This is a genomic window from Rhodococcus quanlei, from assembly GCF_055231015.1.
Window position 1 is genome coordinate 1 of sequence record NZ_JBUYWD010000004.1, and the last position, 57,671, is coordinate 57,671.

The following is a 57,671-nucleotide window of genomic DNA, read 5'->3' on the forward strand; positions in this document are numbered from 1 at the left end:
TCGCGTGGTTGCCTCACTGCCCCCAACCCCTGGGGGGGGGCCCCGGGCCCCGGGGGCCCCCCCCACTTCGCTGAAAGCGGAAAACTCTTCACAGGCGACAGCGGAAGATATGTCCGCCACCTGGCTTTTTACTTGTCTTCGCTCTCGGCAGAATCCGACGCCGTGTCGTCGCCGCCGGCTTCGTTTCCACCGAAAAGCTCCGCGGTGTCGACCTCGGCACCGGTGGTGTCGGTGATCTTGGCCTGCTCCACGACGGAGGCGAGAGCCTTGCCGCGGCGAACGTCCGCGAAGACGGCGCCGAGCTGACCGGCCTGCTGGATCTGCTGGATGAACTGCTCCGGCGGCATGCCATAGCGCTGCGCCTGGAACAGGATGCGCTCGGTGAGCTCGTCCTGGCCGACGGTGACGTCTTCGGCGTCGGCGATCGAATCGAGCAGGAGCTGGGTCTTCACAGACTTCTCTGCACCCTCGCGCGCATCTTTGTCGAATTCCTCGCGTGTGGTGCCCTGCTCCTCGAGTGCCTTGGCGAACGCCTCCTCGTCATGGTCGAAGCCATGGATGGCGTCGTGCTGAGCCGCATCCACCTCGGACTTGACCACGGCCTCCGGAAGCGGAACCTCGACCGTACCGAGCAACTGCTCGAGCACCTTGTCGCGGATCTGGCCGGCCTGCTCGACCTTGCGCACGCGCCCGACCCGCTCACGCAGATCTGCATTCAACTCCTCGAGGGTGTCGAACTCGCTCGCCAGCTGCGCGAACTCGTCGTCCGCCTCGGGCAGTTCGCGCTCCTTGACGGTGCCGACAGTCACCGTGACGACAGCTTCCTTGTCCGCGAATTCACCTGCAACGAGAGTGGACGGGAAATCCTTCGACTCGCCGGCCTTCAACCCGATGACGGCCTCGTCGAGACCCTCGATGAGCTGTCCGGAACCGACCTCGTGTGACAGGCCGCTTGCCGTCGCCTCGGGGACCGGTTCGCCGTCGACGGTGGCGGTCAGGTCGATGGACAGGAAGTCGCCGTCCTGCACACCACGATCGACACCGGTGAGGGTCCCGAAACGCTGACGCAGCGACAACAGCTGCTCGTCCACGGCCTCGTCGGTGATCTCGACCGGATCGACCTCGACGGCCAGCGTCGAGTAGTCGGGAAGGGTGATCTCGGGACGAACGTCGACCTCGGCGGCGAATTCGAGGACGTCACCGTCTTCGAGCTTGGTGATCTCGATCTCGGGCTGGCCGATGGCCTTCACCTCGGAACTCGTCACGGCCTCCGAGTAGCGGCCGGGAAGCGCGTCGTTGACGACCTGCTCGAGCACGGCGCCACGACCGACGCGCGCTTCGAGAAGCTTGGCCGGGGCCTTGCCGGGACGGAAGCCTGGGAGGCGGATCTGCTGCGCGAGGGCCTTGTAGGCCTTGTCGAAATCAGGCTTGAGCTCCTCGAAGGGCACCTCAACGTTGATACGGACTCGCGTCGGGCTCAGCTGCTCGACGGTGCTCTTCACGAAAATGGCTCCTTCATCTGGTCGTGCACGTTCGATTTCGACAGGTTTGCTGTCTGGTGGATCTGGTCGGGGTGACAGGATTTGAACCTGCGACCCTCCGCTCCCAAAGCGGATGCGCTACCAAGCTGCGCTACACCCCGGTCCGAGCAAGCCCTCGACTACCTCGTGAGGACCCGAGGAACGATCCTACGGCCCCCCGATTATGAAATCCAAAGCGAGGTTGGGTACAGTTTCTCAACGCAAGCAGAGATCGCTGTTCACAGCCTTTTCCGCCTGCACGGGGATGTAGCTCAATGGTAGAGCCTCAGTCTTCCAAACTGATTACGCGGGTTCGATTCCCGTCATCCCCTCCACAAGGAGCGCTCCCACTCGGGAGCGCTCCTTTTTGTGTCGAACAGTCCCTCGAACTCGGCTTTGTGAGGATGCTCACGGCCCGCCCCCCCGGACCCATGTCCGAACCAATGTCACAGCGGTTCGTTCCCCGCGAACCACTGTGACATCGGTCGACCAGGGCAATCGTCGGTACTGTGGAAATTGCCCGATTCACCATCTCCGCACTGCAAGCACCCCGAGGTCCCCATGGAGATCCTTCTCATCGTTCTCGTCCTGGCAGTGGTCGTCTTCCTCGTCGCCAAGACGCAGGGCCGGTCCACCGCGAATCAACTGGACGACGCCAAGGCCGACGCCCGCCAGGCAATCGAGCGCCTCGGCGGTCAGGTGTTCAACCTGGCCGGCTCCGACACCGCGTCGAAGCAGGCACTTGCCGACGCATCCGAGCGGTACACCGCGGCAGGCTCTCAGATCGACCAAGCGGACAGCCCAGCGCAAGCCCGTCTCGCCAAGCAGACCGCGCTCGAAGGTCTCTACTACATTCGGGCCGCACGGGTAGCGATGGACATGGACCCTGGACCGGAAGTACCGAGCCTGGACGGCCAGAAGGCCGCTGGAACCGTGACGGAAGAGCGTGAGGTCGACTTCGAGGGACGCCGCGTCGCCGCATCCCCCACCCCCTCGAATCGCACACCCAACTACTACCCCGGTGGACGCGTCGCGGGACGACCCGTTCCTGCCGGCTGGTACTCCGAACCCTGGTGGCGTCCGGCCCTCCTCGCGGGCGCCTGGGGTATGGGGTCGATGTTCCTGTTCTCGGCGATGTTCTCCGGCATGGCCGGCGTCGGCTACGACGCGCAGGCGTTCGAGAGCGGTGCCGGTGATGCGTCGCAGGAGATCGGTGACGGTGGCGATATGGAGGGTGGGGGCGATCCCGGAGACCTGGGTGGTGCCGGGGACATGGGAGACGCGGGCGGTGACGGCGGCCTCTTCGGAGACGGCTTCGGAGGCTTCGACTTCTGACCTCGGTGCGTGGCCGACGAGCTTCTGGACTCGTCAACCACTCACAGGGGTTGGCAGGTGGGGCACCAGAACAGGTTTCTGGCCTTCATCACCTTGTGCAGTACCGGGGTTCCACACACTCGGCACGGTGACCCGGCCCGGCGATACACATAGGTACGGGGACGATCCTTCGCGTACGAGGGTTCGCCCGTGTCGTCCTCCGGTCGAACGACGTGCATCCGACCTCGCTCGACTCCGATCTCCATCAGGGACACCAGGTCGTCCCACAACGCCGTCCATTCGTCTCTGGACACAGCATGCCCAGGCCGTTCGGGATGAATGTTGTGCCGGAAGAGAACCTCGGCACGGTAGACGTTGCCGACGCCCGCCAGCACCGTCTGATCCATCAGCAGGGCGCCGATGGCCGTCCTGGATCGCGAGATTCGTGCCCACGCCCGATCCGGGTCAGAGTCCCGACGTAGTGGGTCCGGACCGAGGCGTTCGACAAGTGCGTCCACCTGAGGTGGGTCCAGCACCTCGCAGGTGATGGGACCGCGTAGATCGGTGCCGAAGACGGACCCGATCATTCGCATCCGCACCTGCCCCACGGGAGGCCCCATCGGCACCGACGAGTCGGTGAATGCTCCGTAGAGCCCGAGATGGACGTGCACGATCCGGTCGGATTCGTAGTGGTGGAACAGGTGCTTGCCCCAGGCGTCTGCTCGCACGAAGACGCGACCGTCGACGACGGCCGCGTCTCGCGCGAATCGGCCTTGGGGACTCGACACACGCACCGAAGAACCGGCGAACTCGCGGTGATGGAGGCGCGCCAGCCGGTGCAGAGTGTGCCCTTCGGGCACGGAGCTACCTCAGGCCTGTGGAACTGCCGGAGCGACGCCGGTCTTCTCGTACTCGGCGAGGATGTCGATGCGCCGCTGGTGACGCTCCTCTTCCGACCAAGCAGTGGCGAGGAATGCGTCGACGATCGCCAGCGACTCCTCGAGCGAATGCATGCGGCCACCGATCCCGATGAGCTGGGCGTTGTTGTGCTGACGCGCCAGCTGTGCCGTTTCGACGCTCCATGCCAGAGCGCATCGTGCGCCCGGCACCTTGTTGGCGGCGATCTGCTCGCCGTTCCCGCTGCCACCGAGCACGATTCCGAGGCTCCCCTCGTCGGCGACGACGCGGCGTGCCGCCTCGATGCAGAACGCGGGGTAGTCGTCCACCGCGTCGTAGACGTGCGCACCGCAGTCGATGGCTTCGTGGCCCGCGGCGGTCAGATGTTCGATGATCTCTTTCTTACGTTCGAATCCGGCATGGTCGGCACCCAGGTATACGCGCATGCGCAAGATTCTTGCAGACGGATGGACGGTCGCGATTGGTTGCCTCACCGCGCGGTCCCCAAACGAACGACATTGGCCCTGATCTTGGTCGCATGCATCCCGGCCACCCGACGAATCCACACTTCGCGGGTTCGGCCACTCCCCATACCCTCAGTCCACTCCCCCACACCATCAGAATCCCCAGTGGCGGTCCGGGCAGCGGCGACAGGAGCAATGGGGGTTTCGTACCAGTGCGCTCGGGACGTTCGGGGCTCATGCCGTACGACGACCCCGTTCGCCATCCTTGGGAGATTCCCCTCCTGGTGGTCGTCGTGGCTCTGACGGCCATCCTCTACGTATCGGCGCTTGTCGCGCTGACGGTTCCGCATGAGGACATGAGATACACGGCCGACAACCACGGCTACTGCGTCCGCCCGCAGGGCGCGCGGGTCGCGATGGGGGTACTGGGTGCCGGCAAGTACCTCGTCACCGTCGTCGGTTTCGACGAGTCGGCAGACCGCGCCACCAACGAACGGGGATTCTTTCCCTGGTTCGTCAACCTGTTGTCGAGCCACCCCGTTCTGACGTGGCAGGCGGTCGCACTACGCAACCGGACCCGACATGGGTCGTTGTTCCTCGAACCGAGCCAGATCTGCCGGGATCCACACTCTTCGGCGCCGATCCCGGCAGGGCAACCCTGGCCCGGGTGAGCTCTCGTCTAGTCGAATTGCGGGTCCTCGTTGCGGGTGCGCTTGAGCTCGTAGAAGTGCGGGTAGCCCGCCAATGCGACTGCACCGTCCCACACTCGTCCTGCGTCCTCGCCTCTCGGAATCCGTGAGAGGACGGGCCCGAAGAATGCCACTCCGTTGACATGGATGGTCGGTGTGCCGACGTCGGGTCCGACCGCGTCCATTCCGGCGGCGTGACTTTCGCGAAGCGCAGTGTCGTATTCGTCCGAGTCGGCAGCGGTGGCGAGTTCCGCATCGAGTCCCACCTCGGTGAGCGAAGCCGCGATCACGTCCGACAAGTCCTTGTTGCCCTCGTTGTGGATCCGGGTGCCCATCGCCGTGTACAGCGGCAGGAGGATCTCGTCGCCATGCTTGTGCGCCGCGGCAATCAGTACGCGGACCGGTCCCCACCCCTTGGTCATCAACTCCTGATAGTCCTCGGGCAACTCACGTCCTTCGTTGAGCACAGCCAGGCTCATGACGTGAAACCTGCTCTCGAGATCGCGGACCTTCTCCGCTTCGAGAATCCAGCGGGACGTGATCCAGCACCACGGGCACAGCGGATCGAACCAGAAGTCCGCGACGTCCTTGGATCCGGTCGTCTGTCGAGAACTGTCCGTACTCATCTACACGCTCCTCGGTAGGTATTGCTTGCTCACGCACTGCGTCATATGCAACACGGATCATGCACCAATACTTCCCGACCACCACCCGACACTGCGGGCGCGGACGTAGGGTCGAAATCGAGTCGCATCGACACGCACCGGTTGCCAGGGACAGGAGAGGCTCACCATGTCGGATCGAAATTTCGTGATCATCGGCGGCGGTCTCGCGGGCGCGAAGACCGCCGAGGCGTTACGTGTGTTGGACTTTCCCGGGTCGGTGGTCCTGCTTTCCGAAGAGGACCACCTGCCGTACGAGCGGCCACCATTGTCGAAGGAGCACCTCGCGGGCAAGAAGCCCCTGGCCGAGTTCACCGTTCACAACGGCGACTGGTACCGAGATCAGCACATCGACCTGCGGCTCGGAACACGCGCCGAGGCCATCGACCGGACAAATCGGACGGTGTCCCTTCCCGACGGCTCGGCCATCCCCTACGACAAACTGGCCCTCGCCACCGGTTCCCGAGCGAACCGCCCACCGATCCCCGGGGCCGACGCAGAAGGCGTGCGCTATCTCCGAACAATCGAAGAATCGGACGGACTCGTCGACGGCCTCGCGCCCGACGCGTCGATCGCCATCATCGGCGCCGGGTGGATCGGCCTCGAGGTGGGCGCCTCCGCTCGCGAACGTGGGGCGAACGTCACGATCGTCGAATCCGCCGAGCTTCCCCTGCTCGGTTCCCTCGGACCCGAAATGGGCCGGGTGTTCGCCGATCTGCACCGCGACAACGGCGTGAAGCTGCACCTGGGTGCAACCGTCGAGGAGATCTCGACCGACAACGGACGGGCCACGGGCGTTCACCTGGCCGACGGCACGGCCATCTCCGCCGACCTCGTTCTCGTCGCGGTGGGGGCATCGCCGAATCTCGAGCTGGCGAGCGCGGCGGGGCTCGACGTCGACGGCGGCGTGCTGGTCGACGCATCGCTGCGCACCTCCGACCCCGATATCGTTGCGGTCGGTGACATCGCCTCGCACCAGCATCCGACGATCGGGTCCCGAGTTCGCGTGGAGCACTGGGCGAATGCGCTCAACCAGCCTGCAGTCGCGGCGGCCACCATGCTCGACCGAAGCAGCGAATACACCAGTCTTCCGTACTTCTTCACGGACCAGTACGACCTCGGCATGGAGTACTCGGGATACGTCCCAGCAGACGGTTACGACCGCGTCGTTGTGCGCGGGGACACGAGCACACGCGAATTTCTCGCGTTCTGGCTTGCCCAGGACGACACCGTTCTGGCCGGAATGAACGTGAACATCTGGGATGTCACCGACCAGATCAAATCGCTGGTGGCGGCCAAGGCTCGTGTCGATCCCGACCGTCTGGCCGATACGTCGGTGGACCTGTCCGACCTGTCGCCGTAACTCTGCATCTCCGTCCGTGATGGGATGGCAGCATCGAACGAGAGCGCCGGACCATCCCCGAGGAGACCTAGTGGCACCACCGAATCTGACCCGCGAACAGGCCGCGACCCGTGCGGAACTGCTGTCGGTCGACAACTACGCGATCGAGCTCGATCTCACGGACGGAAACGGCAAGCCCGGCGAAACCACCTTCGTCTCCAAGACGAAGGTCGCTTTCCGGGCGACGGAAGGTGCGTCGAGTTTCATCGACCTCGTCGCGACCCGCGTTCGGTCGGCCACACTCAACGGAACCGAACTCGATCTGACCGAGTACGACGAATCGACCGGCATCGCCCTGCCCGCCCTCGCGACGGACAACGAACTCGTCGTCGAGGCGGAGTGCGCATACTCGCACACCGGTGAGGGTCTGCACCGATTCGTCGACCCCTCCGACAGTTCCGTGTACCTGTATTCGCAGTTCGAAACAGCCGATGCGAAACGCATCTTTGCCTGCTTCGATCAGCCGGATCTCAAGGCCACCTTCGATGTTCGAGTGATCGCGCCCGCCGACTGGAAGGTGATCTCGAACGCGGCCGTAGACCCGGCGGCTGCCGATTCCGGCACGCATGTCTTCGGGACGACTCCGTTGATGAGCACCTACCTGGTCGCGTTGATCGCCGGCCCCTACGCCGAGTGGAACGACACGTATTCGGACGACCACGGCGATATTCCGTTGGGGATCTTCTGCCGCGCGTCCCTCGCCGAGTACATGGATGCCGAGCGCCTGTTCACCGAGACGAAGCAGGGCTTCGGCTTCTATCACGAGAAGTTCGGTGTGCCCTACGCGTTCGGCAAGTACGACCAATTGTTCGTACCCGAGTTCAATGCCGGCGCGATGGAAAACGCGGGTGCCGTCACGTTCCTCGAGGACTACGTGTTCCGGTCCAAGGTCACCCGGTACGCCTATGAGCGTCGCGCCGAAACGGTGCTACACGAAATGGCGCACATGTGGTTCGGCGACCTCGTCACGATGCGGTGGTGGGACGATCTGTGGCTCAACGAGTCGTTCGCCACGTTCGCGTCGGTGCTGTGCCAGACGGAGGCGACGGAGTACACCAACGCCTGGACGTCGTTCGCGAATGTCGAGAAATCGTGGGCATATCGTCAGGACCAGTTGCCGTCCACGCACCCGATCGCGGCGGACATCCCCGACCTCGCCGCGGTCGAAGTGAACTTCGACGGCATCACCTACGCCAAGGGCGCGAGCGTGCTGAAGCAGCTCGTCGCCTATGTCGGTCTCGAACCGTTCCTTGCCGGTCTGCGTGAGTACTTCCGCGATCATGCGTTCGGTAACGCCACCTTCGACGACCTGCTCGGAGCGCTCGAGAAGTCGTCCGGACGTGATCTGTCGGGTTGGGGCACGCAGTGGCTCAAGACCACCGGCCTGAACATCCTGCGACCTGATTTCGATGTCGACGACGACGGCAACTTCACGCGGTTCGCAGTAGTACAGGACGGCGCAGAGCCGGGCGCAGGCGAGCGACGGGTTCACCGCGTCGCTGTCGGCGTGTACGACGACCAGGACGGCAAGCTGGTCCGCACGCACCGGGTCGAGCTGGATCTCGATTCTGCCGAGCGCACCGACGTTCCCGATCTGGTGGGAATCTCACGCGGCAAGCTGATTCTGGTCAACGACGACGACCTCACCTACTGCTCTGTGCGGTTGGACCCCGAATCGTTGGCGACGGCAATCGACCGTGTGGGTGACATCGCCGAATCACTCCCCCGCACCCTCGTGTGGTCGGCGGCGTGGGAGATGACGCGGCAGGCGGAGTTGAAGGCTCGCGACTTCGTGGCACTCGTCCAGCGAGGCATCGGCGCCGAGTCGGAGGTGGGGGTGGTTCAGCGTCTGCTTCTGCAGGCACAAACGGCCCTGTCCCACTACGCCGAGCCGGGTTGGGCGAAGGACCACGGCTGGCCCGACTTCGCGAACCGGCTCCTCGAGTTGGCCCGCGAGGCGGACGCCGGCTCCGATCACCAGCTCGCGTTCGTCAATGCGCTGACCGGAGCACAGCTGTCGCCGTGGCACACCGAGGTTCTGCGTGAACTGCTCGACGGTGAACCGGCCACACTGGGGCTGGACGGGCTCGTCGTCGACACCGATCTGCGGTGGCGGATCGTGGGCGCACTCGCAGCGGCAGGCGAAATCGACGCAGAGGGCATCGACACGCCGTTCATCGACGCAGAAGCCGCACGTGACCGCACGGCGGCGGGGGCGCGGCATGCGGCGTCGGCTGCGGCTTCCCGTCCGCGGGCTGCGGTCAAGGAGTCGGCGTGGACGACGGTGGTGGGCGACGACTCGGTGCCCAACATCACCGCACGCGCGATCGCCGGTGGTTTCGCCGGGGTCGGACAGTCCGAGCTCCTCGAACCGTACGTCGCCCGCTACTTCGCGGATGTTCTCGGAGTGTGGGAACGCCGTTCGAGTGAGGTGGCGCAGACGGTGGTGGTCGGCCTGTATCCGTCGTGGTCGATCAGCATCGAATCCATTGCGGCTGCCGATAGGTTCCTCGAAGGCGAATTGCCGCCTGCACTGCGCAGGCTCGTGACCGAGGGACGCGCTGGCGTGGTCCGTGCACTCGCGGCCCGCGAATTCGACGCCGGCTGACTCAACGTCCAAGTGAGAAAGTGGCCCTCCATCACTCGTGATGGAGGGCCACTTTCGGTGTCGTACTATCCACCCTCGCGTTCGAGGTAGAGCAGCACCGCGCGAACCCTCCGACTGTGTGTCGTGTCTCGCGGAAGATCCAACTTGCCGAAGATTGCATTTACATACTTCTCCACCGCGCTCACGGACAGCGACAGACGATCCGCGATGCCCATGTTGGTGAGCCCCTGGGCCACCAACCGCAAAACCTCGGATTCACGAGTTGTGAGCTCGGCAATCGGATCATGGGCACGCTCGCGTGCAAACAGTTGCCGGACGACCTCCGAATCGAACACGGTTCCACCCGACGCAATCCGTTCGAGATCGGAGAGAAAGCCGTCGACATTCGCTACACGATCTTTGAGGAGATATCCGACACCACCATTCCCCGCGGTCAACAGTTCCAACGCATTCTGGTGTTCCACGTACTGCGACAACACGAGTACTCCGAGTACCGGAAGTTCGGACTTCAACTGCCGGGCGGCGTCGAGTCCTTCAGTGGAATGGGTTGGCGGCATACGCACATCCACGATGGCAAGATCAGGAACTTCCTCCCGGACAGCGTGCAGCAATTCGACCGCATTGCCGACGGCGGCCGTCACATCGTGCCCTTCCTCTTCGAGGAGTCGGGCCAGGCCCTCACGCAAAAGCGTGGAATCTTCGGCGATCACGATCCGCACGGCACCTCCGCAGTCACTGTGGTGGGCCCTCCAGGAGGACTGTCGATCATCAGAATGCCATCGAGTGCCACGACGCGCCTGCGCAAACCCGTCAGCCCGGACCCGGTAGGATCCGCCCCGCCGGAGCCGCGGTCGAAGGCGGCGACTCTGATTCCGTCCGGTGCCGACTGCACCGAGAGATCCATGCGATCCGATCCCGAGTGCTTGGCGGCATTGGTAACAGCTTCGGCGGCCACGAAGTACACGGCTGACGCGACGTCGCGCGGCGGTTCTTCTGGGATGTCCAGATCGAGTCGAATGGTCATGTCCGTGTGAGTGGACAGCCCCCGCAATGCGGCAGCGAGTCCGTGCTCGTCGAGTAACACCGGATAGATGCGCCATGCCACGTCCCGTAATTCGGTGATCAACGCACTCGTATCGGCCAGCGCGCTGCCGATTTCATCCTCCAGATGTACGTCGGCCGATTTCCCTGCCGCCCTCTGTATACGACCGAGCTGCAACGCCAGCGCCACTGCACGTTGCTGCACTCCATCGTGCAGGGCACGCTCGATACGACGCCGTTCGTCGTCGACTGCCCTGATGACATCGGCACGAGTGCGCTCCAGCTCCCGTAATCGGATCTGTCTGGCATCGTCTCCCAGCCGAACCAGTGCGAGTCGAATGTCCCAGCGCCCCAATGTGACTGCGAGTTGGATTGCCAGATACATCCCGACGATCCCTACGGCAAGTGACACAGCCCCGTCGACGAAGGGGATGCGCCCGATCACGAGAAGCACCATTGCCCAGACCGTGTACCCCAAGGCGACGACGAGCAGCACCACAACGAGTGGCCCCAACAGAACCGTGTAACCGGCTCGCTGGAGGTGGTATCCGGCTGCATCACGATCCGGTAGGTCGCGAACCGACTCACCACCGAACCATCGGATGAGACGGTGCCGGTCGCGGCGCGCGCAAGCGATTACCTCGTTCGAACCGGGCGCAACCACAACCTGGACCACACCTGCCAGCGCGGATCCGATACCCAGAACGACACCCACAATCGCCGCGAAAGTGCGAACCATCGGGTGCGCGTCACGAATGGAATTCACTGCGTAGAGACTAACGACCGAGAGATGAGTCGGTGACACTCTTCGAGATACGGCGGGTCGCCCGAATCCCTCGCAGTCGGCGGGCGACGAAAATACCGCCGGCGATTACCGCCAGGACGATCACAATCTTCTGGAACACGGAGGCCGACGACTCCACGACGTGCCACTGCTCGCCTAGGTGGTATCCGGCGAGAACGAAGACCGCGTTCCAGATTGCACTCCCCGCCGCCGTCAGAAGAACGAACCGGCCCACCGGCATACCCACCATCCCGGCAGGAAGCGAAATCAGACTGCGCACGATCGGAACCATCCGTCCGAAAAAGACCGCGCTGCTCCCGTATCGCGCGAACCATGCCTCGCTGCGTTCGAGATCCTGGACATCGACCAAGGGCAACCGGCGCACGACTGTGAACATGCGCTCGCGGCCGAACAATGCGCCTACCAGGTACAACATCAGCGCGCCCACCACCGAGCCCGCCGTGGTCCATGCCAGTGCCCCAGGAAGAGACAGATCTCCCCGGCTGGCGGCGAACCCAGCGAGCGGCAAGATCACTTCACTCGGAAGTGGTGGGAACAGGTTTTCTGCTGCGATGGCGAATCCGGCACCCGGCCCGCCCAACGTTTCCATGAGGTCGACGGCCCAACCCGCCACCCCTCCAGTTTCAGTGGTTGCATCAATCATTGCGTCTGCGGCTACGTTCATGATGATGACGTTATAGTCGAGGAAAGTGCAGTTCACTGCGGTTTTCCGCACTATTTCGGGCATGTCGGGTGAGGTTTTCCGCAGCGCGACGGCCTCACTGTCGTTCACGACAAGCAGAACACCGCCGCGGCGGTAGCAGCAAACACCACGAAACTGTCCGACTCCCCTGACGCAACCACCATCGTCATCGCCCGCCCGCTTTCCGAACGGTACGAGTATGTGGTGTAGCCGATCAACTGACCGCCGTGCCCCCACAGTTCCACCCCGCATGGCAGGTCGAACCTCTGGAGACCGAGCCCGTACCGAAAACCCATCCCCATCGGCACTGTTGCCTTCATCTCCGAGAGCATGGCAGGACTGATGAGGCGCCCCGACAGCAACGCGCCGAGAAACACGTTCAAGTCTGCGGTCGTCGAAATCATCTCTCCTGCAGCCCAGTCGAGCGACGGGTTCATTTCCGTGACGTCGACCACTCGACCGCCGTCGAGGCGGGTCTTCGCGGGTAGCGCTGGCACCGGGACGCGCGGGTCATGACCCGGCACACTCGTGTCACTCAGCCCGAGCGGAGCGAGTATGCGCTTCTCGATCTCGGCACCGTACGTCCGCCCGGTCACCGCCTCGATCACTGCACCGAGCACAATGTAGTTGGTGTTCGAGTATCGAAATCCTTGCCCCGGTGCGAAGTAGGGATCGTGGGAATAGGCCGATTTCAAGAGCTCTCCCGGAGAGTAGTGGCGAAACCGGTCTTCTCCGCGCCACCGGTTCGTCGACAACCCCGGTTCGTTCATGTAGTCGTACAGACCGCTGGTGTGGTTCAACACGTGCCTGATCGTCAATGCTTGCACGCCGGGCACCATGCCTGGAACAACCTGGGAGACCGGGGTATCGAGCCCGAGGTCGCCCTCGTCGACGAGCTGAAGAACGACCGTCGCAACAAAGGTCTTGGTGATGCTTCCGATCCTGAAGTGCGCATTCTCATCCGTGCCGTCGCCGGCTCCGGTCACCTGCCCCGCGGTCCAGACTCGGTTCGTCTCGGAATCGGTCACTCGCAAGAGCGCAGCCGTCGCCGCGCCCCCTGCTGCGCGATCGACCAGGAAACCGATAACGCTGGCCCGTGCCGTAACCAACACGAGGATCGCCACCACCGCAATGGCGACCAATGCAAGGAAGAAGGCACAGAGAACGCGTCGAAATGTTTTCATCCTCGAACGGTAGGAACCGGTCGGAGGTATTCACTGCCCCGAAGACCACATAATCAGCCCTGCGGGAAACCTCAGTCCGGGAGGAGAGGAACCGTGACGCCCTGGTCCCGACCGAGCAAAGTGGCCCTGGTGAGTGCGGACGAGCCGAAGCGTTCCGCACCAGATCTCGAGCGGCGTCCAGCGAACCCGAAGGGTCCTGGTCGAAGGGCAGTTCGAGTTGCTGCGGCGCTTCGGGCTCGAGATTGGCGACCGAGATACCTATGAGTGTGAGCCCACGACTCCTGGTCGTCGGTTCCGCCTCGTCCAACAGCGCACGTGCCGACTCGAGAATCGTCTCCGTGTGCGAGGACGGCATCCGGAGGGTGTGGGATCTCGTGATCCGCGTGTAGTCCCCCAACCGCAGCCTCAGCACGATGGTTCTGCCGACGCGGTCTGCCTTGCGCAGTCGACGCGTCACGCGATCGACCAGCATCATGAGAATGGCAGCCACGCCTTCCGACGAGTGTTCACCTCCTCCGAGTGCACACTGCGCTCCGACCGACTTTCGCCGGCGGCCGGTCTCGACGCGGCGAGGATCACGCGCCCACGCCAGCGAATGCACATGGTGCGCACTCGACACACCGAGCAGATGGGTCAGGCGGTCCTCCGACTCGTGCGCAAGTTGTCCCACCGTGACAATGCCTGCCCCCCGAAGCTTGCCGGAGGTGACGGCACCGACACCCCACAGTCGCTCTACAGGCAGCGGATGCAGAAATTCGAGTTCGCGATCGGGAGGGACGTGCAGCAATCCGTCCGGCTTCCCTATTGCACTCGCCACCTTCGCGAGAAACTTGGTGCGGGCGACACCGACCGTGATCGGTAACCCGACCGACCGATACACCTCACGCCGCAGCTGAGCGGCGACCTCGACCGGGGAACCCGACACTCTGCTCAGCCCAGACACGTCCAGGAACGCCTCGTCGATCGAGAGCCCCTCGACGACCGGTGTGGTCCGTTCGAACACCCGGAACACCGCCGCACTGGCGTCCGCATACGCTCGCATCCGAGGTGGCACGACCACCGCGTCCGGGCACAGGCGACGGGCCACAGCGATACCAGACGCCGTACGCACGCCGCGTGCCTTGGCCTCGTAGCTGGCCGCGAGCACCACCCCGCCACCCACGATGACCGGGACTCCCCGCAATCTCGGATCATCGCGCTGCTCCACCGCTGCATAGAACGCATCGAGATCGGCATGGAGGACAGTCGCGGCGGAACCGGACGCAATGCGCTCTCGCACAGATTCGGACACGAACGTATGTTCGCATGCGCCACCGACAATCCGGAACGGACAACCGACAGCAAAAGACCAGGTGCGCTACCCGTTTCGGGTAGCGCACCTGGCAGCGACTGGTGTGAGCTTACGGGGCTGAGATCGCGGCGCTCATCACTTTGATTGCGCTCACGAGGCCGTCGATCAGGTCGCCTTCCGCAAACGAGGACACCGCCGCCGACGCACCGAGCTGCGCGACCCGGTCGGTGACGCGGCCTGCGACCGCACTTCCGCTGCGAACCTCGATGACGCGCTGATTCGGGGACACCGCGAGGAGCACGGAGCGCTCCGCCTCCGGCGTAGTCGGGAACAGTGCGTCAGCACCGGCGGCCGTGTCTTCACCGAGTTCACCGATGTACACGTTGAAACGCACTTTCGTACGACGCGTGCTGTCGGTGAGGGCGTTGTCGAGCGCCACGAGCTCTTCGGTCGTGAAGGGTGGATCGTCGCGGAACGATTCACCGGCGCGATGCACGCCGGAAACGCGGCCACTCGTGGTCACCACGTGGCCGACGGGGAGATCTTCTGTCGAAACGGGACGGGTCGTAGTGACGTCACCACTTGCCATGTGCGGATCCTCCGATCAGATTCTGGGAACCCGCGGTGATGGCGTGGTGTCCGCCGTGATGACCTGCGGGAACGGTCACCTCGTCGACAGCACTCCACAGCACCGGCTCGTGGGTCCACTTCTCACCGAGGTGAAAGGCGGGCGGCACGGGTCCCGGGTTCTTCTTGCCGACGAACGACATGCCCGCGAAGAACGCGGTGATGCCCAGCGGCGCCCCTACGAAAATCAGCACAGTCTCCAGAATGCTCACGCACCAAAGGTAGCTCAGAACGCCTCCCAACGAAGCGTCAGGGCCGATTTAGACAGCGAAGCCGTCGGGGTCGATCCATACGGCAAAGCCGCCGGGGCCGATTTCGGTCAGGCAGCGCCTTCGCCCAGATACTGCATCCACGACGGATGAAGATCCTTCACGGTGGACAAGAGTCTCCAGTGCTGACCCGAAGGGGGCCGCAGAACCGTACGCAACGTCCATCCGAGTTCGTGGAGTTCCTTGTCGGCCTTCCGGTGGTTGCACGGCGCGCAGCAGGCCACACAGTTCTCCCAGGAGTGTTCTCCTCCACGGCTCCGTGGAATCACATGGTCGATGGTCTCGGCCTTCGCGCCGCAGTATGCGCATCGGAATCGATCACGGTGCATGAGTGCGGCCCGCGTCATCGGGATCCGTGCGCGGTAGGGAACGCGAACGTAGTTCCGCAACCGGATCACGGACGGCAACTGCACGGACCATTCGGCCGAATGCACGACGGGCGCGAGGGGATCGTCGTGAACGGTGTCCGCTTTCCCGCAGGCCATCAGCACGACTGCGCGGCGGGCGGGTAGAGCGGTGAGCGGCTCATAGGTCGCGTTCAGAAGCAGCACTCGGCGTCCGAGCCACGAAGGGACTGCGAGGTGTGCAGGATCTGGGTGGTGTGATGAACCTGTATGGCGCACAGACGTCGTACCAGGCGTGTCCGACTCGGTGACCACTTGCAATGCGTACGCCCCTGACGACCGATCTCCACGGCCGTCAGTGGGCACGAGTTGTCGATGCTTGCGGGCGCTGTGTCCGTGTTTCATGCCACCTCCGGAAGACTGTCACCAAGTGGACCACGGATTCGTGGTATGCGCACGCCCATTCTTCTGCGAAATACCAGGACACTCGGTGAACAACAGGTGACGGGCGCCGCTATGCACGGCAGGGCCGACGTCGATTACTTCCGTCTCGTGCAGAATGGAACCTGTCATGACTGATGTGCAACAGACCTTTTACGAAGCGGTGGGTGGAGCGGCAACGTTCTACAAGCTCACCGCACGCTTCTACGAGGAAGTCGCGAAGGACGAAATCGTGCGGCCCCTCTACCCGGAGGAGGACCTCGGCCCTGCCGAACGACGCATGCGCTTGTTTCTCGAGCAGTACTGGGGTGGACCGCACACCTATTCCGACGAACGCGGGCACCCACGTCTCCGGATGCGCCATCAGCCGTTCAAGATCGGCCCGATCGAGCGCGACGCCTGGCTGCGCTGTATGCACACGGCCATCGCCTCTATCGACTCGGAGACCTTGGACGACGCGCACCGCAAGCAGCTCACCGAGTACATGGACATGGCCGCCGCATCGATGGTCAACTCCCCCTTCTGAGAACAGGCGACCATCCGAGTCGTGACGGCCCTGGAGGTTTGGCACTATGGCGACTGTGACGACTCCAGCGGATCGCTCGACCGACGACACAGCCCCTCGCCCGGGGCGAATCGGCAGCGGTCGCCATTGGTGGGACAACGCGGTCTTCTATCAGATCTATCCGCGATCGTTCGCCGACGGTGGCGGAGACGGTGTCGGCGACCTGCCAGGCATCGAGGACAAGCTCGGCTACCTGGAACTGCTCGGAGTCGACGCACTGTGGCTCAGCCCGGTGATGCGGTCACCGATGGCCGATCACGGGTACGACGTTTCCGATCCACGCGATATCGATCCCCTGTTCGGTGATCTCGCCGCGATGGATTCGCTGGTCACCGCTGCGCACGCCCGTGGCATCAAGGTCACGATGGACCTGGTTCCCAACCACACCAGCGTCGAGCACGAGTGGTTCCAGGCAGCGCTCGACGCCGCGCCCGGGAGCTCCGAACGCGCCCGCTACATCTTCCGAGACGGCAAGGGCGCCGATGGATCGACGCCACCGAACAATTGGCCGAGCATCTTCGGCGGCCCGGCGTGGACTCGCGTCACCGAATCCGACGGGAAGCCCGGCCAGTGGTATCTGCACATTTTCGCGAAAGAACAGCCCGATCTGAATTGGGAGAACCCGGATGTCTTCGCCGATCTGGAGAAGACGCTGCGTTTCTGGCTCGAACGCGGTGTCGACGGGTTCCGCATCGACGTCGCCCACGGCATGGCCAAACCCGACGACCTCCCGGACCACCACTGGGGAACCAACGAACTCCTTCGGAACTCGGACGACGACCCGAGGTTCAACAATCCCGCGGTCCACGTCATTCACCGCAAGATTCGCACCGTGATGGACGACTACCCGGACGCCGTCACGGTCGGCGAGATCTGGGTGCGCGACAACGTCCGGTTCGGTGAATACATTCGTCCCGACGAACTGCATCTGGGATTCAACTTCAGGCTCGCAGAAGCCGACTTCTCCGCCGACGACATTCGTGCCGCCATCGAGAATTCGATCGACGCGGTGCGTGACGTCGGCGGCACTGCAACCTGGACTCTGTCCAATCACGATGTCGAGCGGGAGGTGTCCCGGTACGGCGGCGGCGAAGTCGGGACGGCGCGCGCCCGCGCGATGCTGCTCGTCGAACTCGCCCTACCGGGAACGTGCTTCTTGTACAACGGTTCCGAACTCGGCCTGCCCAATGTGGATCTGCCCGATTCCGTTCTTCGAGATCCGGTCTGGGAGCGTTCCGGCCACACAGAACGAGGTCGTGACGGTTGCCGCGTTCCGATTCCGTGGGAGGGTAGCGAACCACCCTTCGGCTTCACGTCGGGAACCCCGTGGCTGCCTCTCCCAGCCGAGTGGGCATCGCTCACCGTGGAATCGCAACTCGAACGAATCGACTCCACCTTGTCGCTGTATCGCACAGCACTCGAACTGCGCGCTCAGCGTCCGGAGTTCTCCGGCGACGAGGTGAACTGGTACGGCAGTCCCACGAGGTGCTTCGCGTTCCGCCGGCCCGGAGGCCTGGTGTGTGCGCTCAACGCGTCCGACGAACCCATCGCGATGCCGCCCGGCGAAGTGTTGCTGTCGAGTGCCCCGCTCTCGGCCGGAAAACTCCCGCCGAATGCTGCAGCCTGGTTGATCTGACGCTCAACGAACAACACTCAGCGGCAACCCACCGCCTCGCCGGCGGTACACAGATCCGAAACGAGCGTCCATGCGCAGCCAGGCGCGGTGTGCCCGCACCCGCACCACCTCTGCGGGATCGACCGACTCGTCCCGGGCATTGAATCCGGGAACGAAACCCATCGCGCCCAGCGCAAACACCACCCGCATCGGAATCCCGACCTCGACGCCGCTCCCCGACACCGCGAGCACCTCCTGATCGAGTAGCGACGCCGGAGGCCCCTGACTGCTGCCATGGTCCTCGGCCAGCGCCGAACCACGCTGGGCCAGATCGACCAACACGTGTGCGGGCACGTCGTCGACATGCTGGAAACCGTCCATCGGCGGCAGCGATCCTTGCCATGCAGAGTCCATCGAGAATCCGGGGTCGATCTCAGGGCCTGAGGCGCTCTCCAGGATCTGGAGGAGCTGATCCGCCCCGGCCGAAGTGTCGTCCGGTCTGATGGCACCCGCGAAGGATCGCACCGCGAGGACGTCGAACCCCGTCGCCGCCCACACCGTCAGTCGGCCCGGTCCGTGTGCCCGCAGCCGCACGACGGCAGAGTCGTCGAGGTTGACCACCCGTGTCAGGAAATTTCTCAGGTTCGCGCGGTCGTCGTCCTCGGGCAGCGACAAGACGCGCTCATGCACGCTGCCAGCTCTTCAGGTACGTGCTCTCGGCGTCGGTGAGGCGGCGTAGCCGCTGAGTGTCGATGTCGAACGCGGCGATCTGCGTCGACGCGATGATGGACGGCGCGACGGAGACGTCCGCCCCTTTCGGTCGCACCTCGTAGGCGATCGTGAAATCGACGGCACGAACCTTTTCGACCCACATCAGGACGTCGAGTGGAGTGTCACTGTGCCGCAATTGACCCCGGTATCGCACGTGCAGGTCGGCGATCACCGCACCCTCACGGAGAGTCATGGTCGGGCGATCGTCCTCGAACAGCCAGGGAATGCGGGCCTCCTCGAGAAGAGTCACCATCCGCGCGTGATTGATGTGCTGGAAGGCGTCCATGTCGGACCATCGCACCTCGACCTCGGAGTGGAATCCCACCAGCTCGTCCGCATTGCCACCCTGCACAGTTTCGCTCAACGTCCTACCTCCGATCGGGTGCCATTCCCGACACCATGCTCCGCACCTGACGCGCTGCCACCGACAGCGTTGCAAGGTCAAGGGTTCCAGACTCGAATATCTCGGTGAGCGCGGACCTCGCCCTGGCAAGCCGGGAAGCGTTCGTCGACTCCCAATCTTCGATCTTCTCCTGGGGGGATTCGTGTGGTTCGCCACCCGCCAGCACCTCCATGGTCAGCTGACGCAGCGAACCATACAGATCGTCCCGCAGTGCAAGTCGGGCCAACGAGTGCCAACGGTCGCCACGCGCCAGACCGGACACCGCGGTGAGCAACCAATCCACCCCGATGTGAGCATCCATCGCGAAGTAGAGTTCGGCTACCTCGTCGACGTCGCGCTCGGCGATGTCGGCTATGTCGCTGACGTCGAGTAGGCAGAACTGATCGAGTAGGAAGTACACCTGCGACACCAACTCTGCCGGTGCGCCGAGTGCAATCGCTGCCCGTGATCGAGCGCCGAGGTCGTCGCGCTGGTGCCCACGTATCCAGTCCGTCACCTTCGGGGCGAGATGTCTCAGATCCGAGGAGTACCTGGCGATCTCGGCGCCCACTGCGATGGGTTGTGGGCGATTCTGCAGCAGCCAGCGCGACGCCCGATCCAGCAGACGGCACGATTCGAAGATCAACTGGTCCTCGACAGTCGAGTCCAGTCCCGCACCTCGGACTCGGGCCCACAGGTCGGGCAGACCGAATATCTCGGTGACGGCGGCGTAGGCTCGGATCGCGTCGGTGGTGCTCGCCCCTGCATCCTCGGCCAACCGGTACGCGAACGTGATTCCGCCGTTGTCGATGGTCTCGTTGGCGAGCATGGTCGCAACGATCTGGCGGCGCAACGGATGCTTCTTGATCTCCGAGCGAAATTCCCGACGCAATCTCGATGGAAAATAAAGCGGCAGTCGCGGAGCGAACGTGTCGCTGTCGGGTAGTCCCGTCGCCAACAGGTCGTCCTTGAGGGCCAGCTTGACGTGCGCGATCAGGGTGGCGAGTTCCGGTGACGTCAGACCGTGTTCCGCTTGTCGTCGGCGAACGAGTTCCTCGTCGGTGGGGAGTGCTTCGAGTTCGCGATCCAGTCCTCGGACCGCAACGAGTTCGTCGATCTGCCGGCGGTGCACACTCGACATCTGTGGGGCGCTTCGGCGCGAAACACCGAGCAGATTGTTCTGAGCGATATTGTCCGCCAATACGAGGTCGGCCACCTCGTCGGTCATCGACGCCAGCAACGGATTGCGGTCGTCCGCATCGAGTCGGCCACTCGCGACCAGAGCATCGAGCAAGATCTTGATGTTCACCTCGTGGTCTGAGCAGTCGACGCCCGCCGAGTTGTCGATCGCATCGGTGTTGATGCGCCCACCACACTGACTGAACTCGATACGCCCACGGGACGTGACGCCGAGGTTGCCACCTTCGCCGACCACCCGCACCCGCAACTCGGTGGCGTCGACCCGCACCGCGTCGTTGCCCTTGTCCCCCACGTCCGCATTCGTCTCCGCGGATGCCTTCACGTAGGTGCCGATCCCACCGTTCCAGAGCAGGTCCACCGGGGCCCGAAGAATCGCCTGTACGAGTTCGGGCGGAGACAGTTCCGTCACCGAGTCCTCGAGACCGAGCGCGCTGCGTGCGGCAGCGCTGATCGGAACCGATTTTCGAGTCTTCTCCCACACCCCGCCACCCGCACTGATCAGGCTGGTGTCGTAATCGGCCCAGGAGGACCGGGGCAATGCGAACATGCGTGAGCGTTCCGCGAAAGACGATGCCGCAACAGGTTCCGGGTCCAGGAATATGTGGCGATGGTCGAACGCCGCGACGAGCCGTATGTGAGGGCTCAGCAGCATACCGTTGCCGAACACGTCGCCACTCATGTCGCCTACACCTACGACCGTGAACTCCTCGGTCTGCGTGTCGACGCCCATCTCGCGAAAATGGCGTTTCACGCTTTCCCACGCGCCGCGTGCCGTGATGCCCATCTTCTTGTGGTCGTAACCCGCGGACCCCCCGGAGGCAAACGCATCCCCGAGCCAGAATTCGTACTGCTGCGCAACCGAGTTCGCCAGATCGGAGAAACTCGCCGTCCCCTTGTCCGCAGCGACGACCAGATAGCGGTCGTCACCGTCCCTACGCACCACGCGCCGTGGCGGTGCGATCTCACCGGAGGCTGGATCGACGTTGTCCGTGACGTCGAGCAGTCCCGAAATGAACGCCCGATAACAGGTCTTGCCGGCCTCGAGCGCAGCCTTGCGGTCGGCAACCGCATCTCCGGTGGGCGCTGGTGGTGACTTCACCACGAATCCACCCTTTGCGCCCACCGGCACGATCACGGCGTTCTTCACCGCTTGCGCCTTCGCGAGACCAAGGATCTCGGTGCGGAAATCCTCCCGGCGCTCCGACCAGCGCAGTCCTCCACGCGCAACCGTCCCGAAGCGCAGGTGCACGCCCTCGACTTCCGGTGAGTACACGAATATCTCGAACTGCGGCCGCGGTTTGGGCAGTTCCTGGACCCGGCTGGGATCGAGTTTGATCGACAGGCAGCCGAGAGCGTCGCCTTTGCCCGCGCCGACGAAATAATTGGTACGCAGAGTCGCTTGTATCAGTCCGAACAGTCCACGCAAGATGCGGTCCGCGTCGAGACTGACAACCTTGTCGATGGCAGTGTGCAACTGGTTCTCCAACTCGGCTACTCGAGTGCGACCGGGCCGAACGCGATCGGACGACTCGGGATCGAACGCCGTGGGGTCGAACGCCGTGGGGTCGAACGCCGTGGGGTCGAACATTGCCTCGAAAAGGGTCACCAAGGCACACGTCGTCTCCGGGTGCGCCAACGCCACACCCTCGATGTGGAACTGACTGTACGGAAAACCCGCCTGACGCAGGTATTTTGCGTACGCCCGCAGGATCACGGCCTGGCGCCAGGTGAGTCCGGCACGCAGCACCAACTCGTTGAACCTGTCCGCCTCGGCCTTCCCTTGCCACACGGCGGCGAATGTCTCGTTGAACCGTGTCTGCACCCCGCGCTCGCCTACGGATGGTGCCGTCTCGCCGTCTGCCAGTGCCGCGTCGAGATCACCTCCCGTAGACGAAACCCGCACGTCGATCGGGACGGCAAGCCCGAAATCGTATATCCAGCAAGTGAAGTCGTCGGGTCGACGAATGAAGTACGGACGTTCGTCGAGTACCTCGACACCGAGGCTCTGCAAAACGGGCAACACGTCGCTCAGTGACACACTCTCACCGCCGATGTACAGCGTGAAGCGCCACCTACCCTTCTCTTCGTTCGGATCCCGATACAGCAGCAGATCGATGGCGCCTTCGGTCAGTGGCTCTATGCGTCCAATGTCCGACAATGCTCGGGCGGCATCGAAATCTTCCTTGTATCCGTCCGGCAGCGCGTCCGCGTACCGCTGCGTCAATGCCGGTTCCACATCGGGAAGAGTCGAAACAAGATCTCCCAACCTGTCGTCCCACGTGCGGCCCGCTTCCGCGAGCAACTCCTGCACTCTCAGACGGTTCGCATCCGACACGTCGGCCCGCGCATGCTGGCGGTCAGCCGACTTCCGGATGGTGACATGTAACAGCGCCAGGTCCGATTCGGTGACACGTGCAGTGTACTCCAAAATACCATTCCCGAACTCGCGCAACACGATTCGTTGCATCGCAAGTCTGGATCGAGTGTTGTACCGGTCGCGAGGCAAGTAGATGAGGCAGGAGACGAAACGCCCGAACTGATCCTCGCGGACGAAAAGGCGAACCCGGCGCCTGAGCCCGATGTTGTGTACCGCCTTCGCAACGTCGAGCAAGGTGTCGGCATCGTTGGAGAACAGTTCGGCACGGGGGAACGACTGGATCACTTCGAGCATCGCCTGTCCCGAATAGGACGCAATGTCGAAGCCGGCCCTCTCGATGACCGTCCGCACCCGCCGTTCGATGACCGGAATGTCGAGAACGCTGTCATGCAATGCGGTGACCGTGAACACTCCGAGAAATCGGTGCTCACCGATGATGGCGCCATCCTCGTCCAAGATACTGACGCCGACGAAGTACGGGTAGGCCGAGCGGTGCACGGTAGCCGGGAACGATCCTTGGGTCAGGAGCAGAAACGGGCGGTCCGGATTCTCCGCGGCCGGCGGCAACCCCAGTTGCCGGCCGTTGTTTCCATCGGTACGCAGCATTCCGAGGTCGCTGCCAGGGACGACCTGCTGGGTTCGCTCCCCGGACGAATCCGGCTCGCCGAGTTCGTAGCGCCGGTATCCGAGGATCGCATAGTGCCCGTCTGCCATCCATCTGAGCAGCGCTGCGCAATCGGTCAATTCCTCGCTGCGCGACGACCCCACTGCAGCGTCCTCGAGTGTGCGAGCAACCTCGAACTCCAGTGCACGCATGGCATCGGTGTCCATCACCACCTGACGCACATCACGAAGAACTTTCTCGGTCGCCAGGCTCAGCCCGTCGAGGTCCGAATCGGCGGTACGCCTGTCGAGTTGCACATGAATCCACGATTCGAGGGCGGTACCCGGTTCGTGTCCGCCCGTCAGAACGTTCGTCAACGAACCGCTCGCGTCGCGCTTCACGGCGAGAATCGGATGTACGAACTCGCTGATGTTCAGGCCGCGGCGAGTGAGCAGCGCCGTCACGGATTCGACGAGCAACGGCATGTCCTCCACGACGATCTGGAGGGCGGGGCCGCAGGCACTGCCCGACCGGTGAACCGCAATTGCAGGTTCACCGGCCACGCGATGCGCGGCCAATCTCAGGTGGGCCGCCAGAACGTCGCCCGCGAACTCACTGATCGCACTCGTGCCGTCGTCTTCGTCGACATGACGAAAGTACGCAGCCGCCAGATCCGACGCCCGCTCTCGCAGGTGCGGAGGCAACTCGTTCGCCCACTCACCCACCTCGACAGACCTCGTCCGTGTCATGGTGGCTCACTTCCCTCGAGATACAGATCACCGCGGCCCACTCTCCTCGAGAGTAGCCGCGGTGATCCGACACAAGTGGGAACTTCGGTGGTCAGTTCAGAGGGCAGGCTCCGTGACCAGGTTGCGCGTCAGCATCGCACGCTCGGCGTCCGACAAGGGACGGGACTTCTCCGAGTGTGGGTCGAACGCCACGAGAACTGCGTCGCCTGCGGCGCAGATCTCGCCATTCCGGTCCTTGACGACGTGACGCATCGTGTACGACGACCGTCCCAGATGGAGCACGCACACCTCGACCGACAGCGGACCCGACGAATCGGTGGCCGGGCGCAGGTATTCGATGTCCATCTTGCGCACGACCATGGCATGGGGGCGCTCCCCCTCGATTTCCATTTCGTGGGTGAAGAACAGGATCCGCGCTTCCTGCATGTACTCGACGTAGCGGGCGTTGTTGATATGCCCGAGCCGGTCACTGTCGCCCCAACGAACCTGAATCTCGCAGGAGAACACCTGATCTGGCACGGCGCTCAGTCTCTCGTCAGCTTGCGGTGCGTCACCCGGTGCGGTCGGGCTGCGTCGGGGCCGAGACGCTCGACCTTGTTGGCCTCGTAGCCCTCGAAGTTGCCCTCGTACCAGTACCAAGCAGCCTCGTTGTCACCGAAGCCACCTTCCCACGCCAGGATGTGGGTACAGGTGCGGTCCAGGAACCATCGGTCGTGAGAAATCACGACGGCGCAGCCGGGGAACTGCTCGAGAGCGTTCTCCAGCGAACCCAAGGTTTCGACGTCGAGATCGTTGGTCGGCTCGTCGAGCAGGATCAGGTTTCCGCCCTGCTTGAGCGTCATCGCCAGGTTGAGGCGGTTGCGCTCACCACCGGAGAGCACACCGGACGGCTTCTGCTGATCGGCACCCTTGAATCCGAACGAGCTGATGTAAGCACGTGAGGGCATTTCGGTCTGACCGACCTGGATGTAGTCGAGCCCGTCGGACACGACCTCCCACACCGACTTCTCGGGGTCGATGCCGGCACGGTTCTGGTCGACGTAGCTGAGCTCGACCGTCTGGCCGACCTTGACCTCACCGGCATCCGGCTCTTCCAGGCCGACGATCGTCTTGAACAGCGTGGTCTTACCGACACCGTTGGGGCCGATGACGCCGACGATTCCGTTACGGGGCAGCGTGAACGACAGGTCCTTGATCAGTACGCGGCCGTCGAAGCCCTTGTCGAGATTCGACACCTCGACCACTACGTCACCGAGACGCGGCGGCGCAGGAATCTGGATTTCCTCGAAGTCGAGCTTGCGGGTCTTCTCGGCCTCGGCTGCCATTTCCTCGTACCGGCCGAGGCGGGCCTTGTTCTTGGCCTGACGGGCCTTGGCACCCGAACGCACCCAGGCGAGCTCTTCCTTGAGACGCTTCTGCAGCTTCTGGTCCTTCTTGCCGGCCACCTCGAGACGTTCGGCCTTCTGCTCCAGGTAGGTGGAGTAGTTGCCCTCGTACGGGTACAGGCGACCGCGGTCGACCTCGCAGATCCATTGCGCCACGTGATCGAGGAAGTACCGGTCGTGAGTGACAGCGAGGATGGCGCCTGGGTAGGCGGCCAGGTGCTGCTCGAGCCACAGCACCGACTCGGCGTCGAGGTGGTTGGTGGGCTCGTCGAGCAGGAGCAGATCGGGCTTGCTGAGCAGCAGCTTGCACAGGGCGACGCGGCGCTTCTCACCACCTGAAAGATGGGTGACCATTTCTTCCGGCGGCGGGCAACGCAACGCGTCCATCGCCTGTTCGAGCTGCGAGTCGATCTCCCAAGCGTCGGCGTGGTCGAGCTTCTCCTGAAGCTCGCCCATCTCCTCCATCAGCTCGTCGGAGTAGTCGGTGGCCATGAGCTCGGCGATTTCGTTGTAGCGCTTGAGCTGGACCATCGTCTCGCCCAGGCCCTCTTCGACGTTCTCGCGCACAGTCTTGGTCTCGTCGAGATGTGGCTCCTGCATGAGAATCCCGACCGAAGCGCCGGGGGCGAGGAACGCCTCACCGTTACCCGGCTGATCCAGACCCGCCATGATCTTGAGAATGCTGGACTTACCCGCACCGTTCGGTCCGACCACACCGATCTTGGCGCCGGGGTAGAAGCTCATCGTGACGTCATCGAGGATGACCTTGTCACCGTGCGCCTTACGCACCTTCTTCATCGTGTAAATGAACTCAGCCACGCTGAAAGTCTCCTAGCTGGGGTTTCTGGCCTTCGACCTGCGGAATTGTTCGTCAATCCCCCGCAAGTCACCTGGGATTCTGGTTATCGATGTTAGCCGGTACAGCAAATCGGCTCCCGAAGCAGCAGCAACACCACTCGGGAGCCTCGGGCACAACGACGACACCGCCATGAACCGTTCTCGGCAGTCTATCCGCACCCCGCCGACGATCCGCGAAGCGTCGGCTTCCCGACAGTAGGAACAACCTTCTTCATCAGCTCGTTCCAGCATCTTCGACAGCTCTCGAAACCCGCCTCAGCGCATCGCGGCGGCCACGAACGGTGTCGAATCGGGAAGAGATGCGGCCATTGTCGGACTGTGACCGGTCGGATAAGTCCGGTACGTCACATCGGTGCCACCGGCCTGCAGCTGAGGAACCAAGGCAAAAGACAGCGGCGCGGGTACCACCGTGTCGGTGAGCCCTTGGCCGATGAACAGCGGACGGTCGTAGCCGCTGGTGGGAACTGCCAGGTAGTCGGTGATGGCTGTGCGAAACTCTGGGGTGTCGAGCGATCGCGACAACAGTTCCCCTACCGACACACCCGCCACGCGCTCCTTCTGCGGGTAGTAGCACAGCGTCTGCGCGGCATCGACGAGTTCGCGCCCCAACGGCGTGAGGTAGCTGTTCACATCGAGCTGAGGCGCCACCTCCCGCAGACCTGCGAGGATGTAAGTGGTGAAGACGGTCAGACCGTCGAGTCCGATTTCCGGAAAAGCAGGGTCACCGTAGGGAAAAAGGTGTTCGAGATTCGATGGTGCACCCGTGGTCACCGCACCACGAAAATCCAGCTCCGGCGCATGGGTCGTCGCCTCGTGCGCAGCGTTCAGTGCGGCGTGCCCACCCTGTGATTGTCCGATAGCCATCCAGGTGGTCGACAACGAGGGAACCGCGGCCACGCCGGCGCGCACCATGTCGATCACACTGTGAGCCGCGACGTCACTGTCGAGATAGGTGTGCAGGCCCGGGGTTCCGAGCCCGACGTAATCGGTAGCGACCACCGCATAGCCTTGCGACAACCAGTGGGACAGGTAGTCGGAGTCTCGTGGCGTTCTCGGCAGTGTGGACGGCGCACAGTCGTCACCCAGGCCCACGGTCCCGTGCGCCCACGACAGGACCGGCCACCCGCCTTCCGGGGCGACGCCTTCCGGGACGAACACCGCACCGGTGCTCGTGGCGGGTTGTTGATCGATTCCCAGGGTGTTGTAGGTCAGCCGATACGCCGCGGCCGCTCCGGGTATGGACAACTCGGCGGGCAACTGTTCGGTGTGAGTAACCGTCCCGGGCACTGCGTCGACCGGTGCAGCGTGCGCAAGACTCGGAGCCACCCCCACCGTCAGCGCAGCAACCAGAACCATCAACGTGCGGCGCATCTACTTTTCTCCCGACTTCGAACTCTGAACGAGTGCACAGCAACCTACAGGGAAGCCGGCCTGCCTGTACACAAATCGTTCATTCGCCCCGTTCGCGGTCGCGGCGCGCCAACTCCGCGAACATCGCGTTGTGCGCCGCCAACTCGGCATCGTCGTCACGGTCCGCCGCCCGGTCCACTCGGCGGGCCGTGCGGTCGTCGCTGCGGGACCATTGAATGAGCAATGCGAGCATCACCAGCACGAGGGGGATCTCGCCGGTCGCCCACGCGATACTGCCGCCGAGTTGCTGGTCACCGATCAGGTCGTCGTTCCACCCCAAGCCGAGCGAACGATAGTACGACTCCCCCATGACCGTGCCCATGCTCATCAGGGCAATACCGAAGAAGGCGTGGAAAGGCAGCGACCCGAACACCATCGCGAGCTTCGTCACCGGCTGAAGCGGACGAGGCGAAGGGTCGACACCGATCGCCACCCAGTAGAAAAGATACCCGGTTACCAGGAAATGCAGATTCATCAGGACGTGGGCCGCGTGGTTGTCGGCTACCGCGTCGAAGATGCCGCCGAGGTAGAGCGCGTAGAAGCCGCCGACGAACAGCACAGCGGCAACGATCGGGTGGGTGAGGAATCGGGACACCCGGCTGTGCAAAGCGGTGAGCAGCCATTCGCGCAATCCAGGTACGCCGTCCTTTCCGGCAGGTTCGAGCGAACGCAAAGCCAGCGTCACCGGGGCGCCAAGGACGAGCAGGACCGGCACCAGCATCGACAACGCCATGTGGGCACCCATGTGCACACTGAACACCGCAGGCGAGTACTTGCCCACGCCCGAGGACGTCGCGATGAGGAGAACCACGCATCCCGACATCCACGCGATCGTGCGCCCGACCGGCCAGGAATCGCCCCGGCGACGCAACTTCCGCAGGCCCACCAGATACAGGCCCGCCAGGAGGATCGCCGCGGTGCCGAAGATCAGGTCGAAGCGCCACTCCGTGACGAACGCTCCGAACGAGGGTGGGGCGGACAGGTTGTACCCGAGTTCGACCTCCGGCACCGACGGGACCGAGGCCGGCGGCGGCGGAGGCGTACGCCCCAGACCGACAGCCAGGCCGATCGTAGCGGCGAAGAGCATCACCTCCGCACCGGCGAAACGAATCAGTGCGCTGCGACTGGTCGGATCTGCCGCGAGCGCCGGCAGCGAACTGCGCCGCTGCGCCCAGCCGAGCAATCCGAGGAGGACGAGGGCAACGGTTTTGGCCACCACCAGCTGCCCATAGGTGGTGGTGAACACATCGCTCAACGGCAATCGGACCAGCGCGTTCACGACACCGCTCACCGCCATCACCGCGAAGCACACCCCAGCCACGGTCGAGAACCGTCTGGCGGCGACATCGGTATACGCGCCTCGGCGGCGAGCGTGTGCGAGAAGCGCGAACAGTCCACCTGCCCACAGCGAGGCCGCGACCAGGTGCAGGATCAGGCTGTTGGTCGCGACGTCGTGCGCACCACCCGAGGACGAATGCCCGGTGAGCGCGAGCGGCATCAGGCCGCCTAGCCCGATCAGCAGAAGGATCGGCGCCCACCACCACCTGAGCGCGAACCGCGCGAGAATCGCGAGCACGACCGCGATGAGGGCGGTCCATCGCCACGCGCCGGCCAACTCGACTTGGTCGATCGAATTCAGTACGTTCTGCGGTTTCATCGCTTCGGTGAACGGCTGACCCGATGCTTCCGACAGCGTCAGAGGCACCAGCACCAAGGCGCAGGCCGCCCACACCATCGCAGCGTTCGAAGCCGTCCGAGCGGCACGGTAGCCGTCGACGTCGAGAACACCAGACTTCTGCGGCGGCACGAAGAACGCGGCGAGCAACAACGACCCGATGGCCACCACAGCGGCAATCTCTCCCAGCGCGCGAACTGCCGGAAGACCGTATGTGGTGACGGGACCGGGGTCCGGTATTCCGAGCAGCACCAGCGCCTCGGCGGCCGACAACCCGACCACGATTGCGGCGACCATCGCGGACACAAGCCCCGCGACGACGAAGAGTGCAGTGGAGGGGGTGCGCGCGGAGGTTACCGGTTGTTGCACCTCGGCCGAGGCCGTCGAGGGTGTTGCCATACATTCAAGAGTAGGACCTACGACGCACTGTAGAAGACGCGCATCCCTCGTGCAGCCATCCGGCGCACCTGATGCCATCGCCGGGCCCCGACCGCGATACGGGTAGCATTCGCAACGCGCCTCCGTAGCTCAGGGGATAGAGCAATGGCCTTCTAATCCATTGGTCGCAGGTTCGAATCCTGCCGGGGGCACTCTGTGACATTGCCGTCCTCCGGACGGGTGTGGACATTGCCGTCCTCCGGACGGGTGTGGACATTGCCGTCCTCCGGACGGGTGTGGACATTGCCGTCCTCCGGCGGGTGTGCGCCAGCGTGAGGGTTGGAAAGCGTTTCACGCAGGCGTACTCACAAACCGCAGGTCAGTGCGACAATGGAGCTGATGTGCTTTTCGATGACCGCCGATCTCGTCGTGGGCGCGGCACTGGTTCCGGTTGCCGCACTGTCTCTACGTGAAGTCAAGCATCCTCGTGAGTTACCGTTCGCGTTGTTGCCGGCGGTGTTCTCCGCGCACCAGTTCGTCGAAGCAGTGGTGTGGGCTGGACACGAAGGCGACGTATCCGCCGGAGTCACAGATGCGGCCGTGCTCGCGTATCTCCTCGTCGCCATGCCACTGTTACCGACGCTGTTACCGCTGTCCGTCCTGTTGCTCGAGCCCCGCGGTGCGCGCCTGCGGGTCGCGCCGTTCGTATTGCTCGGTGCGCTCGTCTCGGCGTATCTCGCGTTCGCCCTCCTGACCAACCCGGTCGGGGTGACCGTGTATCCGCACGCACTGAGCTATCAGACCGGAATTCGGAACGGCGGCGTGTGGGCCGTTTTCTACGTCATCTCGGTCATCGGGCCTGCGCTGATGTCGGGTTATCCGTCCATAGTCGCGTTCGGGGCGCTCAATCTCATTGGACTGAGCGTCGTCGGCCTGATCTACACGCAATCGTTCGCATCACTGTGGTGCATCTACGCCGCCGCAGCATCCGTGCTCGTGCTGCTGCACATGGTGCGTCGTAGACGGCTTCCCGATCCCCATCGACTCCGCGGAGTCCCACTCCTGCCATCGGCGCCTCACTGAGTATCCACCAGGGATATCATTTCCTGGTGAACTCACGGCCAGGCCTCGTCGCGCGATTGCGCGGCTGTGCCGTGGGCTCACTGTCCGGTGGTGTGAGCATCGCGGCGCACGGCATCGGTGGCGCCGGCGCGCCCAGTGACGGAGCGATCGTGCTTCTCCTACTCGCGTGCGCTGCATTCGGGACCTCGGTCGGCTCCGTTCGGTTTCGCAGCGCCCAACTCCCCTTTCTGTTCGGGATCCTCGCGGCAGGCCAGGCAGTGGGTCACACAACTCTGTCCTTGGCCTCCGACCACACGCACAGCGCGCTGCCCTCGGGTCCGATGCTGTCGGCACACGCTGCTGCTCTGATCGTGACGGCGATCCTCGTCCTCGCAACCGAGACCGCCGCGACTCGTGTACTGGCGGCACTCGTTCGAGTAGTGCTGACCGCGATCAGGCCGTACCCCGTCGGAATCGACCTGTGGTCCGCGACTCCGGTGTATCGCTCGAACGTCTCGTGTTCTCTCCTCTCGACAGCGTCGGCAGGCACCCGCGGCCCTCCCTTGTTCGCCTGAATCTCACCTCTCCTCCCGTCCTGTGTGACCACGCACGGGATCGGCGGCATTCCCTTACGCCGCACACCTTGCTCGTGCCGCGGCGCTCATCCCCCGAGTTCGTCGGCGCTGCCGGCGCGCGTTCTCGGCCGGAATCGAATCGAGCTTCAAACGTATGTCCGTACCCGAACTCGAGCGCGACAAGACCGAACCGCGCTCGACAACGTCCACCCCCACGAAGCGATCCAGGCCTTCGTTCAGTCTCCGCCCACTCTTGATGAGAATGCATTTCTACGCGGGCATTCTGGTCGCACCGTTCCTCGTGCTCGCCACCATCAGTGGCGGCCTCTACGCAGTGGCGCCGACGATCGAGCAGATCCTCTATCGTGACTATCTCCACGTCGACACCACCGGTCCAGCCGTCCCGGTCTCCGAACAGGTACGCGCCGCACAGGACGTTCGCCCCGATCTCACCGTGACCGCGGTGCGTCCGGCAGTAGAACCGGGCGAGAGCACCAGAGTCCTGTTCGACGACCCCAGCCTCGGTGAGTCCGAGCGCCTCGCTGTGTTCGTCGATCCCGCCACCGCACAGACCCGTGGCGAACTCGTCATGTACGGCAGCGGCGGCGCACTGCCGGTGCGCACCTGGATCTCTCGACTGCATCGGAACCTGCACCTCGGTGAGCCCGGCCGGATCTACAGCGAGCTCGCTGCGTCGTGGCTGTGGGTCATCGCACTCGGCGGGGTGTATCTGTGGGCTGCTCGGTACCGCGCCAATCGTCGTCGTGACCGCGAAACCGCCAGATTCCTCACACTCGACCGGAGTGCTACCGGGCGCCCCCGAACACTGAGCTGGCACGGTGTCGCCGGGATCTGGATCGCGGTGGGCTTGGTGTTCTTGTCCGCCACCGGGTTGACGTGGTCGAAGTACGCGGGCGAGAACGTCGGCACTCTTCGCTCGGCGCTGAGTTGGACCACACCGGCCCTGAATACGGATCTTGATACGGGTCTCTCGCCAACCACATCCGCTTCAGGCGGCGGTCACGAAGGTCACGGCGCTCATGGCGGTACAGCGTCCGACGCGGTCACCGATCACACGATGCATCAGGCCGCGGTCACGAATGTCGACTCGGTTCTCGCGACTGCCCGTTCTCACGGAGTGAGCGGCGCGGTCGAGGTTTCCATTCCAATGACTACCGACACCGCCTTCGAGGTCGCGCAAACACGGCAGCCGTGGCAGTTCACCCCCGATTCGATCGCGATCGACGGTAGAAGCGGCGCGGTCACCGACGTCTCTCTGTTCGCCGACTGGCCGCTCGCGGCCAAACTGACATCGTGGGGCATCGCACTGCACATGGGCATTCTGTTCGGACTCATGAGCCAGATCGCCCTCGTCGTGCTGGCAGTGGCACTTCTGTCCGTCATCGTCCGCGGTTACGTGTTGTGGTGGCGGCGGCGGCCGAAACGAAAGCCCCGCGCACTGGGCAAGGCCCCGAGCCGCGGAGCTTGGCGACGGGCCGACCCGGCACTGCTGATCGCGGTAGCGGTGCTCACGATCGGGGTCGGCTGGTTCGTACCGTTGCTCGGCCTGAGCCTGCTGGCCTTCCTGGGCGTGGACTCAGCACTCGCAGCGGCCTCACGATCCAGAAAGATCACCTCGCCGACCGTTCGATAAGCCGCGAATTCGCGGCTTACCTCGCATATCACAGGCGGGTTCACGTTGCGGTCGTCGCACTGTTGATCCCCGCCTAGGTGTCGGCCTGAATCTCTCGACGTGAATCTTCTCTCGTCCGATTCGCACACCCGAGGTACACGTCACTGGGTTTCCTGTGGTTATGTGAACTTGGTGTTACAGAATCCTCACAGGAACAGGCAGGTGTGCGGTGTCCGTACGTGACCGCGTGGAAGAAATCTACAAGCAGGTCCTCGACCGCAATGCCGGCGAGCCGGAGTTTCATCAGGCGGTCGCCGAGGTATTCGATTCGTTGCGTGTAGTCACAGACGTACAGCCCGAGTACGCAGACGCCGGACTCATCGACCGTCTCTGCGAGCCCGAGCGCCAGATCATCTTCCGTGTGCCGTGGACGGACGACAACGGCCAAGTGCACGTCAACCGTGGTTTCCGCGTGCAATACAACAGCGTCCTCGGCCCCTACAAGGGCGGACTGCGATTCCACCCCAGCGTCAACCTGGGCATCGTCAAGTTCCTGGGCTTCGAGCAGATCTTCAAGAACGCACTCACCGGCCTGCCCATCGGCGGCGGCAAAGGTGGCTCCGACTTCGACCCCAAGGGCCGGTCCGATGCCGAGATCATGCGCTTTTGCCAGTCCTTCATGACCGAACTTCACCGTCATGTCGGGGAGTACACGGATGTTCCCGCCGGAGACATCGGGGTGGGCGGACGCGAAATCGGATACCTCTTCGGTCAGTACAAGCGCCTCACCAACTCATACGAATCGGGAGTACTCACCGGCAAGGGCATCACGTGGGGTGGCTCGCAGGTTCGTCGCGAGGCCACCGGGTACGGCGTGGCCTATTTCGTCGCCGAAATGCTGAAGGCATCGCGCAATGGTCTGGCCGACAAGAGGGTCGTTGTCTCCGGGTCCGGCAACGTCGCGATCTATGCGATCGAGAAGGTGCAGCAACTGGGCGGCACCCCCATCGCCTGCTCGGATTCCTCCGGCTACGTCGTGGACGAAAAAGGTATCGACCTCGATTTGCTCAAAGACATAAAAGAAGTCCGGCGTGGTCGCATCAGCGAATACGCAGACAAGGTGCAACACGCGACCTTCGTCGATTCCGGCTCGATCTGGGACGTACCCTGCGACGTCGCGCTCCCCTGCGCTACCCAGAACGAGCTCGACGAGGACGGTGCGAGATCTCTCGTGAAGAACGGCGTCATCGCCGTCGCCGAGGGTGCGAACATGCCCACCACACCGCAGGGCATTCAGGTGTTCCGCAGTGCAGGCATTTCCTTCGCGCCAGGTAAGGCAGCGAATGCCGGCGGCGTTGCAACGTCGGCACTCGAGATGCAGCAGAACGCATCTCGCGACTCGTGGAGTTTCGACTACACCGATGAACGCCTCGCTGCCATCATGCGGGGAATCCATCAGCGCACCGTCGACACCGCGCAAGAGTACGGTCTCGACGGCGACTACGTGCACGGCGCGAACATAGCCGGGTTCGTGAAGGTCGCGAACGCCATGATCGCTCTGGGAGTCATCTGATCCACTCCACACGCGCATCCCGCGATTTGCCGAACCACGGGCTTGTCGATGCATCATGGCGGGCATGGACTTCGCCACGATCGCACGCGCCGAGTCCGAGCGCGGCGAACTGATACTGCGGGAGCGACGAGGGGACGACGGAACCGTCCTCGAGTTGCGTGCCAACGGAATCTTCGTGATGGACACGCTCGAGACCAGCACCGAGCGGGCTCTCGCCACGGTGGCGCTCGCGACGGTCGAAAGCCCTCGCAGCGTCCTGGTCGGCGGCCTCGGCCTCGGCTTCACCATGAACGAGGTTCTCGCCGACGAGCGGGTGGAAGCGTGCACTGTCGTCGAGATCGAACCGGCGCTGGTGAACTGGATGGACGACGGCACCGTCCCACACGGACCGAGCATGTTGTCCGACCCGCGCCTGGCCATCGATGTCGCAGACGTGGCGGATGTGCTCGAGCAGGCGCCGAACTCCTCCTACGACCTCGTGGTGCTCGACGTGGACAACGGCCCCGGATATCTCGTGCACGACTCGAATCGGTCGCTATATCACCCCGACCTGCTGTCCGAGGCTCGTGACGCTCTGCGGGCAGGTGGCGCACTGACCGTATGGTCCGCGGCCGAGGCGCCCGAACTCGAGACATCCCTCGCGGAGGTGTTCGAGGACGTGATTGCGCACCCGCTCGAAGTAAACCTTCAAGGTCACCAGGACAACTACTGGCTCTACGAAGCGCGGATCGCCTGACCCGTCACTCCTGACTGGAGGTGCCACCCGGCTCGGTGCCCGAATCCCGGGCGGGCTCGTCGGCATCGATCACCACGCCGTTCTCGTCACTGTCGGCCTTCTCGTCACTGTCGGCCTTCTCGTCACTGTCGGCCTTCTCGTCACTGTCGGCCTTCGCCTTTTCCGCCGCATCACGCATCTCGATTCCGTCCGAAATCCAGTCACCGATCTCATGGGTGACGTCGCGGACGGCCCCCGTGATGATCGTCGCGATCCGGCCCACATGAGTGGCCGTGGATTCTGTCATCTCCTGGACAGTGTCCTTACGCCGCTCGAACTTCCCCACCATGTCGAACACCTCTCAGGACGCGGACTTCTCACGCTCGACGATAACACCGGGCACGGCGTCCGACCGGGTGAGGCCGGGCGGCAAAGCAAGCGCGAAAATCTTGCGCCACACGGAGCCGATCTGAGAGAAGAACCCCCCGGTGTTGTACGGGAGCGAGTACTTCTCACACAGCGCCCTCACCTCGGGCGCCATCTGCGGGTACCGATGCGCCGGAACGTCCGGGAACAAATGGTGCTCGATCTGGTGCGACAAATTGCCGGACATGATGTGGAACAGTTCACTGCCCTCGATGTTCGCCGAGCCGAGCATTTGACGGACATACCATTGGCCGCGCGTCTCCTCTGCCGTTTCCTCCTCGGTGAACGTCTGCACGCCGGTCGGGAAGTGACCGCAGAAGATGATCGAGTAAGTCCACACGTTGCGGATGAGGTTCGCACCCACGTTGCCCACCAGGGTCGACACGAAGAACGGCCCGGTCAGTACCGGGAAGACGACGTAGTCCTTGAGGACCTGCCGGCCGGCCTTGCGCCACCAACCCTTCGCGAGTGGTTTGACGTCCTCCCACTTCCGCTTACCCTGCACGACGTTCTCGGCTTCGAGGTCGTGCAGCATCACACCCCACTCGAAGAACACCATCAAGAGAAGTGCCCACACCGGATTTCCGAGGTAGTAGGGATTCCACTTCTGGCCCTCGTCCATGCGCAGAATGCCGTATCCGATGTCACGATCGCGTCCGAGGATGTTGGTGTAGGTGTGGTGCATGTAATTGTGGGAATGCTTCCACTGGTCGGCCGGGCAGACCGTATCCCACTCGAATACACGGGAATTCAACCCCGGCTCACGCATCCAGTCGTACTGGCCGTGCATGACGTTGTGGCCGATCTCCATGTTGTCGAGGATCTTCGACAGTCCGAGTGCACCCACGCCTGCCAGCCAGGCCGGCGGTACGAACGGTAGATACATCAGTGCGCGACCGGCAACCTCGAGGCCGCGCTGCGCTTTGATGACCTTGTAGATGTATTCACGATCTTCCGCGCCGAGGTCGGCCACGACGCGGTCACGAAGCGCATCGAGGTCGCGCCCCAACGCCTCCACCTGGTCATAGGCCAGCACGAGCGGCGGCTGCGGTGCAGATTCTTTCCGGTCGTCGAGAAAGGGAAGAAACGATAGTCCGAACATGTCGACCTCCAGGTCGTTGAAATACGGAACGTTGGTATGCGAGCGCGGTCAGATGTCCACCGCGTGTCAGATGTCCACGGTCACGTCGCCGACCGGGACCGAAACGCACAGCTGAATCTTCTTGTCGGGCTCGACATCCGTCTCGCCGGTACGTGCATTCTTCGTGCACCCGGACGTCTTGGTGGCGGTACACGAGAAGCAGATCCCCATGCGGCAGCCGTATTCCGGCGTCAGGCCAGCGGACTCGGCCTGCTCGAGTAGGGTCTCGCCGCCGTTCTCGACACCCACACCGCTTTTGGCGAAGGTGAGGGTGCCGCCCGCCTCACCGTCACGCACGGGTTCCGCCGGGGCGAACTCTTCGGTGTGCAGACGACTTTCGATGCCGAGCGAGCGGTACAGCTCGCGCACCCCGCGCATCAGGCCGGGCGGGCCGCACAGGTAGGTCTCGCCGTCCGCGAACCACGGAGCCACCGCATCCAAATGATGCCTCCCGAAGAATCCGTGCAGGTGCCCCTCGTTCGTGTCGCCGGTGTATGCGTACACGACGTTCACGTTCGGGTTCTCGTCGGCAATCTCATCCAACCGAGCTCGATACGCAACATCATTTTCGGTGAACGCATAGTGCAGAAAAGTGACTCCGCCGGTGTGCCCCTCGTCGACGAGAGTGCGTAGCATCGCAATCATCGGAGTGATTCCACTGCCGCCACTGAGGAGAACCAACTGGCGCGGACGCGGCGACGGAAGCACGAAATCGCCTTGCGCCTGAGACAGGCTGACCATCATTCCCGGCTCGGCGTCGGTGCGCAGATGCCCCGACACCAACCCGTCGGCGTGCGCCTTGATCGTGAGTTCGATGGGGTTGTCACGCCGCCGATCGGAACCTGCCGGCGAATAGCATCGAGTGTGTCGGACACCGTCGATAACCACGCCCACCTGTACATACTGCCCTGCGGTGAACCCCCGCCACTGTCTGGTCGGCCGAATCGTCAGGGTGACGGTGTCCGGCGTGGAGCGAACCACGGACTCCACCCTGCCTCGCAGATCCCGAACAGTGGTCATGGGATCCACCAATTCCAGGTAACGGTCGAGGGAGTGCGGTGTCGCCATCGCCTCGAGCAGAGTCACCCATGTGAACCGACGTCGCAACCCGCCGCGACGACTGTCGATCGTGGCCACCCCAAACCTCCTCATTTTCAGTGTACATCTGTACACCGGTAATAGTGTGACACGTCGACACAGGAACCTGTCAACCCGAGGCAAATGTGATGTGGGTCGCGTTTTATCGAGGCCGACCCGCGGGCCTAGACTCGGCCAGGTGAACAGGACGGACCGTGCCGACTCCCAGCCCGAGAGCCGCGCCGCACGCAAGGAACGCACCCGGCAGGCCCTCCTGGATGGCACGCTCGGCCTGCTCTCCGACCGCACCTTTGCCAGCCTCAGCCTTCGCGAGGTCGCGCGCACAGCCGATATCGTCCCCACGGCGTTCTACCGTCATTTCGCCTCGCTCGACGACCTGGGCGTCGTGCTTGTCGAAGAAAGCATGCGAGTGCTCCGGCAGATGCTGCGCGACGCGCGACGCAGCAACACACACCGCAATCAGGGCACCAAGTCCGCTGGAGACTCGCTCGACATACTGGTCCGGCAGGTCCGTTCCCATGAAGCGCAGTTCAGGTTCCTCAGCCGCGAGCGTTATGGCGGCGTCCCCGAACTGCGACGTGCAATCGGACTCGAAATGCGATTGTTCGTCAGCGAACTCACTGTCGACCTGTCACGGATGCCCGGCCTCGAGACCTGGCCGACCGACGATCTCGAAATGTCTGCCGACCTCATCGTGTCGGCGATGTTCTCGACCGTGGTCGACCTTCTCGAAGCGAACCGCCCCAACGGCCGCACCGAGGAGGACGTCATCGAACGTGCCGAGAAGCAGTTGCGACTGGTGATGCTGGGAATGAGTTCGTGGAAGTCCCCACGATCTGACTCGAACGACATCATTTCCTGACCCGAAATCCGTAACCTTGGCGCATGACCGATCATCGCGATGAGTTCGAGTCCCATCCGCACGACGCCGACGCTTACGAAATGCCACCTGTCCAGATCACTGTGGGAGATCTGACATTCGACGTCGCCGTCTGGGGGCCACGAACCGGGACACCGATCGTCCTGCTGCACGGCTTTCCCGAAACCGCGGCATCGTGGTGCGGCGTCGCAGACCGCCTCGCCGACGCCGGCATGCGGGTGTATGCACCGAATCAGCGCGGATACTCCTCCGGCGCCCGCCCCGATGGTGTCGATGCATATCGAACGGAACTGCTCGGCGCAGACATCGTCGGACTGCTCGATGCCCTCGACATCCCGACGACGCATCTCGTCGGTCACGATTGGGGTGCCGTCGTCGCCTGGACCGTGGCCGCCCGCCACCCGAGTCGGGTCACGTCGCTCACCGCGGTGTCCATCCCCCACCCCGCCGCGTTCGGTCGGGCCGTGCGTGAGGATCCAGACCAGCGACAACGTTCGTCGTACTTCACGCTTTTCCGACAAGAAGGCAAAGCCGAGCACGTACTCCAGAAGGACGATTCACACGCCCTGCGCAGTTTGTTCGGAGAAGCGGTACCGTCGGATCTGATCCAGGCGCACGTCGACCTACTGAGCGAGCCAGGGGCACTCACGGCGGCGCTGAACTGGTACCGCGCGATGTCCGCAGACATGGAACAGTTGCCTGCGATCACGGTGCCCACCACCTACGTATGGAGCACAGGCGACCTCGCTATGGGTCGTGCCGGCGCCGAAAGATGCAGCGAATTCGTCGACGCACCCTACGAGTTTCTGATTCTCGACGATGCAACGCACTGGATACCGGAGGAACGTCCCCGCGAACTGGCGGACGCGGTGCTTTCGCGCGCGGGCCTGCGCTGAGTTCGGCGCGGACACTCCGGCCGCATCACCTTTCGCCCACAACCAGCGTTCGTTCCGGCGCCCGTACTGCTGCCAGCGCCGCCAAGCCCGACGCGAGGACGATCAGGAGCCCCACGATCCCGGCTCGGTCGGCACCGAACCACCAGGCGAAGAAGCCGAACAATGTCGGCGCCAGAAACGACACCGCGCGCCCGGTCGTCGCATAGAGACCGAACATCTGCCCCTCACGACCTGCCGGGGTGAGCCGCGCCAAGAACGTACGGGAGGAAGCCTGCGCGGGGCCGACGAACAGGCACAGCGCAAGACCGAGAATCCAGAACATCACCGGCCCCGAGACCGCCATCAAAGCGATACCGACGACGATCATCGACACCAGCGAGAACACGATCACAGGCTTCGGGCCGATCCGGTCGTCGAACCGGCCGGCTGCCAGCGCACCCAGGGCCGCAATGACGTTCGCGGCGACACCGAACAACAACACGTCCGCTGCGGCGATTCCATAGACGTTCACCGCGAGCACCGCGCCGAAGGTGAACACCCCCGCCAGCCCGTCACGAAACAACGCGCTGGCGATCAAGAAGTGCACGGTACGGCGGTCCTCGTTCCAGAGATCACGAAGATCGCTCCACAGCTCGCGATACGCGCCGAGGAAGCCTGATTTCTCGGCGCCCTGATCGGTCTCGGTCGACGGTAGTTCCGGGACCCTGAACAACACCGGAATGCTGAACGCCGCAAACCAAACTGCCGCAACCAGGGCAACCATTCGGATGTTCAGTCCACCGTCGGTGGTCAGCCCGAGGAACCCGCGGGTATCACCGTCACCGGCGATGAACCCGAAGTAGCACAGCAGCAAGAGTACGATGCCGCCGAAATACCCCATTGCCCAACCGAAACCGGAGACCCTGCCGATGTTCTCCGGCGTGGAGACCTGACGAAGCATCGCGTTGTACGGCACATTGGCCAGCTCGAAGATCACCGAGGCCGCGGCAAGGAGCACAAGCCCCAACCACAGGTATTGGTACTGGTCGCGGACGAAGGACATCCCCGCCATGGCGCCCACGGTTGCGAGAGTGAGCACCCCCAACGCCCATTTGCGACGCCCGGCCGCATCGAAGCGCTGCCCTGCCACCGGTGCTGTTACCGCGATCACGAAGCCGGCGATCCCGAGCGCCCACCCCAGCAATGAACTGGCCGACACACTGCCCGGCAGGTCGTCCCCCACGGCATCGGTGAGATACACCGAGAAGACGAAGGTGAGGATCACCGCGTTGAACGCTGCGGAACCCCAGTCCCACAACCCCCAGGCCATCACCTGTTTGCGTGCGGTGGCAACCCCGATCACCTCTGAGCTCATGGCGGGAGCCTAGACGCTCGATGCACACTCTGCGGCGTAGATCGCGTCGACGTGCTCAATGCACCTAGTTGCATACGCACCACGTTGCATAGATACTGGGCGCGTGGCCCTCGAACACGCACTTCTCGTATCACTGTCGGAGCAGGCCGGCTCCGGTTACGAACTCGCTCGCCGGTTCGACAAATCCATCGGCTTCTTCTGGAGCGCCAGCCACCAACAGATCTACCGCGTCCTCAAGCGCATGGAGAGCTCCGACTGGGTGGTCGGCGAAACCGTCGTCCAGGATGGGCGCCCCGACAAGATCGTGTACGACGTCAGCGATCAGGGCCGCGAAGAACTCCGCCGATGGATCGCCGAACCCGCACCGGTCTCTCACCTTCGTGAGGATCTGGGGGTCAAACTCCGCGGAGCCTCCCTCGGCGACCTCGAATCGTTGCGGGCCGAGTTTCGCCGGCATCGCGACGAACACGAGCAACGCCTGGAGGTGTACCGACTCATCCAGAAGCGCGACTTCCCCGACCCCACGAGCTTGTCGGGTGTGCATCTGCATCAGTACCTGGTATTGCGCGCCGGATTCCGCATCGAAGAAGGTTTCTCGGATTGGTGCCAGGAAGTCCTCGAAGCCCTGTGACGAAGTCATCTACAGCCCGTGACGCCTCGTACCCCAGCTTCGCACCGAACATTTCAGCGAAAGGTCTCGACGTGACCAACCCCTACCCCGCATTACTCTCGCCACTCGACCTCGGATTCACCACTCTGAACAACCGCGTGATCATGGGTTCGATGCATACCGGTCTCGAGGACCGTGCCAAGAACATTCCCCGCCTTGCCGCCTACTTCGCCGAACGTGCCCGCGGCGGAGTCGGACTGATCGTGACCGGTGGCTACGCTCCGAACCGCACAGGCTGGCTGGTCCCCTTCGGCGCCAAACTCACCAACCGGATCGAAGCCCGCCGCCATCGCGCAATCACCGATGCCGTTCACGCGGCCGGCGGCAAGATTGCGCTGCAAATTCTGCATGCCGGCCGGTACAGTTACCAGCCGCTGAGCGTCTCCGCGTCGTCGATCAAGGCGCCCATCAACCCGTTCCGCCCGCGCGCGCTCACCGATCGTGGTGTCCGCTGGCAGATCCGCAACTTCGTCCGGTGCGCCCGTCTGGCCAAGTCCGCCGGGTACGACGGAGTCGAGATCATGGGTGGCGAAGGCTATTTCATCAACCAGTTTCTGTGCACCCGCACGAACAAGCGCACCGACCGGTGGGGTGGTTCTGCGGAGAACCGCCGTCGTATCGCCGTGGAGATTGCCCGGCGTACCCGCGCCGCCGTGGGCGACGAGTTCATCATTTCTTTCCGGCTGTCCATGGCCGACCTCGTCGAGGGTGGCCAGACCTGGGACGAAATCGTCGCTCTCGCCACAGAACTCGAGGCTGCCGGTGTCACGATCATCAACACCGATATCGGCTGGCACGAGTCGCGCGTGCCGACGATCGTCACGTCCGTTCCTCGTGCAGCGTTCGCAGACATCACCGGCAAACTCGAGAAGCACGTCGACATCCCGGTTGTTGCATCGAACCGGATCAACATGCCGGAAACGGCAGAAGAAATCCTCGACCGCGGTGACGCGCAACTGATTTCCATGGCACGGCCGATTCTCGCCGATCCCGAGTGGGTCGCGAAAGCCGAAGCCGACGCCGCCGACGAAATCAACACGTGCATCGCCTGCAACCAGGCGTGCCTCGACCACGCCTTCGTGAACAAGCATGTCTCGTGCCTGCTCAACCCCAGAGCAGGACGGGAAACCGAACTCGTGCTGTCGCCGACCCGGCGCACCAAGAACGTCGCGGTCGTCGGTGCCGGACCGGCGGGTCTGTCCGCTGCCTTGAACCTTGCAGAGCGCGGTCATTCCGTCACCCTGTTCGAGGCCGACTCCGAGATCGGTGGACAGTTCGGTATCGCGAAGCGCATCCCAGGCAAGGAAGAGTTCTCCGAAACCATCCGCTACTACCAGCGTCGCCTCGCGCGTGAAGGCGTGGATGTGCGCCTCGACACCCGAGTGAGCGCCCACGATGTGGTCGGAAACTACGACGAGGTCGTCCTCGCCACCGGTGTCACCCCGCGCGTGCCGGCCATTCCCGGCATCGACCATCCGAGCGTTCTCACCTACCCGGAGGTCGTCCGCGACGGCAAGCCGGTCGGAGAATCCGTCGCCGTCATCGGCGCCGGCGGCATCGGTGTCGACGTCAGCGAATTCCTGACCACCGAGGCCTCCCCCGCCCTCGACCTGAAGGAATGGAAGCAGGAATGGGGTGTCACCGAACCCGAAACCGCCCCGGGCGCACTCACGACTCCCGTCCCGCAGAAGTCCCCACGCGAGGTCTACCTCCTGCAGCGCAAGCCCGGACGTATCGGTGCCGGGCTCGCCAAGACCACAGGCTGGGTCCACCGTGCCGCACTCAAGGCCAAGGGCGTTCACGAACTGTCCGGCGTCAATTACGAGCGGATCGACGACGAAGGTCTGCACATCACCTTCGGCGAGAACCGTGAGAAGCCACGCACACTTGCCGTGGACAACATCGTGATCTGCGCAGGGCAGGAATCGGTGCGCGATCTGGTGGACGAACTGACCACCGCCGGTGTCGTCACCCATGTGATCGGCGGCGCAGACGTGGCCTCCGAACTCGACGCCAAACGCGCCATCGAGCAGGGCACCCGACTGGCTGCCGCCATCTGAGGTATTACGCTGGCTCACCGTGAGTCTGCCGAACCCCACTTCCACAGCCCGTGCCGTCGTGACGGGCGCCTCGTCCGGAATCGGCGAGGCGCTCGCCGCAGATCTCGCTTCGCGCGGGCACTCTCTCCTTCTCGTGGCGCGCCGTGGCGACGTCATGGAGAAGCTCGCCGCCGAGTTGCGCACGGCGCACTCTGTGGAGGTGGAGGTTCGCGCGTGCGATCTGTCCGATCGTGACCAGCGTTCGGTACTCGTCGACGAGCTTGCCGCCCGCGAGATCAGCGTGTTGTGCAACAACGCCGGTATCGCCACGTTCGGCCCGGTGTCCGAGCTCGACCCGGCCTACGAGCGAGCACAGGTGGAGCTCAACGCCGTTGCGGTCCACGACCTGACTCTTGCGGTACTTCCGGGCATGATCGCCCGTAAATCCGGGGCGGTGCTCATGGTCGGTTCGGCCGCCGGGAACATGCCGATCCCCAACAACGCCACCTACGCAGCCTCCAAGGCATTCGTGAACACCTTCTCCGAGTCACTGCGTGGTGAGCTCAAGGGAACGGGCGTCAACGTCACGCTCCTCGCGCCGGGCCCCGTACGGACCGAGACCCCGGACCCGGCCGAAGCCTCCATCGTGGACAAACTCGTTCCAGACTTCCTGTGGATCTCGAGCGAGCACACCGCCAAGGTGTCACTCGATTCGCTCGCCGACAACAAGATGCGCGTGGTGCCGGGACTGATCAGCAAGGCCATGTCGGTGGCGGGGCAGTACAGCCCGCGCGCCGTCGTTGCACCCATAGTGGGCACCTTCTACAAGAAGCTCGGCGACTGATTCACAAACTGGTCGGCGACTGCGGCCGACGCCGAAGATGCTGCGCATGATCTCCCGCCCTGTCATCGAGGCTGTAGACCGAAAGAAGCCGTCGTCGCGGCCTCTGGAAGCACCACTTTCGCCGCCAACTTCTCGTGCGCCGATTCTCGGTCGACTCTCGTTCGGACAGCACGGTCCGAGTTCGACGCCTCCACCCGCAGCCTCACACCCGGCAGTAATCTGCGTGGCCGCTTCTTCCGGTGTCAGCGGTGCATTGTCACCCGCGAAATCGACAGTCATACAGTTCCCCTCCATGCGCGAACCGGACGGGTGAACCCTAACGAGTGAGGACGTGACTACTGTGTTGTTCGTGCAGGACAAACTTGTGTGGATCGATTGTGAAATGACGGGTCTTCGACTCGGTACCGACAAGCTGATCGAAATCGCAGCTCTCGTCACCGACAGCGACCTGAACGTGCTGGGCGAGGGTGTGGACATCGTCATTCATACCGACGACGAGGCGCTGGCGGATATGCCGGACGTGGTGACCAGGATGCATGAGAAGTCGGGTTTGACGGACGAGGTGCGCAAGTCGGCCGTCACTCTGGCCGATGCGGAGCAGCAGGTCCTCGCCTATATCCGGGAGCACGTACCGTCAGCGGGGTCGGCTCCGCTCGCGGGCAATTCGATTGCGACCGACCGCGGATTCATTGCACGCGACATGCCCGAACTCGACGCCCATCTCCACTACCGGATGATCGACGTCAGCTCGATCAAAGAGTTGTGCCGTCGCTGGTATCCCCGAATCTATTTCGGACAGCCGGAAAAGGGGCTCGCGCACCGTGCGCTGGCCGACATCAAGGAATCGATCCGCGAACTCGAGTATTACCGACGCACCGCGTTCGTGGCCGATCCCGGACCGTCCACCAGCGATATCAGCGCAATTGTGAAGGATCTGGGCCCCGCCTGACACGCCGATTGGCGTCCGTGGTGCCCGACGCGCTAGTATCTTCCTCGCTGAAGTTGCTGCCCACGGGTGGCCGCAGAAGCGATGGTGAGTGTAGTTCAGTTGGTAGAGCACCAGGTTGTGATCCTGGCTGTCGCGGGTTCGAGTCCCGTCACTCACCCCAAGACGACAGTGCCCCACCTGCTTTGTACAGGTGGGGCACTGTCGTTCCAAAGGCTTGGGCAACGCCAGAATCGTGCCCGGCTTCACAAACCAGCGGTTCATGGTGAACGTGATCGGCGGGTGCTCCCAGCGGTCGGACACCGTGAATGTCGCGACCTTCGGTGCTTCGTCAAGTACTCGGGGTTCCCCGGAAGGTGGACAGTGGTCACGCGGCCATGCGGTTCGCGGTCGGTGACATTTCGTTGTCGATGGGGCTGAGCATTCCGGCAAATCCAGCCCTCCTGGTTCGGCGGTTTGTCGGATACGTGGCTACGGGGAGATAAGACATCGGTTGGTCGATCTGTGTCGCTCGAACCGACCCAGAGCCTCGGTATCGATAGCTCCGATGTTCGCCAACCCCCACAGATCGCGCGCGACGGCACGGGGAAGTGCCATGTCGAGTTCCGGGGCCAACTCTGCGCGAGCTGTTCGAGACGGTCCTGTTCGCTGCGACGATAGAGGGGCGGAGGTGGCAGCGGGCACTTCGGACTCGGCGTTGCCGAGTTGCGGTCGCCGCGCAAGGTCGAGCACGGTTTGTTCCGGTGCGGTGGTCAGCGCCCGACCGAGTGGCGTTTCGACTCGCTCGGCGTCCAATGCGTCGGTGTCGCGCTTGACGAACCCGAGAGTGGCGACACGGTCGAGCAAGTCGATCGGCCGGTGCTGACTGGGAACTGCCACTACTGCCGTCGCCGGTGCACGCGGGATTGCGCCGAGTACACGGGCTGCACTGACGCCCATCAGTACGGCCTTGTCGGGGCCGTAGATTGCGGAGGCGACACTCGCGGCTACGACCTCTGGCCAGGCAGCCGCGGTCGGCCAACCTGGTCCTGAGGGACGGCGACGTAGTAGCGCGGGCAACGCGGTTCACGACTCCCTGATCCGCCGGCCTGGCCAGCCTCAGGACGGGGATGGGTATATGCCCCCTGCCGCGTACCGAGAGCGGATTGTGCGCAGCGGTGAACGGCCGGCTCAACCGGCAGTGCTGTCCCTCGGTTCTTCACCACAATTCCCATCAGTATGCGTTTCGTAGGCTATGACCCCACGTATTGCATACTGGGCCTGCAATCGAACGGGATCGAAGAAACCTCCGTACCCGCACTGCAATGTGGCACTGGTGTGGACGTCCTCGGTCCGGGTGCCGTTGGTGATCTCGTCTGTGCGCACCGGCTTGCCGGTGACCGCTTCACGCTGTAGCCGAGTGACCGGCACCATGCTCCACGTGACAGCTCGGACAGCTCGGACAGCTCGGACAAAGCAATCACTCGTTTACGGATTACGCATTGTCGGCGTTGCCGGCCTTCCAGACCTCCCACGGGACGTTCCAGTCGCCGAGACCGTCGACACCGGACAGAGTGCCGCCCACCGTGTTCTGCACGATCACGAGGTCACCGCGCTTCATGTTGTCGTACACCCATTTCGCATCCGCAGGACTGAGGTTCAGGCAGCCGTGGCTGACATTGGTGTATCCCTGCTGCGCCACCGACCACGGAGCCGAATGGAGGAAGATTCCGCTGTACGACATCCGCGTCGCCCATTCCACCGGCGTCTTGTAGCCCTGAGCGGAATCGACCGGCACACCGTATGTGGACGAATCCATCACGATGCTCTCGAATTGGCTACCGATGATGTACACGCCGTTGTCGGTGGGGGTGTCGTCCTTCCCCATGGACGTCGGCATCGTCTTGACGACCTGCCCGTTCAACCTGAACGTGACCGTCTTGGTGTTGTCGTCCGCGGTCGCGATCATCGAATCACCGATCGTGAAAGTGGAGTGCGCATTCTCTTGGCCGAACAGCCCGCCACCGAAATCGGTGCCGTATGCGGCCACGTCCACGGTGACCGTCGTACCCGGCGCCCAGAAGTGCTGCGGACGCCACCGCACTTCACGGTTGCTGAGCCAGTAGAACGCACCCTCGACCGGGGGGTTGGTCGTCACGGTGATCGCTGCCTCTGCGGCCTTGCGGTCTGGAATGTTCTCGTCGAACTGCACGGCGACCGTCTGACCGACGCCGACCACGGCGCCGTCGTAGGGCATCACATACGGCTTGGTGACGTTGCCTGGCGAACTCGTGGTGAACGATGACGTCTTGACGGTGACGCCGCCCAGCCCATAAGCCTTGGCCTCGACCGTGTAGTGCTTGTTGTATCCGAGCGGCTCGGTTGTGACCCACGACAGCTTGTCGGGGGCGATGGTGCCCTGAACCACCTGCCCCTCCGGGTTGAGCATCGTCACCTCGGCAAGCGTTCCGTCTTCCACGTTCAACGTAACCGGCGTACCTACCGATACCCCCACCGCGCCGTCGGGGGCCGACATCGCGAATTTCGGCTTGATGAGCTCGGTGAGCGGGTTCGAGTCGATGGGCGCCTGTCCTTCGGTGGAGGCCGAACCGAGGGAGCATCCCGCAAGAGCCAACATCGCCACCGTCAGGACCGCAATAGCCGATACCGCCTTGGACAATCCGGCGCGACCCGAGACGGATGCCACACTCCGGCCAGGCGCGGACGAACGACGCCACACACTCATGGACTACCCCACTTCACGTTCTCGCTCCGAATACACGTTCCGCCAGCTCGCCACTCGCCCCCGTAGACGATCGGCGCATCGAGCCCGTGTGACCACCAATGATGCCAGCCTCGACGGGCCTGTCCAACCAAACATGGCTATGGCTGGCGTAACTTTCGAATATCAATCGCCCCCAACGCATCCATCGTTACTCTGCCAGGCAATCCACCAGGCGATTTGCGTTCTCGAGAACGGGTCCGCTACTGTTCTGTCTCGCAAGAACGAGCGCCTATAGCTCAGTTGGTAGAGCAAGTGACTCTTAATCACTGGGTCCGGGGTTCGAGTCCCTGTGGGCGCACAGAAATGCCCCCATCCTCGTCACGAGGATGGGGGCATTTTCCGTTTCACAGCACCACCAGTCTCACACCACCGCCGTCAGGGTACGGGTGCACAAACGACGAACGGGCCGCCCCGGAGCAATGTCACCCCGATAACGGCCCGCTCAGCGCGTCGAAAGATCTCAGCGCAGCAGTTTGCGAATCATCAGGAGTCCCACGAGGGCCCCTGCGCCCATCAGCCCGTACTTGACGGCCGGTTCGTTGAGCTTCGCGGCAACCGTCTGCTTGGTGCTGTCCACGAGCCGCTTCGGATTGGCGCGAACCGACAATTCGTCGAGAGTGCTCGCGAGTTGATGACGGGCGTTCTCGATCTCGCGCTCGATACTCTCGGTGTCCCTGGGCACGTGTCCTCCAACTGGTCGATTGTTCTCGATCGGGTACAGGCGTCGTACCAACGATCGTGCAATGTGCACGACCGTACCGTGGAAACCACGAGATCGGACGCACACTCACCCCAACCGTAGAACAACGACGAAGCGATCGAGCGCACAGTCCGGTCCCGTCCCCCCGCCCTGACGCTAATCTGGACCCGTGACCGAGACGAAGAGACTCGCCCCCGGCGACAGCGCGCCCGAATTCACTCTCCCCGACGCCGACGGCAACGACGTGTCGTTGGGCTCCTATCGCGGGCGCAAGGTGATCGTGTACTTCTACCCGGCTGCGAGCACCCCCGGCTGCACGAAGCAGGCCTGCGACTTCCGCGACAACCTCTCCGAGATCAACGGCGCGGGCCTCGACATCGTGGGCATCTCCCCCGACAAGCCCGCCAAGCTCGCCAAGTTCCGTGACAACGAAGAGCTGACCTTCCCGCTACTGTCCGATCCAGAGAAGACCACCCTCGAGGCCTGGGGCGCGTTCGGCGAGAAGAAGCTCTACGGCAAGGTCGTGCGCGGCGTCATTCGCTCGACGTTCGTCGTGGACGAAGACGGCAAGATCGAGGCCGCCCAGTACAACGTCCGGGCAACGGGCCACGTGGCGAAGCTCAGGCGCGACCTGTCCGTTTGATCTCGGTCCCGGTTCGCACTTCGGAGCCGACGAACAGCTCGACACCGTCCAGCAGTCGGGCAAGTCCGAACAAGATGTTGTCCCATTCGTCGTCGGAGGCCGCGCCCGAGTCCGCGGTGGCGTCGGCTTGATCGAATGCCCCTGCCTCGACCGCGGACAGCAAGGCCGGGAACCGTGCTGGATCCAGCAATGCCGGCAGCACGGCGGGGTAGTACAAGGCGTTGGACTCGTCGGCAGCAGAAATGTCCCTCGCAAGGCGTGCGCAGCCGATGACGTACATCGAGATATTCACGGCAACGGTCACTTTCATCGTTTCCGAAAGCCCTACCGGCGCGAGGCACTGGAGCAGGTGCTCCATCCACGCCAGATTGTTCGGTCCACTGGGTGGCGCCTCCATCGGTAGGTCGAGCCACCACGGGTGTCGGCCGATGACCTCGAATTCCGCCACCGCGTGCCGCTCGACGGAACCTCGCCAATCGAGACTCGGATCGAACTCGGGCGGCACTCCGAGAGCATGGTCGAGCATGAGCGTGACCAGGTCGTCTTTGCTTTCCACGTAGCGGTACAGCGACATCGTCGTGAATCCGAGTTCCCTGGCGATTCGCGCCATGGACACGGCTGTCAGCCCTTCCTCGTCGGCGACTCGCACAGCCGTCTCGACGATGCCCCCCACCGTCAGCCCACGCCGGGGGCCGCGCGTACCTGTCTGATTCAGACCCCATGCGGTCTGCACCACATGTGGCAAGTCCGTCAGATCGAAGCCAGTCGCGATCTGCGCGCTTTCGTCTCGCGTCATTCCGATCCATTCCGCGTCGAAGGTATTGCCACGATCCTAAAACTGTGTACTGTATAAACAATCGTATATGACCTACACAGTATTGGAGTGTCATGTCCCCCGAAGATCCGGCAATCACCGTGAACAAACTCGTCAAGAGGTACGGGCATCGCACCGTGCTCGACGGCATCGACTTCCAGGCACCACGTGGCAGCGTCTTTGCCCTCCTCGGCGCCAACGGTGCGGGTAAGACCACCACGGTCGACATTCTTTCCACACTCACCCCACCGGACGGTGGCAGCGCGAGCGTGGCCGGCCACGACCTTCACCGCTCGCCTCAGGAGATCCGGCGGTCCATCAGCCTCACCGGTCAGTATTCGGCGGTCGACAGGATGCTGACCGGTTTCGAAAACATGCTCCTGATGGCAGATCTTCATCACCTGGGCAAGCGGGACCGACAACGACGAAGCGCCGAACTGATCGAACGATTCGACCTCGAATCCGCTGCCCACAGGCGCGCCGATACCTACTCGGGCGGAATGATGCGCCGCCTCGACATCGCGATGAGTCTCGTGGGGCGGCCCGAGGTCTTGTTCCTCGACGAACCGACAACGGGACTGGACCCGCGTAGCCGACACGAGATGTGGTCGGTGGTCGGCGAACTGACCCGCGACGGTGTCACCGTCTTCCTCACGACGCAATACCTCGACGAGGCCGACGAACTCGCCGACCGGATCGCGGTACTCGACAGCGGCAGGGTCGTCGCCGAAGGCACCGCAGCCGAATTGAAGCGACTGGTCCCAGGCGGTCACATCGAACTCGGTTTCGACGACCCGGCCCGATTCCGCAGTGCCGTCAAGGACCTACCCGAATACCCCAGCCACGAGGACCGTCTGACGATCGAGGTCGATACCGACGGAAGCGTCGCCTCCCTGAAGGCTGTTCTCGACTCGCTCGACCCCTCGGTCACCGTCGACCGAATCGAAATCCACACACCCACACTCGACGACGTGTTCTTCGCGCTCACCGGTGCGGATCGGACGCCTACCGTCGAGGCTCCCCGAGAGACGGTCACACGATGACGACACCGACACTCACCACGACCGGCCGAGTCGCGAGCACGCGAGTGCATACGACCCGAGATTCCCTCACGATGCTTCGCCGGAGTCTGAGACATACTCTGCGCAGCCCCGACTCCTTGATCACGGCAATTGCTTTACCCGTCCTGCTGATGTTGCTGTTCGTGTACGTGTTCGGTGGTGCGATCGACGCGGGAACCGAGTACCTCGACTACGTCGTGCCGGGCATCCTCGTTCTCTGTGCGGCATGGGGCGCGTCCACTACCGCGGTGTCGGTCTCCAACGACATGACCGAAGGCATCATCACGCGATTCCGCACCCTTGCCATCGCCCAGTCTGCGGTGCTGACCGGCCATGTCCTGGCCAGCACGATCCGCAATGTGGTGACGACGGCGCTGGTCGCCACCCTCGCCGTCCTCATGGGGTTCCGGCCGACCACCGACATGGACCGCTGGCTTCTCGCTATCGCTCTCATCGCGGGATTCGTCGTCGCCCTGTCTCTACTGTGTGCCGGCCTCGGCATTCTGGCGCAGACCCCGGAAGCGGCCAGCGGCCTCACCTTCGGATTCCTGTTCCTCCCGTATGTGAGCAGTGCGTTCGTCCCAACAGAGACGATGCCTACGTGGTTGCACGGATTCGCCGAACATCAGCCGATGACCCCGATCATCGAGACATTGCGAGCACTGTTGTGGGACACGCCGGTAGGAAACTCGGGCTGGCTCGCACTCGGCTGGATCGTCGGCGTCAGCGTGATCGGTTACGGATTCGCCACCCTGATGTACCGTCGGCGGGCCGCCACACGGAATTGAACGGCCGCCCCGACACCAGCTCCTGAACCGGCCCAGTTCTCGGGTGAACACGTCACGAGCGATAACCTGGGTCCGTGGAGCCGCAAGCGAACAAGAAGGTGCCGCGTCACGCCGATCCCGCGTTGGAACTGCCGTCCGACCCGCAGGAACTGATGCCGCGCCGCCGGCCGACGCAGGAGCGCAGCCGTCGCAAGTTCGAAGCACTACTGGCAGCTTCGCGGGAACTACTGGTGGACGTGGGCTTCGAATCGTTCACCTGTGAGGAAGTCGCCTCGCGGGCAGAAGTACCCATCGGCACTCTTTACCAGTTCTTCGCCAACAAGTATGTGATCGTCTGTGAACTGAACCGTCAAGACCTCGTGGGCGTACAGCACGAACTCGCCCAGTTCGACGGAGAAGTGCCGTCCCTCGATTGGCTCCGGTTTCTCAACAGTTTCGTCGACCACATGTCGAATCTATGGACCAGCGATCCATCTCGCCGCGAAGTGTGGTTGGCGATGCAGTCGACCCCGTCCACCCGCGCAACCGGCGCCATCCACGAGAAGGCCTTCGCTGAACAGGTTTCACGCATGCTTGCGCCACTCACACCGGACACGCCTCGGGAACGGCGCAAGATGATGGCCGAGGTCCTCGTCCACGTCGTCTATTCGATGCTCAACTTTTCGGTGCAGGACAACCAAAGTCACGACAGCGCAGTCGCCGAACTGAAGAGACTGATGGTGGCGTACCTGCTCGTCGCCGAAAAGGAATCACGCACCTCCTCCCCGTGAGTGGTTTGCGAGTCCAGAGACTCGTCAACCACTCACAGGGCGCGGAGCGCCCTACCTCTCGAGGATCACGAAGGCGCCGGCCGTGTCGCCGTCGTGAGTGAGCGACACGTGGATCGTCACGTCGGTGAGGTGTTCGGCAACGTTGCCACGTAGCCGAATCGATGGCCGACCCCACGCGTCCGTCACCACCTCGATCAAGTGGTGAATCATCTCCGGGAGCACCGGCGGGCGGGCGAACAGTGCTGTGGACCATGCCTTGATCACTGCCTCCTTCGCCGCCCACCGGGCTGCGAAATGTCGTGCCGGATCGGAGCTCCGGGTCACGGCGTCGCGGCGCTCACCCGGTGTGAAGTTGTCGAGCATCGCCGTACCCGGACGATCCAACTGCTCGGCGAACTCCGACACCGTCACGAGGTCGAAACCGATTCCCAGAACTCCCATCCCGACTCCTCCTACCGGCAGCCGGGCAGGCCCGAGCTGTACACGCCGTCTGCACCCAGGCGTGCGTCACGGCTTACCAGCACGTCTGCCTCGAGCTGACGGGTTGCCGTGGCAGGAGCCTTCTCTCCTCCGAAGCGGCGGTTCGCAGGACGCTCGTACAGCTCTGCGCCGCCGACCATCGCCTCGACGAGACGTCGCTGCCCTGCAACCGTCCGCTCCTGCGCACGAGTCACATACGAGTCGCGCCGGTCGAGAGGAAGCGACTCGACGAACGCCTGCGGATGCACCACTGCAATCAGGCCCGAGACGTGACCGAAGCCGAGGCTCGTGAGTAGACCTGCCTTCAGCGGGAACTGCTCGCCGAACCGCAGCGCGTCGCGAACCCATACGAGATGCTCGTGGTCGGACATCTGCTCGTCGACGCAATCCAGGCTGCGATTCGGCGGCACCGTGCCTTGGCCGAGCACCTGGCAGAGACCGTTGAGCTGGAATGCTGCGGCACCGCCCTTCGCGTGCCCGGTCAGACTCTTCTGCGAGACGACGAACATCGGCGCCCCTTCGCTGCGTCCGAGCGCTCCGGCGAGGCGCTCGTGTAGCTCCGCCTCGTTCGGATCGTTGGCCGCGGTGGAGGTGTCGTGCTTCGAGATCACCGAGATGTCGTCGGCACTCACGCCCAACTTCGCAAGCGACCGAGCGAGTTGCGAATCCGCTCCCCCGCGACCCGCACCGAGTGCGCCGATGCCGGGGGCCGGAATCGACGTATGCACGCCGTCTGCGAACGACCCTGCATAGGCGACCACTCCCAAAACGGGAAGGCCCATCTCCAGAGCCAGATCACCACGCGCCAGCAGCACGGTGCCGCCACCCTGCGACTCGACGAACCCGCCGCGTCGACGGTCGTTGGCGCGTGAGAATCGACGGTCGTCGATGCCCTTGGCCCGCATGTCGTCGGTCTTCGCGGTGGCGGACATGTCACCGAACCCGATGATGCCCTCCGTGCCGAGGTCGTCGAACCCACCGGCCACTACCAGCTGCGCCTTGCCCAGCTTGATCTTGTCGGCACCTTCCTCGACGGATACCGCAGCCGTAGCGCAGGCTGCGACGGGGTGAACCATCGCGCCGTAGCCACCCACGTACGACTGGACCACGTGGGCCGCAATCACATTCGGCAAGGCTTCCTGCAGGATGTCGTTGGGCCGGTTCTCACCGAGCAACGTGTCGATGTACAGCGACCTCATCGATGTCATGCCGCCCATACCGGTGCCCTGCGTGTTCGCCACCAGCGAGGGGTGAACCCACCGCAGCAGTTCGCTGGGAGTGAATCCACCGGTGAGGAAGGCATCCACGGTGGCAACGATGTTCCACAGCCCCACACGGTCCACCGAATCTGCCATGTCGGCGGGAATGCCCCACTTCGTGACGTCGAAGCCAGTCGGAATCTGACCACCCACGCTGCGAGTGAGCTTCATCTTCCGTGGCACCCGAATCTCGGTGCCGGCTTTGCGCGTGACCTGCCAGTCGCCGCTGTCGGGCACGGCCGAGATCACCGTATTCTCGGGATCGGCTTCGGCGAATGCTCGTGCCTCGGCCTCACTGCTCACCGCGAACGACAGGTCCTTGTCGAGGAACACGGAGGTGAGCAGCGGTGCGGTGTTCTCGACCATCGCGCCGTCATCGGCGTACTGACGAATTCCGCACTTCTGAACCACCACATCGTGGTAGTGATCTGCGATGTCCGCTTCGGGAACAAGATCGCCGGTCTCGGCGTCGTACCAGCCGGGCACCGGGGTGGTCTCCCACGTGACGAGCCCGGTGTTCCAGGCCAGTTCGAGAACACCTGCCGCAGAGAGCTGCTCGTCGACCTCGAACTCGAACCGCGTGCGAGCCGAACCGTAGGGCCCGAGCTCGCCCGCGCCCACGATAACGACCATGTCTTCAGGTACCGCCGCGACGCGCGACCACGCCGGGGCTGCAGCCTCGGTGACGCGAGGCGGAGCGGGTAGCGCTCCAATGGTGTCGATTGCCGGGCCGGCCTCGTCATTGTCGCCTGCGGCTGCATCCTGTGCCTGCTTGGCCAGGGTCGGCAGATCCACATTCGCGGTCGCGAGTCCACCGGTCAGATCCGCCGTCACCGGTTCGGACACTGCCCGGTCACGGATCTGCGGGGTGCAGAGAGTCAACAGTTCGGCAGCCATCTCCTGCGTAGACCAGGTACGAACACCGGCTTCTTCGACAGCCTCGACGAGCGGATCGTTTCCGCCCATCAGTCCGGTACCCCGCACCCAGCCGATGAAGGCGTGAACCAGGGTGACTCGCTCGGACCACGCCCGTTCCGCACTCCAGCGTCCCACCACAGAATCCAGTGCCGCTTTGGCCTCACCGTAGGCACCGTCTCCGCCGAAGAGTCCACGGTTGGGCGAACCCGGCAATACGACGTGCAGGTGCGTGTCGACGTCACGGTCGTGCCCGACCTTCGACAGACCACCGATCAGCCGCTCCACCGACCACAGGAGAACACGCATTTCCATCTCGGCACGCGCGCCCGCGTCCGCGAGGCTGCCCGCCACCCGGGGTGCGGCGAACGGGAACAGCATCGAAGGAGTGAATGCCTCCTTGACAAGCTTCTTTGCGCCACCGGCAGTCTCGAACTGGTCCGTGCCGATCCACTCGATGAGCGCATCGATATCCGTGTACGACGCCATGTTCGCGGGAACCACCCAGAGAGCCGCCCCAGCACGGGCATTGCGGCGGTACAGGTCCCTGTAGAAGCGGAGACGCTGATCGTCGAGACGCGAGGTGGTCACGAATACCGTTGCCCCACCGGCGAGAAGGCTACCTGCGACCGAGGCCGCGATAGAACCCTTGCTGGCCCCGGTGACAACGGCCACCTCGCCGGCCCACTGCGCCGGGACTTCCGTGTTGTCGAGCGCCACCGAGGCGATCTGCGCAAACGTCTCCGCGAGAGAAATCCGGTTCTCGGCACGCGCCCTCGCCTCCCACCACTGTGCCTGCGTGGCCACGATCTTGCCGGCACCGACAAACGAGTCGACGGAGGCCGAGTCGCCGTCCAACCACAACCGAGCCAGGTCCTCACGGGCACTCGCCCAACGATCGTCCAACAGAACGGCACGCCGACCGTCGAATGCGGGTGCCACGAGCCGGGGCCAATCGGATCCGAGTTCCGCCGACACCAGATCGACGAGCTCCGTATCCGTCGCCTGGTCGGCGACGGGGCCGTCCCCGGCCAGGCCTAGTTGCTCGAGAACCAATCGCGCCGCCGACGCCAGGACTCCGTCACGACCGGTGATGTGCTCGGTGAACTCACCCAAGGCCGCCGCATCGACCGTGCCGCCTGCCCCGCCACCAGAGGACGGAAGCGAAACGCTGATGCCCCGCCGGGCAGCGACGGCAGCCACTGCACTGTCGACGACCGCATCCACCGCAGCCCCGTCGGCGAGACCGTCCCCGGCAAGGCCACCGAGGTCGCCGCCGCGAATGCTCGCACCGTCACGGGTACCGAGTGCTACCTCCGCGGTGACGTGGTGCGCCCACCCCCCGCCGAGTTCCCACACCTTCTTCACGCGATCCGAAACCGCTGCGGGGCGCCGGCCCGAGGGGCCGAACACCTT

46 protein-coding genes, 5 tRNA genes and 4 pseudogenes (1 of these 55 running past the window's edge) are annotated in these 57,671 nt (G+C 63.8%); 25 read left to right on the plus strand and 30 right to left on the minus strand.

Translation table 11 applies throughout. The features are described from left to right. Positions 1-128: 128 nt before the first annotated feature. Both tig and ACZI8Q_RS02560 read right to left on the minus strand, forming a co-directional pair. Positions 129-1,502, minus strand: coding sequence for a trigger factor (tig, locus tag ACZI8Q_RS02555; RefSeq protein WP_463371940.1), 1,374 nt, complete (start codon positions 1,500-1,502; stop codon positions 129-131). 63 nt (positions 1,503-1,565) lie between these two features. After that, positions 1,566-1,642, minus strand: a tRNA-Pro gene (locus ACZI8Q_RS02560). Between the two features lie 139 nt (positions 1,643-1,781). Between ACZI8Q_RS02560 and ACZI8Q_RS02565 the strand changes: the two genes are divergently transcribed. Together ACZI8Q_RS02565 and ACZI8Q_RS02570 are read left to right on the plus strand one after the other, a co-directional pair. Then, a tRNA-Gly gene (locus ACZI8Q_RS02565) sits at positions 1,782-1,855 on the plus strand. Positions 1,856-2,081: 226 nt separating this feature from the next. Then, positions 2,082-2,855, plus strand: a complete 774-nt coding sequence (locus tag ACZI8Q_RS02570; RefSeq protein WP_463371941.1) for a DUF1542 domain-containing protein — start codon at positions 2,082-2,084, stop codon at positions 2,853-2,855. Between the two features lie 41 nt (positions 2,856-2,896). Here ACZI8Q_RS02570 and ACZI8Q_RS02575 read toward each other — a convergent pair whose 3' ends face one another. Together ACZI8Q_RS02575 and ACZI8Q_RS02580 are read right to left on the minus strand one after the other, a co-directional pair. Continuing rightward, on the minus strand, positions 2,897-3,694 hold the full coding sequence (locus tag ACZI8Q_RS02575) for an Fpg/Nei family DNA glycosylase (RefSeq protein ID WP_463371942.1): 798 nt from the start codon (positions 3,692-3,694) through the stop codon (positions 2,897-2,899). A 9-nt stretch (positions 3,695-3,703) separates the two neighbouring features. Continuing rightward, the gene (locus tag ACZI8Q_RS02580; protein ID WP_463371943.1) at positions 3,704-4,177 is read right to left on the minus strand and encodes a ribose-5-phosphate isomerase; all 474 of its coding nucleotides are present in this window, start codon (positions 4,175-4,177) and stop codon (positions 3,704-3,706) included. 374 nt (positions 4,178-4,551) lie between these two features. Here ACZI8Q_RS02580 and ACZI8Q_RS02585 point away from each other — a divergent pair. Further along, positions 4,552-4,866: pseudogene (locus ACZI8Q_RS02585) on the plus strand (peptidase M48); the annotation flags it as partial. An 8-nt stretch (positions 4,867-4,874) separates the two neighbouring features. Here ACZI8Q_RS02585 and ACZI8Q_RS02590 read toward each other — a convergent pair. Further along, positions 4,875-5,510: a DsbA family oxidoreductase gene (locus ACZI8Q_RS02590; RefSeq protein ID WP_463371944.1), complete on the minus strand. Its 636-nt coding sequence runs from the start codon at positions 5,508-5,510 to the stop codon at positions 4,875-4,877. 166 nt (positions 5,511-5,676) lie between these two features. On the opposite strand from ACZI8Q_RS02590, the gene ACZI8Q_RS02595 reads away from it, so the two are divergent. Next, positions 5,677-6,909 (plus strand): NAD(P)/FAD-dependent oxidoreductase, encoded by a 1,233-nt coding sequence (locus ACZI8Q_RS02595; protein ID WP_463371945.1) that lies wholly within the window; start codon positions 5,677-5,679, stop codon positions 6,907-6,909. Positions 6,910-6,979: 70 nt separating this feature from the next. Then, positions 6,980-9,556, plus strand: a complete 2,577-nt coding sequence (gene pepN, locus ACZI8Q_RS02600; protein WP_463371946.1) for an aminopeptidase N — start codon at positions 6,980-6,982, stop codon at positions 9,554-9,556. Between the two features lie 65 nt (positions 9,557-9,621). Here pepN and ACZI8Q_RS02605 read toward each other — a convergent pair whose 3' ends face one another. The 8 genes and pseudogenes from ACZI8Q_RS02605 to ACZI8Q_RS02640 form a co-directional block, all read right to left on the minus strand. Continuing rightward, positions 9,622-10,275, minus strand: coding sequence for a response regulator transcription factor (locus ACZI8Q_RS02605; RefSeq protein ID WP_463371947.1), 654 nt, complete (start codon positions 10,273-10,275; stop codon positions 9,622-9,624). Then, the gene (locus tag ACZI8Q_RS02610; RefSeq protein ID WP_463371948.1) at positions 10,263-11,363 is read right to left on the minus strand and encodes a sensor histidine kinase; all 1,101 of its coding nucleotides are present in this window, start codon (positions 11,361-11,363) and stop codon (positions 10,263-10,265) included. The genes ACZI8Q_RS02605 and ACZI8Q_RS02610 overlap by 13 nt, the downstream gene beginning before the upstream one ends. Before the next feature lie 10 nt (positions 11,364-11,373). Further along, positions 11,374-12,066, minus strand: a complete 693-nt coding sequence (locus ACZI8Q_RS02615; RefSeq protein ID WP_463371949.1) for a DedA family protein — start codon at positions 12,064-12,066, stop codon at positions 11,374-11,376. A 104-nt stretch (positions 12,067-12,170) separates the two neighbouring features. Next, positions 12,171-13,070 (minus strand): serine hydrolase domain-containing protein, encoded by a 900-nt coding sequence (locus ACZI8Q_RS02620; protein ID WP_463372010.1) that lies wholly within the window; start codon positions 13,068-13,070, stop codon positions 12,171-12,173. 269 nt (positions 13,071-13,339) lie between these two features. After that, positions 13,340-14,559, minus strand: a pseudogene (gene dinB / locus ACZI8Q_RS02625) (DNA polymerase IV). A 109-nt stretch (positions 14,560-14,668) separates the two neighbouring features. Beyond that, positions 14,669-15,148 (minus strand): DUF5130 domain-containing protein, encoded by a 480-nt coding sequence (locus ACZI8Q_RS02630; protein WP_463371950.1) that lies wholly within the window; start codon positions 15,146-15,148, stop codon positions 14,669-14,671. After that, entirely contained in the window at positions 15,135-15,398 is a 264-nt protein-coding gene (gene ctaJ, locus ACZI8Q_RS02635; protein WP_463371951.1) for an aa3-type cytochrome oxidase subunit CtaJ, read from the minus strand. The genes ACZI8Q_RS02630 and ctaJ overlap by 14 nt, the downstream gene beginning before the upstream one ends. 107 nt (positions 15,399-15,505) lie before the next feature. Beyond that, positions 15,506-16,204 (minus strand): HNH endonuclease, encoded by a 699-nt coding sequence (locus ACZI8Q_RS02640; protein ID WP_463371952.1) that lies wholly within the window; start codon positions 16,202-16,204, stop codon positions 15,506-15,508. 166 nt (positions 16,205-16,370) lie between these two features. On the opposite strand from ACZI8Q_RS02640, the gene ACZI8Q_RS02645 reads away from it, so the two are divergent. Continuing rightward, the gene (locus ACZI8Q_RS02645; protein ID WP_463371953.1) at positions 16,371-16,766 is read left to right on the plus strand and encodes a globin; all 396 of its coding nucleotides are present in this window, start codon (positions 16,371-16,373) and stop codon (positions 16,764-16,766) included. A gap of 55 nt (positions 16,767-16,821) precedes the next feature. Continuing rightward, positions 16,822-18,441 carry a glycoside hydrolase family 13 protein gene (locus ACZI8Q_RS02650; RefSeq protein WP_463371954.1) on the plus strand — a complete coding sequence of 540 codons (1,620 nt, stop codon included), beginning with the start codon at positions 16,822-16,824 and terminating at the stop codon, positions 18,439-18,441. Positions 18,442-18,444: 3 nt separating this feature from the next. Here ACZI8Q_RS02650 and ACZI8Q_RS02655 read toward each other — a convergent pair whose 3' ends face one another. From ACZI8Q_RS02655 to ACZI8Q_RS02685, 7 genes and pseudogenes are all read right to left on the minus strand, one after another. Continuing rightward, a complete protein-coding gene (locus tag ACZI8Q_RS02655) occupies positions 18,445-19,110 on the minus strand; it encodes a hypothetical protein (RefSeq protein ID WP_463371955.1) in 666 nt (221 codons plus the stop codon). Then, positions 19,103-19,555, minus strand: a complete 453-nt coding sequence (locus tag ACZI8Q_RS02660) for an acyl-CoA thioesterase (RefSeq protein WP_463371956.1) — start codon at positions 19,553-19,555, stop codon at positions 19,103-19,105. Before ACZI8Q_RS02660 ends, ACZI8Q_RS02655 begins: the two co-directional genes overlap by 8 nt. Next, positions 19,552-24,503: pseudogene (locus tag ACZI8Q_RS02665) on the minus strand (NAD-glutamate dehydrogenase). The gene ACZI8Q_RS02660 and the pseudogene ACZI8Q_RS02665 overlap by 4 nt, the downstream one beginning before the upstream one ends. 96 nt (positions 24,504-24,599) lie before the next feature. Next, positions 24,600-25,022 (minus strand): acyl-CoA thioesterase, encoded by a 423-nt coding sequence (locus tag ACZI8Q_RS02670; RefSeq protein WP_463371957.1) that lies wholly within the window; start codon positions 25,020-25,022, stop codon positions 24,600-24,602. A gap of 5 nt (positions 25,023-25,027) precedes the next feature. Then, positions 25,028-26,707: an energy-dependent translational throttle protein EttA gene (gene ettA, locus ACZI8Q_RS02675; protein WP_463371958.1), complete on the minus strand. Its 1,680-nt coding sequence runs from the start codon at positions 26,705-26,707 to the stop codon at positions 25,028-25,030. A 294-nt stretch (positions 26,708-27,001) separates the two neighbouring features. Further along, a complete protein-coding gene (locus tag ACZI8Q_RS02680; protein WP_463371959.1) occupies positions 27,002-28,117 on the minus strand; it encodes a lipase family protein in 1,116 nt (371 codons plus the stop codon). Between the two features lie 79 nt (positions 28,118-28,196). Next, complete coding sequence (locus ACZI8Q_RS02685) at positions 28,197-30,230, minus strand: cytochrome c oxidase assembly protein (protein WP_463371960.1); 2,034 nt, start codon at positions 30,228-30,230, stop codon at positions 28,197-28,199. Between the two features lie 118 nt (positions 30,231-30,348). On the opposite strand from ACZI8Q_RS02685, the gene ACZI8Q_RS02690 reads away from it, so the two are divergent. The 6 genes from ACZI8Q_RS02690 (at position 30,349) to ACZI8Q_RS02715 (ending at position 35,788) form a co-directional block, all read left to right on the plus strand. Next, positions 30,349-30,421: transfer RNA gene (locus tag ACZI8Q_RS02690), tRNA-Arg, on the plus strand. A gap of 199 nt (positions 30,422-30,620) precedes the next feature. Further along, positions 30,621-31,292, plus strand: a complete 672-nt coding sequence (locus ACZI8Q_RS02695; RefSeq protein WP_463371961.1) for a DUF6629 family protein — start codon at positions 30,621-30,623, stop codon at positions 31,290-31,292. Positions 31,293-31,318: 26 nt separating this feature from the next. Beyond that, a complete protein-coding gene (locus ACZI8Q_RS02700) occupies positions 31,319-31,846 on the plus strand; it encodes a hypothetical protein (RefSeq protein WP_463371962.1) in 528 nt (175 codons plus the stop codon). 154 nt (positions 31,847-32,000) lie between these two features. Beyond that, entirely contained in the window at positions 32,001-33,500 is a 1,500-nt protein-coding gene (locus ACZI8Q_RS02705; protein WP_463371963.1) for a PepSY-associated TM helix domain-containing protein, read from the plus strand. Between the two features lie 208 nt (positions 33,501-33,708). Continuing rightward, positions 33,709-35,052, plus strand: a complete 1,344-nt coding sequence (gdhA, locus tag ACZI8Q_RS02710) for an NADP-specific glutamate dehydrogenase (RefSeq protein WP_463371964.1) — start codon at positions 33,709-33,711, stop codon at positions 35,050-35,052. Between the two features lie 64 nt (positions 35,053-35,116). After that, complete coding sequence (locus ACZI8Q_RS02715) at positions 35,117-35,788, plus strand: spermidine synthase (protein WP_463371965.1); 672 nt, start codon at positions 35,117-35,119, stop codon at positions 35,786-35,788. A gap of 121 nt (positions 35,789-35,909) precedes the next feature. Here ACZI8Q_RS02715 and ACZI8Q_RS02720 read toward each other — a convergent pair. The 3 genes and pseudogenes from ACZI8Q_RS02720 to ACZI8Q_RS02730 form a co-directional block, all read right to left on the minus strand. Then, positions 35,910-36,116 (minus strand): annotated as a pseudogene (locus ACZI8Q_RS02720) (hypothetical protein); the annotation flags it as partial. 12 nt (positions 36,117-36,128) lie between these two features. Next, a complete protein-coding gene (locus ACZI8Q_RS02725; protein ID WP_463371966.1) occupies positions 36,129-37,295 on the minus strand; it encodes a fatty acid desaturase family protein in 1,167 nt (388 codons plus the stop codon). A 66-nt stretch (positions 37,296-37,361) separates the two neighbouring features. Beyond that, on the minus strand, positions 37,362-38,471 hold the full coding sequence (locus tag ACZI8Q_RS02730) for a ferredoxin reductase (RefSeq protein ID WP_463371967.1): 1,110 nt from the start codon (positions 38,469-38,471) through the stop codon (positions 37,362-37,364). Between the two features lie 139 nt (positions 38,472-38,610). Here ACZI8Q_RS02730 and ACZI8Q_RS02735 point away from each other — a divergent pair, with 139 nt between their 5' ends. Together ACZI8Q_RS02735 and ACZI8Q_RS02740 are read left to right on the plus strand one after the other, a co-directional pair. Next, positions 38,611-39,294: a TetR family transcriptional regulator gene (locus ACZI8Q_RS02735; RefSeq protein ID WP_463371968.1), complete on the plus strand. Its 684-nt coding sequence runs from the start codon at positions 38,611-38,613 to the stop codon at positions 39,292-39,294. An 80-nt stretch (positions 39,295-39,374) separates the two neighbouring features. After that, positions 39,375-40,208, plus strand: a complete 834-nt coding sequence (locus ACZI8Q_RS02740) for an alpha/beta fold hydrolase (RefSeq protein WP_463372011.1) — start codon at positions 39,375-39,377, stop codon at positions 40,206-40,208. A gap of 25 nt (positions 40,209-40,233) precedes the next feature. On the opposite strand, the gene ACZI8Q_RS02745 is transcribed toward ACZI8Q_RS02740, so the two are convergent. Next, positions 40,234-41,562, minus strand: coding sequence for an MFS transporter (locus ACZI8Q_RS02745; RefSeq protein ID WP_463371969.1), 1,329 nt, complete (start codon positions 41,560-41,562; stop codon positions 40,234-40,236). A gap of 103 nt (positions 41,563-41,665) precedes the next feature. Between ACZI8Q_RS02745 and ACZI8Q_RS02750 the strand changes: the two genes are divergently transcribed. From ACZI8Q_RS02750 to ACZI8Q_RS02770, 5 genes are all read left to right on the plus strand, one after another. Beyond that, entirely contained in the window at positions 41,666-42,193 is a 528-nt protein-coding gene (locus ACZI8Q_RS02750; protein ID WP_463371970.1) for a PadR family transcriptional regulator, read from the plus strand. Between the two features lie 71 nt (positions 42,194-42,264). Beyond that, positions 42,265-44,292, plus strand: a complete 2,028-nt coding sequence (locus tag ACZI8Q_RS02755; protein ID WP_463371971.1) for an FAD-dependent oxidoreductase — start codon at positions 42,265-42,267, stop codon at positions 44,290-44,292. A 19-nt stretch (positions 44,293-44,311) separates the two neighbouring features. After that, positions 44,312-45,115, plus strand: coding sequence for a mycolate reductase (gene cmrA / locus ACZI8Q_RS02760; RefSeq protein WP_463371972.1), 804 nt, complete (start codon positions 44,312-44,314; stop codon positions 45,113-45,115). A gap of 349 nt (positions 45,116-45,464) precedes the next feature. Next, positions 45,465-46,064 (plus strand): oligoribonuclease, encoded by a 600-nt coding sequence (gene orn / locus ACZI8Q_RS02765; RefSeq protein WP_463372012.1) that lies wholly within the window; start codon positions 45,465-45,467, stop codon positions 46,062-46,064. A gap of 84 nt (positions 46,065-46,148) precedes the next feature. Next, positions 46,149-46,224 (plus strand) — tRNA-His (locus ACZI8Q_RS02770). 308 nt (positions 46,225-46,532) lie between these two features. Here the strand turns inward: ACZI8Q_RS02770 and ACZI8Q_RS02775 are convergent. Beyond that, positions 46,533-47,000 (minus strand): type IV toxin-antitoxin system AbiEi family antitoxin, encoded by a 468-nt coding sequence (locus ACZI8Q_RS02775; protein ID WP_463371973.1) that lies wholly within the window; start codon positions 46,998-47,000, stop codon positions 46,533-46,535. A 535-nt stretch (positions 47,001-47,535) separates the two neighbouring features. Continuing rightward, on the minus strand, positions 47,536-48,786 hold the full coding sequence (locus tag ACZI8Q_RS02780; RefSeq protein ID WP_463371974.1) for a L,D-transpeptidase: 1,251 nt from the start codon (positions 48,784-48,786) through the stop codon (positions 47,536-47,538). Positions 48,787-49,050: 264 nt separating this feature from the next. Between ACZI8Q_RS02780 and ACZI8Q_RS02785 the strand changes: the two genes are divergently transcribed. Next, positions 49,051-49,123, plus strand: a tRNA-Lys gene (locus tag ACZI8Q_RS02785). Between the two features lie 162 nt (positions 49,124-49,285). On the opposite strand, the gene ACZI8Q_RS02790 is transcribed toward ACZI8Q_RS02785, so the two are convergent. Beyond that, positions 49,286-49,507, minus strand: coding sequence for a DUF3618 domain-containing protein (locus tag ACZI8Q_RS02790; RefSeq protein ID WP_463371975.1), 222 nt, complete (start codon positions 49,505-49,507; stop codon positions 49,286-49,288). Between the two features lie 187 nt (positions 49,508-49,694). Between ACZI8Q_RS02790 and bcp the strand changes: the two genes are divergently transcribed. Then, the gene (bcp, locus tag ACZI8Q_RS02795) at positions 49,695-50,168 is read left to right on the plus strand and encodes a thioredoxin-dependent thiol peroxidase (protein WP_463371976.1); all 474 of its coding nucleotides are present in this window, start codon (positions 49,695-49,697) and stop codon (positions 50,166-50,168) included. On the opposite strand, the gene ACZI8Q_RS02800 is transcribed toward bcp, so the two are convergent. Then, positions 50,146-50,964 carry a TetR/AcrR family transcriptional regulator gene (locus tag ACZI8Q_RS02800; RefSeq protein ID WP_463371977.1) on the minus strand — a complete coding sequence of 273 codons (819 nt, stop codon included), beginning with the start codon at positions 50,962-50,964 and terminating at the stop codon, positions 50,146-50,148. The two genes, bcp and ACZI8Q_RS02800, sit on opposite strands and share 23 nt — an antisense overlap. Positions 50,965-51,056: 92 nt before the next feature. Between ACZI8Q_RS02800 and ACZI8Q_RS02805 the strand changes: the two genes are divergently transcribed. The 3 genes from ACZI8Q_RS02805 to ACZI8Q_RS02815 all read left to right on the plus strand — a co-directional run bounded on the left by ACZI8Q_RS02805 (position 51,057) and on the right by ACZI8Q_RS02815 (position 53,601). Further along, positions 51,057-52,025 carry an ATP-binding cassette domain-containing protein gene (locus ACZI8Q_RS02805; protein WP_463371978.1) on the plus strand — a complete coding sequence of 323 codons (969 nt, stop codon included), beginning with the start codon at positions 51,057-51,059 and terminating at the stop codon, positions 52,023-52,025. Next, on the plus strand, positions 52,022-52,831 hold the full coding sequence (locus ACZI8Q_RS02810; RefSeq protein WP_463371979.1) for an ABC transporter permease: 810 nt from the start codon (positions 52,022-52,024) through the stop codon (positions 52,829-52,831). The genes ACZI8Q_RS02805 and ACZI8Q_RS02810 overlap by 4 nt, the downstream gene beginning before the upstream one ends. Positions 52,832-52,983: 152 nt before the next feature. Further along, positions 52,984-53,601: a TetR/AcrR family transcriptional regulator gene (locus ACZI8Q_RS02815; RefSeq protein ID WP_463372013.1), complete on the plus strand. Its 618-nt coding sequence runs from the start codon at positions 52,984-52,986 to the stop codon at positions 53,599-53,601. A gap of 51 nt (positions 53,602-53,652) precedes the next feature. On the opposite strand, the gene acpS is transcribed toward ACZI8Q_RS02815, so the two are convergent. Both acpS and ACZI8Q_RS02825 read right to left on the minus strand, forming a co-directional pair. After that, complete coding sequence (gene acpS, locus ACZI8Q_RS02820; protein WP_463371980.1) at positions 53,653-54,042, minus strand: holo-ACP synthase AcpS; 390 nt, start codon at positions 54,040-54,042, stop codon at positions 53,653-53,655. A gap of 11 nt (positions 54,043-54,053) precedes the next feature. Next, on the minus strand, positions 54,054-57,671 hold the final stretch of the coding sequence (locus ACZI8Q_RS02825; RefSeq protein ID WP_463371981.1) for a fatty acid synthase subunit beta domain-containing protein. Its footprint extends 5,670 nt past the window's final position; only the last 3,618 of its 9,288 coding nucleotides appear in the window; its start codon lies off the right edge, out of view — the gene reads right to left on this strand; it ends in the stop codon at positions 54,054-54,056.

Excerpts from the sequence above, each read along its gene's own strand:
- ACZI8Q_RS02570 (WP_463371941.1), top strand. The coding sequence starts at position 2,082 with ATGGAGATCCTTCTCATCGTTCTCGTCCTGGCAGTGGTCGTCTTCCTC.
- ACZI8Q_RS02580 (WP_463371943.1), bottom strand. The coding sequence starts at position 4,177 with ATGCGCGTATACCTGGGTGCCGACCATGCCGGATTCGAACGTAAGAAA.
- ACZI8Q_RS02590 (WP_463371944.1), bottom strand. The coding sequence starts at position 5,510 with ATGAGTACGGACAGTTCTCGACAGACGACCGGATCCAAGGACGTCGCG.
- ACZI8Q_RS02595 (WP_463371945.1), top strand. The coding sequence starts at position 5,677 with ATGTCGGATCGAAATTTCGTGATCATCGGCGGCGGTCTCGCGGGCGCG.
- ACZI8Q_RS02615 (WP_463371949.1), bottom strand. The coding sequence starts at position 12,066 with ATGAACGTAGCCGCAGACGCAATGATTGATGCAACCACTGAAACTGGA.
- ACZI8Q_RS02630 (WP_463371950.1), bottom strand. The coding sequence starts at position 15,148 with ATGGCAAGTGGTGACGTCACTACGACCCGTCCCGTTTCGACAGAAGAT.
- ACZI8Q_RS02640 (WP_463371952.1), bottom strand. The coding sequence starts at position 16,204 with ATGAAACACGGACACAGCGCCCGCAAGCATCGACAACTCGTGCCCACT.
- ACZI8Q_RS02645 (WP_463371953.1), top strand. The coding sequence starts at position 16,371 with ATGACTGATGTGCAACAGACCTTTTACGAAGCGGTGGGTGGAGCGGCA.
- ACZI8Q_RS02680 (WP_463371959.1), bottom strand. The coding sequence starts at position 28,117 with ATGCGCCGCACGTTGATGGTTCTGGTTGCTGCGCTGACGGTGGGGGTG.
- ACZI8Q_RS02685 (WP_463371960.1), bottom strand. The coding sequence starts at position 30,230 with ATGGCAACACCCTCGACGGCCTCGGCCGAGGTGCAACAACCGGTAACC.
- ACZI8Q_RS02695 (WP_463371961.1), top strand. The coding sequence starts at position 30,621 with ATGACCGCCGATCTCGTCGTGGGCGCGGCACTGGTTCCGGTTGCCGCA.
- ACZI8Q_RS02705 (WP_463371963.1), top strand. The coding sequence starts at position 32,001 with ATGTCCGTACCCGAACTCGAGCGCGACAAGACCGAACCGCGCTCGACA.
- ACZI8Q_RS02715 (WP_463371965.1), top strand. The coding sequence starts at position 35,117 with ATGGACTTCGCCACGATCGCACGCGCCGAGTCCGAGCGCGGCGAACTG.
- ACZI8Q_RS02725 (WP_463371966.1), bottom strand. The coding sequence starts at position 37,295 with ATGTTCGGACTATCGTTTCTTCCCTTTCTCGACGACCGGAAAGAATCT.
- ACZI8Q_RS02740 (WP_463372011.1), top strand. The coding sequence starts at position 39,375 with ATGCCACCTGTCCAGATCACTGTGGGAGATCTGACATTCGACGTCGCC.
- ACZI8Q_RS02745 (WP_463371969.1), bottom strand. The coding sequence starts at position 41,562 with ATGAGCTCAGAGGTGATCGGGGTTGCCACCGCACGCAAACAGGTGATG.
- ACZI8Q_RS02775 (WP_463371973.1), bottom strand. The coding sequence starts at position 47,000 with ATGGGCGTCAGTGCAGCCCGTGTACTCGGCGCAATCCCGCGTGCACCG.
- ACZI8Q_RS02780 (WP_463371974.1), bottom strand. The coding sequence starts at position 48,786 with ATGAGTGTGTGGCGTCGTTCGTCCGCGCCTGGCCGGAGTGTGGCATCC.
- ACZI8Q_RS02800 (WP_463371977.1), bottom strand. The coding sequence starts at position 50,964 with ATGACGCGAGACGAAAGCGCGCAGATCGCGACTGGCTTCGATCTGACG.
- ACZI8Q_RS02805 (WP_463371978.1), top strand. The coding sequence starts at position 51,057 with ATGTCCCCCGAAGATCCGGCAATCACCGTGAACAAACTCGTCAAGAGG.
- ACZI8Q_RS02810 (WP_463371979.1), top strand. The coding sequence starts at position 52,022 with ATGACGACACCGACACTCACCACGACCGGCCGAGTCGCGAGCACGCGA.
- ACZI8Q_RS02815 (WP_463372013.1), top strand. The coding sequence starts at position 52,984 with ATGCCGCGCCGCCGGCCGACGCAGGAGCGCAGCCGTCGCAAGTTCGAA.
- acpS (WP_463371980.1), bottom strand. The coding sequence starts at position 54,042 with ATGGGAGTTCTGGGAATCGGTTTCGACCTCGTGACGGTGTCGGAGTTC.